The organism is Acidisoma sp. 7E03 (assembly GCF_054665075.1).
This window is the reverse complement of sequence record NZ_BAAFHE010000004.1, coordinates 277328-333011: the sequence shown is the minus strand read 5'-3', so window position 1 is coordinate 333011 and position 55684 is coordinate 277328. Positions and strand designations below refer to the sequence as shown.

The 55684-nt window shown below is 66.5% G+C and carries 53 protein-coding genes and 1 tRNA gene (2 of these 54 cut by a window edge); 33 read left to right on the top strand and 21 right to left on the bottom strand.

Annotated features, from left to right (window positions below; all coding sequences use genetic code 11):
• The 6 genes in view from ACYQ6W_RS08890 to ACYQ6W_RS08865 are tightly spaced (at most 10 nt apart) and all read left to right on the top strand, a layout consistent with a single transcriptional unit that may run on beyond the window.
• Nucleotides 1-1574: the 3' portion of an N-acyl-D-amino-acid deacylase family protein gene (locus tag ACYQ6W_RS08890; RefSeq protein WP_459674813.1), read on the top strand. It extends 25 nt beyond the left edge of the window; the window shows 1574 of its 1599 coding nt (coding positions 26-1599); its start codon lies beyond the left edge, outside the window; its stop codon occupies nt 1572-1574.
• 10 nt (nt 1575-1584) lie between these two features.
• A complete protein-coding gene (locus ACYQ6W_RS08885; RefSeq protein WP_459674812.1) occupies nt 1585-1962 on the top strand; it encodes a RidA family protein in 378 nt (125 codons plus the stop codon).
• A complete protein-coding gene (locus tag ACYQ6W_RS08880; RefSeq protein ID WP_459674811.1) occupies nt 1955-3013 on the top strand; it encodes a D-TA family PLP-dependent enzyme in 1059 nt (352 codons plus the stop codon). Before ACYQ6W_RS08885 ends, ACYQ6W_RS08880 begins: the two co-directional genes overlap by 8 nt.
• Nucleotides 3010-3333 (top strand): nitrile hydratase, encoded by a 324-nt coding sequence (locus ACYQ6W_RS08875; protein WP_459674810.1) that lies wholly within the window; start codon nt 3010-3012, stop codon nt 3331-3333. The genes ACYQ6W_RS08880 and ACYQ6W_RS08875 overlap by 4 nt, the downstream gene beginning before the upstream one ends.
• On the top strand, nt 3330-3611 hold the full coding sequence (locus tag ACYQ6W_RS08870; RefSeq protein ID WP_459674809.1) for an SH3-like domain-containing protein: 282 nt from the start codon (nt 3330-3332) through the stop codon (nt 3609-3611). Before ACYQ6W_RS08875 ends, ACYQ6W_RS08870 begins: the two co-directional genes overlap by 4 nt.
• On the top strand, nt 3608-4189 hold the full coding sequence (locus ACYQ6W_RS08865; RefSeq protein ID WP_459674808.1) for a nitrile hydratase subunit alpha: 582 nt from the start codon (nt 3608-3610) through the stop codon (nt 4187-4189). Before ACYQ6W_RS08870 ends, ACYQ6W_RS08865 begins: the two co-directional genes overlap by 4 nt.
• Before the next feature lie 7 nt (nt 4190-4196).
• Here the strand turns inward: ACYQ6W_RS08865 and ACYQ6W_RS08860 are convergent, their stop codons facing one another.
• The 5 genes from ACYQ6W_RS08860 to ACYQ6W_RS08840 form a co-directional block, all read right to left on the bottom strand.
• Nucleotides 4197-5237 carry a LacI family DNA-binding transcriptional regulator gene (locus tag ACYQ6W_RS08860; protein WP_459674807.1) on the bottom strand — a complete coding sequence of 347 codons (1041 nt, stop codon included), beginning with the start codon at nt 5235-5237 and terminating at the stop codon, nt 4197-4199.
• 8 nt (nt 5238-5245) lie between these two features.
• Complete coding sequence (otnC, locus tag ACYQ6W_RS08855) at nt 5246-5917, bottom strand: 3-oxo-tetronate 4-phosphate decarboxylase (protein ID WP_459674806.1); 672 nt, start codon at nt 5915-5917, stop codon at nt 5246-5248.
• 75 nt (nt 5918-5992) lie between these two features.
• Nucleotides 5993-7003, bottom strand: a complete 1011-nt coding sequence (locus ACYQ6W_RS08850; RefSeq protein WP_459674805.1) for an acyl-CoA thioester hydrolase/BAAT C-terminal domain-containing protein — start codon at nt 7001-7003, stop codon at nt 5993-5995.
• A gap of 78 nt (nt 7004-7081) precedes the next feature.
• Complete coding sequence (locus tag ACYQ6W_RS08845) at nt 7082-7963, bottom strand: aldo/keto reductase (RefSeq protein WP_459674804.1); 882 nt, start codon at nt 7961-7963, stop codon at nt 7082-7084.
• Between the two features lie 59 nt (nt 7964-8022).
• A complete protein-coding gene (locus ACYQ6W_RS08840) occupies nt 8023-8760 on the bottom strand; it encodes a 2-keto-4-pentenoate hydratase (protein ID WP_459674803.1) in 738 nt (245 codons plus the stop codon).
• Between the two features lie 491 nt (nt 8761-9251).
• Between ACYQ6W_RS08840 and ACYQ6W_RS08835 the strand changes: the two genes are divergently transcribed.
• From ACYQ6W_RS08835 to mdoH, 4 genes are all read left to right on the top strand, one after another.
• Nucleotides 9252-9527 (top strand): hypothetical protein, encoded by a 276-nt coding sequence (locus ACYQ6W_RS08835; protein WP_459674801.1) that lies wholly within the window; start codon nt 9252-9254, stop codon nt 9525-9527.
• 368 nt (nt 9528-9895) lie between these two features.
• On the top strand, nt 9896-10381 hold the full coding sequence (locus tag ACYQ6W_RS08830) for a MerR family transcriptional regulator (protein ID WP_459674800.1): 486 nt from the start codon (nt 9896-9898) through the stop codon (nt 10379-10381).
• 154 nt (nt 10382-10535) lie between these two features.
• Nucleotides 10536-12098 carry an OpgD/OpgG family glucan biosynthesis protein gene (locus tag ACYQ6W_RS08825; protein WP_459674799.1) on the top strand — a complete coding sequence of 521 codons (1563 nt, stop codon included), beginning with the start codon at nt 10536-10538 and terminating at the stop codon, nt 12096-12098.
• Nucleotides 12086-14218, top strand: a complete 2133-nt coding sequence (gene mdoH / locus ACYQ6W_RS08820; protein WP_459674798.1) for a glucans biosynthesis glucosyltransferase MdoH — start codon at nt 12086-12088, stop codon at nt 14216-14218. The genes ACYQ6W_RS08825 and mdoH overlap by 13 nt, the downstream gene beginning before the upstream one ends.
• On the opposite strand, the gene ACYQ6W_RS08815 is transcribed toward mdoH, so the two are convergent.
• The 3 genes from ACYQ6W_RS08815 to ACYQ6W_RS08805 form a co-directional block, all read right to left on the bottom strand.
• Nucleotides 14215-15747 carry an ArnT family glycosyltransferase gene (locus ACYQ6W_RS08815; RefSeq protein WP_459674797.1) on the bottom strand — a complete coding sequence of 511 codons (1533 nt, stop codon included), beginning with the start codon at nt 15745-15747 and terminating at the stop codon, nt 14215-14217. The genes mdoH and ACYQ6W_RS08815 overlap by 4 nt on opposite strands.
• Nucleotides 15744-17255, bottom strand: coding sequence for an aspartate ammonia-lyase (locus ACYQ6W_RS08810; protein ID WP_459674796.1), 1512 nt, complete (start codon nt 17253-17255; stop codon nt 15744-15746). The genes ACYQ6W_RS08815 and ACYQ6W_RS08810 overlap by 4 nt, the downstream gene beginning before the upstream one ends.
• A gap of 83 nt (nt 17256-17338) precedes the next feature.
• Nucleotides 17339-17689 (bottom strand): hypothetical protein, encoded by a 351-nt coding sequence (locus ACYQ6W_RS08805; RefSeq protein ID WP_459674795.1) that lies wholly within the window; start codon nt 17687-17689, stop codon nt 17339-17341.
• Nucleotides 17690-17833: 144 nt separating this feature from the next.
• On the opposite strand from ACYQ6W_RS08805, the gene ACYQ6W_RS08800 reads away from it, so the two are divergent.
• The 5 genes from ACYQ6W_RS08800 to ACYQ6W_RS08780 all read left to right on the top strand — a co-directional run bounded on the left by ACYQ6W_RS08800 (nt 17834) and on the right by ACYQ6W_RS08780 (nt 22691).
• Nucleotides 17834-18913 carry a LacI family DNA-binding transcriptional regulator gene (locus tag ACYQ6W_RS08800; protein WP_459674794.1) on the top strand — a complete coding sequence of 360 codons (1080 nt, stop codon included), beginning with the start codon at nt 17834-17836 and terminating at the stop codon, nt 18911-18913.
• Between the two features lie 26 nt (nt 18914-18939).
• Nucleotides 18940-19917, top strand: coding sequence for a substrate-binding domain-containing protein (locus ACYQ6W_RS08795; RefSeq protein ID WP_459674793.1), 978 nt, complete (start codon nt 18940-18942; stop codon nt 19915-19917).
• A 144-nt stretch (nt 19918-20061) separates the two neighbouring features.
• Entirely contained in the window at nt 20062-21039 is a 978-nt protein-coding gene (locus ACYQ6W_RS08790; RefSeq protein ID WP_459674792.1) for an ABC transporter permease, read from the top strand.
• Nucleotides 21036-21770 (top strand): ATP-binding cassette domain-containing protein, encoded by a 735-nt coding sequence (locus tag ACYQ6W_RS08785; protein ID WP_459674791.1) that lies wholly within the window; start codon nt 21036-21038, stop codon nt 21768-21770. The genes ACYQ6W_RS08790 and ACYQ6W_RS08785 overlap by 4 nt, the downstream gene beginning before the upstream one ends.
• Before the next feature lie 24 nt (nt 21771-21794).
• Complete coding sequence (locus ACYQ6W_RS08780; protein WP_459674790.1) at nt 21795-22691, top strand: sugar phosphate isomerase/epimerase family protein; 897 nt, start codon at nt 21795-21797, stop codon at nt 22689-22691.
• Between the two features lie 37 nt (nt 22692-22728).
• Here the strand turns inward: ACYQ6W_RS08780 and queC are convergent, their stop codons facing one another.
• Nucleotides 22729-23433, bottom strand: a complete 705-nt coding sequence (gene queC / locus ACYQ6W_RS08775) for a 7-cyano-7-deazaguanine synthase QueC (protein WP_459674789.1) — start codon at nt 23431-23433, stop codon at nt 22729-22731.
• Between the two features lie 154 nt (nt 23434-23587).
• Here queC and ACYQ6W_RS08770 point away from each other — a divergent pair, with 154 nt between their 5' ends.
• On the top strand, nt 23588-24523 hold the full coding sequence (locus tag ACYQ6W_RS08770; protein ID WP_459674788.1) for an aliphatic sulfonate ABC transporter substrate-binding protein: 936 nt from the start codon (nt 23588-23590) through the stop codon (nt 24521-24523).
• A 7-nt stretch (nt 24524-24530) separates the two neighbouring features.
• Here ACYQ6W_RS08770 and ACYQ6W_RS08765 read toward each other — a convergent pair whose 3' ends face one another.
• The 3 genes from ACYQ6W_RS08765 to ACYQ6W_RS08755 all read right to left on the bottom strand — a co-directional run bounded on the left by ACYQ6W_RS08765 (nt 24531) and on the right by ACYQ6W_RS08755 (nt 27546).
• A complete protein-coding gene (locus ACYQ6W_RS08765; protein ID WP_459674787.1) occupies nt 24531-25565 on the bottom strand; it encodes a DUF6635 family protein in 1035 nt (344 codons plus the stop codon).
• A gap of 47 nt (nt 25566-25612) precedes the next feature.
• Complete coding sequence (gene ppa, locus ACYQ6W_RS08760) at nt 25613-26143, bottom strand: inorganic diphosphatase (RefSeq protein ID WP_459674786.1); 531 nt, start codon at nt 26141-26143, stop codon at nt 25613-25615.
• A gap of 80 nt (nt 26144-26223) precedes the next feature.
• On the bottom strand, nt 26224-27546 hold the full coding sequence (locus ACYQ6W_RS08755) for an MFS transporter (RefSeq protein WP_459674785.1): 1323 nt from the start codon (nt 27544-27546) through the stop codon (nt 26224-26226).
• Between the two features lie 122 nt (nt 27547-27668).
• Here ACYQ6W_RS08755 and ACYQ6W_RS08750 point away from each other — a divergent pair.
• From ACYQ6W_RS08750 to ACYQ6W_RS08735, 4 genes are all read left to right on the top strand, one after another.
• Nucleotides 27669-27741, top strand: a tRNA-Ile gene (locus ACYQ6W_RS08750).
• An 82-nt stretch (nt 27742-27823) separates the two neighbouring features.
• Complete coding sequence (gene ettA, locus ACYQ6W_RS08745) at nt 27824-29503, top strand: energy-dependent translational throttle protein EttA (protein WP_459674784.1); 1680 nt, start codon at nt 27824-27826, stop codon at nt 29501-29503.
• 126 nt (nt 29504-29629) lie between these two features.
• Nucleotides 29630-30178, top strand: a complete 549-nt coding sequence (locus tag ACYQ6W_RS08740; protein ID WP_459674836.1) for a GNAT family N-acetyltransferase — start codon at nt 29630-29632, stop codon at nt 30176-30178.
• 114 nt (nt 30179-30292) lie between these two features.
• A complete protein-coding gene (locus ACYQ6W_RS08735) occupies nt 30293-30874 on the top strand; it encodes a DUF1013 domain-containing protein (RefSeq protein WP_459674783.1) in 582 nt (193 codons plus the stop codon).
• 78 nt (nt 30875-30952) lie between these two features.
• On the opposite strand, the gene ACYQ6W_RS08730 is transcribed toward ACYQ6W_RS08735, so the two are convergent.
• Nucleotides 30953-31126, bottom strand: a complete 174-nt coding sequence (locus ACYQ6W_RS08730; protein WP_459674782.1) for a YdcH family protein — start codon at nt 31124-31126, stop codon at nt 30953-30955.
• A 183-nt stretch (nt 31127-31309) separates the two neighbouring features.
• Here ACYQ6W_RS08730 and ACYQ6W_RS08725 point away from each other — a divergent pair, with 183 nt between their 5' ends.
• The 8 genes from ACYQ6W_RS08725 (at nt 31310) to ACYQ6W_RS08690 (ending at nt 38751) form a co-directional block, all read left to right on the top strand.
• Nucleotides 31310-31513: a YdcH family protein gene (locus ACYQ6W_RS08725; RefSeq protein ID WP_459674780.1), complete on the top strand. Its 204-nt coding sequence runs from the start codon at nt 31310-31312 to the stop codon at nt 31511-31513.
• A 9-nt stretch (nt 31514-31522) separates the two neighbouring features.
• Nucleotides 31523-32062: a 5-(carboxyamino)imidazole ribonucleotide mutase gene (gene purE, locus ACYQ6W_RS08720; RefSeq protein WP_459674779.1), complete on the top strand. Its 540-nt coding sequence runs from the start codon at nt 31523-31525 to the stop codon at nt 32060-32062.
• A complete protein-coding gene (locus ACYQ6W_RS08715; protein WP_459674778.1) occupies nt 32062-33201 on the top strand; it encodes a 5-(carboxyamino)imidazole ribonucleotide synthase in 1140 nt (379 codons plus the stop codon). Before purE ends, ACYQ6W_RS08715 begins: the two co-directional genes overlap by 1 nt.
• Nucleotides 33202-33284: 83 nt before the next feature.
• Nucleotides 33285-35225 (top strand): threonine--tRNA ligase, encoded by a 1941-nt coding sequence (thrS, locus tag ACYQ6W_RS08710; protein WP_459674777.1) that lies wholly within the window; start codon nt 33285-33287, stop codon nt 35223-35225.
• Between the two features lie 155 nt (nt 35226-35380).
• Nucleotides 35381-35920, top strand: a complete 540-nt coding sequence (gene infC / locus ACYQ6W_RS08705; protein WP_459674835.1) for a translation initiation factor IF-3 — start codon at nt 35381-35383, stop codon at nt 35918-35920.
• Nucleotides 35921-36012: 92 nt separating this feature from the next.
• Entirely contained in the window at nt 36013-37830 is a 1818-nt protein-coding gene (atzF, locus tag ACYQ6W_RS08700) for an allophanate hydrolase (RefSeq protein ID WP_459674776.1), read from the top strand.
• 130 nt (nt 37831-37960) lie between these two features.
• Nucleotides 37961-38179 (top strand): translation initiation factor IF-1, encoded by a 219-nt coding sequence (gene infA / locus ACYQ6W_RS08695; RefSeq protein WP_459674775.1) that lies wholly within the window; start codon nt 37961-37963, stop codon nt 38177-38179.
• A gap of 23 nt (nt 38180-38202) precedes the next feature.
• A complete protein-coding gene (locus ACYQ6W_RS08690) occupies nt 38203-38751 on the top strand; it encodes a Maf family protein (RefSeq protein WP_459674774.1) in 549 nt (182 codons plus the stop codon).
• On the opposite strand, the gene ACYQ6W_RS08685 is transcribed toward ACYQ6W_RS08690, so the two are convergent.
• Complete coding sequence (locus ACYQ6W_RS08685) at nt 38713-40377, bottom strand: Hint domain-containing protein (RefSeq protein WP_459674773.1); 1665 nt, start codon at nt 40375-40377, stop codon at nt 38713-38715. The two genes, ACYQ6W_RS08690 and ACYQ6W_RS08685, sit on opposite strands and share 39 nt — an antisense overlap.
• Before the next feature lie 88 nt (nt 40378-40465).
• Complete coding sequence (gene ahcY / locus ACYQ6W_RS08680; protein WP_459674772.1) at nt 40466-41785, bottom strand: adenosylhomocysteinase; 1320 nt, start codon at nt 41783-41785, stop codon at nt 40466-40468.
• Between the two features lie 170 nt (nt 41786-41955).
• On the opposite strand from ahcY, the gene ACYQ6W_RS08675 reads away from it, so the two are divergent.
• Complete coding sequence (locus ACYQ6W_RS08675; protein WP_459674771.1) at nt 41956-45366, top strand: acyl-[ACP]--phospholipid O-acyltransferase; 3411 nt, start codon at nt 41956-41958, stop codon at nt 45364-45366.
• Here the strand turns inward: ACYQ6W_RS08675 and ACYQ6W_RS08670 are convergent.
• Nucleotides 45354-46766, bottom strand: coding sequence for an amidase (locus ACYQ6W_RS08670; protein WP_459674770.1), 1413 nt, complete (start codon nt 46764-46766; stop codon nt 45354-45356). The two genes, ACYQ6W_RS08675 and ACYQ6W_RS08670, sit on opposite strands and share 13 nt — an antisense overlap.
• 119 nt (nt 46767-46885) lie before the next feature.
• A complete protein-coding gene (gene rho, locus ACYQ6W_RS08665; protein WP_459674769.1) occupies nt 46886-48160 on the bottom strand; it encodes a transcription termination factor Rho in 1275 nt (424 codons plus the stop codon).
• 421 nt (nt 48161-48581) lie between these two features.
• Between rho and adh the strand changes: the two genes are divergently transcribed.
• A complete protein-coding gene (gene adh, locus ACYQ6W_RS08660) occupies nt 48582-50102 on the top strand; it encodes an aldehyde dehydrogenase (RefSeq protein ID WP_459674768.1) in 1521 nt (506 codons plus the stop codon).
• A gap of 57 nt (nt 50103-50159) precedes the next feature.
• On the opposite strand, the gene hemJ is transcribed toward adh, so the two are convergent.
• The 4 genes from hemJ to hemE are packed head-to-tail and all read right to left on the bottom strand — an operon-like array spanning nt 50160 to nt 53459.
• The gene (gene hemJ, locus ACYQ6W_RS08655) at nt 50160-50603 is read right to left on the bottom strand and encodes a protoporphyrinogen oxidase HemJ (protein ID WP_459674767.1); all 444 of its coding nucleotides are present in this window, start codon (nt 50601-50603) and stop codon (nt 50160-50162) included.
• Nucleotides 50603-51313: an HAD family hydrolase gene (locus ACYQ6W_RS08650; RefSeq protein WP_459674766.1), complete on the bottom strand. Its 711-nt coding sequence runs from the start codon at nt 51311-51313 to the stop codon at nt 50603-50605. Before ACYQ6W_RS08650 ends, hemJ begins: the two co-directional genes overlap by 1 nt.
• The gene (gene hemH, locus ACYQ6W_RS08645) at nt 51307-52419 is read right to left on the bottom strand and encodes a ferrochelatase (RefSeq protein WP_459674765.1); all 1113 of its coding nucleotides are present in this window, start codon (nt 52417-52419) and stop codon (nt 51307-51309) included. Before hemH ends, ACYQ6W_RS08650 begins: the two co-directional genes overlap by 7 nt.
• Before the next feature lie 5 nt (nt 52420-52424).
• Entirely contained in the window at nt 52425-53459 is a 1035-nt protein-coding gene (gene hemE / locus ACYQ6W_RS08640; protein ID WP_459674834.1) for a uroporphyrinogen decarboxylase, read from the bottom strand.
• Nucleotides 53460-53765: 306 nt separating this feature from the next.
• On the opposite strand from hemE, the gene ACYQ6W_RS08635 reads away from it, so the two are divergent.
• The 3 genes from ACYQ6W_RS08635 to ACYQ6W_RS08625 all read left to right on the top strand — a co-directional run.
• Nucleotides 53766-54650: a pyruvate, water dikinase regulatory protein gene (locus ACYQ6W_RS08635; protein ID WP_459674763.1), complete on the top strand. Its 885-nt coding sequence runs from the start codon at nt 53766-53768 to the stop codon at nt 54648-54650.
• 89 nt (nt 54651-54739) lie between these two features.
• Complete coding sequence (locus tag ACYQ6W_RS08630) at nt 54740-55183, top strand: RrF2 family transcriptional regulator (RefSeq protein ID WP_459674762.1); 444 nt, start codon at nt 54740-54742, stop codon at nt 55181-55183.
• A gap of 189 nt (nt 55184-55372) precedes the next feature.
• Nucleotides 55373-55684, top strand: partial view of an FAD/NAD(P)-binding protein gene (locus ACYQ6W_RS08625; protein WP_459674761.1) — the beginning only. The gene runs 1125 nt beyond the window's last position; the window shows 312 of its 1437 coding nt (coding positions 1-312); its start codon is at nt 55373-55375; its stop codon lies beyond the right edge, outside the window.

Sequence of the window (55684 nt, the reverse complement as noted above, 5' to 3'; positions counted from 1 at the left end):
GCGCCCGCATCGTGGACGGCACCGGGGCTCCCTGGTTCCGGGGGGACGTCCGGGTCGCCCAGGGTCGGATCGCGGCCGTCGGCCCCGCCGTCGACACGACCGGTGCGCGCGAGCTGAAGGCCGGCGACCGCTACCTCGCCCCAGGCTTCATCGATGCCCATTGTCACGACGACCTTGCCTTTCTGCGGGAGCGGACACGGCCGGAAAAGGCGCGACAGGGCGTGACCTCCATCGTCGTCGGCAATTGCAGCTTTTCGCTCTATCCCGCGCCGGACGCATCGGTGGACCTGCTGCGCGGCCATTTCGGCGGCCTTCTGGGGGAGACGGCACGATCCGAGGTCTTTCCCGATCTTGCCCACTATCGCGCGGCGCTGGAATCGCCCGGCATTGCCCTCAACCTCGTCTCCCTCGTCGGCCATGCCGCACTGCGCCTCGCCGTCATGGGTTATGAGCGCCGTGCTGCGACGGAGGCCGAGATCCGCGCCATGCAGGATCTGCTGCGGCCCCAGCTCCGCACCGGGGCGGCCGGTCTATCACTCGGCCTCGTCTATCCGCCCAGCGCCTTCGCGGAAAAGGCGGAACTCGTCGCCCTCGCCGAAACGGTACGGGAGGAGGGCGGCATCCTCGCCGCCCATGTGCGCAGCTACGAGGCCCACCTGCTGCGATCCATCGACGAGTTCTTGGATGTGCTGGCCACCGCCGGCTGCCCCGGCCTGCTGTCGCATCTGCAGTCGGCCGGCAGGCCAAACTGGGGGCAGATCCCGCAGGCTCTCGCGCAGCTGGAAGCCGCCCGCGCCGCGGGCGTGGACATCAGCTTCGACATGTATCCCTACCCCGCCGGCAGCAGCTACATGCTGCAGCTGCTCCCGCCCTCTGCCCAGGAAGGCGGCCTGCCCGCGCTCCTCGCCCGGCTGCACGACCCGGCGGAGCGCGCGGCCCTCAAGCGCTGGGTGGAGGAAGGCAGCAACGACGGGCACGGCCAGTCGAAGATCTCCCTCATCGGCTGGGGCAACGTGCTGATCTCGGGTGTCGGCAATCCGACGCTCAAGCCCCTCGAAGGCCGCCGTATGGATCAGGCCGCCGCCGAGCTCGGGCTCGCGCCCTTCGATCTTCTCGTCCGTTTCGTGGAAGAGGATGACGGCCAGACGGCGATCGTCATGTTCCAGCTCAGCGAGGAGGATCTGCACGCCGCCTGCTGCCATCCCCTGCACATGGTGGGATCGGACGGGCTGCCCCGCCCAGGCACCCGGCCGCATCCCCGCGCCTTCGGCACCTTCCCGCGCATCCTCGGCCCCCTCCGGCGCGATAAGCACTGGTTCAGCCTGGAGGACGCGGTCCGCCGCATGACAGCGATCCCAGCCCAGCGCTTCAGCCTCGGCGGACGTGGCCTGATCCGGCCAGGGATGGTCGCCGACCTCGTTCTGTTCGAGGATGCCGTGACGGATCACGCGACCTTCGAAGAGCCGGTGCAGGCGCCGACCGGCATCACGGACGTCTGGGTCGCGGGCGAAGCCGTCATTGCCGCGGGTGCGGTCACCGGCCGGCTACCCGGCCGGGTCTTGGGACGAGGATAAGGAGATACGCATGCGTCAGGAACTCATCATCGACGGCGCCAGCAAGCCTGGGGGCACCTACTCCCATGCCGTGGTCGCCAACGGCTTCGTCTACGTCTCGGGCCAGACCGGCACCAATCCCAAGACCGGCGAGACCTCCGACAATTTTCAGGACCAGGTGCGTCAGACTCTGACCAATCTCAAGACGATCCTGGATGGCGCGGGCAGCAGCCTCGCCGACGTCGTGAAGATCAACGCCTATCTCACCGACATGACGCGCTTCGATGAGTGGGACGCGGTGTATCGTGAGTTTTTCCCCGCCGCCCCCCCGGCGCGGACCACCATCGCCTGCCAGCTCTATGGCGTGCTGGTGGAGGTCGATTGCGTCGCGGTGCTCTCCGATGTCTGAGCCGCTTTCCGTCGACGCGCTGGATACGCCGGTCCCGGTCATCGATCTCGACGTCGTGGAGCGTAACCTCGCGCGCATGCAGGCCTATGCCGATGCACACGGCCTGGCCCTTCGCCCGCATATCAAGACGCACAAGCTGCCGGCCTTCGCGCAGCGGCAGATGGCGCTCGGGGCCGCTGGCATCACCTGCCAGAAGCTCGGCGAGGCCGAGGTGATGGCGACGGCCGGGCTGACCGACATCCTCATCTCCTATCCGCTCATCGGTGCGGAGAAAGCGCGCCGTCTCGCGGCGCTCACCGCACGCGCGAAAATGCGCGTCGCGATCGACAACCCTCTCGCCCTCGCAACCCTCGCGGACGCGGCGCGGACGGCAGCCGCTCCGATCGGAGTCCTGGTCGAATTCGACAGCGGGCAGAAGCGCACCGGCGTCGTGTCGGTCGCCGAAGCGCTGGCCCTCATCGCGCAGATCAAGGAAACATCCGGTCTGCGGTTCGACGGGCTGATGACCTATCGCAGCGCACCCACGACCGCGGGCTTCATCCAGAGCGTCAAGGATGCGGGGGTCGATCTTCCGGTCGTCTCGGGCGGCGGCACGCCAGGCTGGGAGAAGACGCACGAGACAGTGGGCATCACCGAAATGCGCGTCGGAACCTACATCTACAATGACCGCATGATGGTCGACGCCGGCGCCGCGACGCTCGCGGATTGCGCGCTCCACGTCGTCGCGACCGTCATCAGCCGGCCGGAAGAGGGCCGCATGGTGATCGACTGCGGGTCCAAGACCCTTTCGAGCGACCGCATGCCCAATCCCGCCATTCCCGGCTACGGCCTGCTGCTGGACTATCCGGAAGCGGTGATCGAACGCGTGACCGAGGAGCACGGCATGGTCGATCTCTCGCACTGTGTTCGCAAGCCGGCCCTCGGCGAGCGCGTCCGCATCCTGCCCAACCATGTCTGCGTCGTCACCAATCTGCACGACGAGGTGGTGGTCAGCCGGGGCGGCATGGTCGAAGGCATCTGGCCAGTCGCAGCCCGGGGCCTGACGCGATGAGCGATCTCCCCGACCACGACGTGCCGCGCGCCATGCACGATCTCGGGGGCGTTTCGCGCTACATGTGCGAGCCGATCGATACCGAGCCGCATGAGTTGACGGATTTCGATCGCGAAGTGGATGCAATCCGCCAGATCCTCGGCGCCAAGAAGGTGATGTCGGTGGACGAGCTGCGCCGCGGCATCGAGAGCCTGCCGGAAGCGGAGTATCTGCGCCTATCCTATTATCAGCGCTGGACGCGGGCGATCACCGCGATCCTCCTGGAAAAGGGCGTCTTCACCGAAGACGAGCTGCGCACAGCCCTGGGCGGTGGCGCATGATCGCCCCGGGAACCACGGTGCGCGTGCGGGAGGATTGGCCCGAGACACGCGGCCCCTGCCACATTCGCACACCGCATTTCCTGCGTGGCGCCACCGGGCGCATCGACCGGCATCTGGGTGATTTTCCGAATCCCGAAGATCTCGCCTTCGGCCGGCCGGCCGCCCCCCTCGCCCTCTATCACGTCGCCTTCGACGCAAGCCGCCTCTGGGCGGACGGCAAACCGGAGGCCGAATTGCTCGTCGAACTCTATGAACCCTGGCTTGAGGTGCTGCCATGAACCTCGCGGATGTCGATACCGGCGCGCTCCTCGGCGCGTTGCGTCAGGTGCTGACGGAGAAGGGCATCACCAATGCGGCGGAGATCGCCGAACGCATCCGGGTGACGGACGCGGCCTCCCCCGCGCTCGGCGCCGCGATGGTGGCCAAGGCCTGGGTCGACGCGGAGTTCCGCGCCCTGATGTTGGCCGATGGCGCTCGCGCCGCAGAAAGCATGGGCATCTCGATGCGCGGCATGCCGCCCCTCGGCGTGCTCGAGAATACGGCGGAGGTGCATCACCTCGTCGTCTGCACGCTGTGTAGCTGCTATCCCCGCGCTGTCCTCGGCTACCCGCCCTTCTGGTTCAAATCGACCAGTTACCGGGCGCGTGCGGTGCGCGACCCGCGCGGCGTCCTCGCCGAGTGGCGGACGATGCTGCCGGAGACGACGACGATCCGCGTCGTCGACAGCACGGCCGATTACCGCTGGATGGTGCTGCCGCGCCGGCCCGCCGGCACGGAAGGATGGACGGAAGCCGAGCTCGCCGCCCTGGTGGACGAGGGCGACATGATCGGCGTCACGGTGCCAGGCTTGCCCTGACCTCGGCTCAGGTGCTTTCGCCGACACGGAGCGAGAAGCCAACGTCGAGACTGGCGCGCCCCGTCTCCTGTCCGCGGATACGGGCGAGCAGCTTTTCCGCTGCCAGCCGCCCCATCTCGCGCCGCGGCGAGATGATGGTTGTGAGCGAAGGCTGAACCAGCTCGCCGATGCCGAAGCCGTTGAATCCGGCGACGGCGACCCGCCCGGGCACCGCGATGCCTTCCCGCTGTGCTCGCAGGATGGCGCCCACCGCCATGTCGTCATTGGCGAAGAACAGCGCATCGAGATCCGGCACTTCCGCAAGCGCGCGCATCAGCGCCTCCCCGCCGGCGCGCGGGCTGGAGGGTTCCTCATGCGGGAATGGAGGCAGCGTCGGCAGCCCGTGGCGGGCAAGACAGCGATTCAGACCCCGGCCGCGTTGCAGTGCGCGATAATCGCCCTTGGCGCCGCCACCGACGAAACCGATGCGCCGATATCCGCGCGCGACGAGATGTTCGCCCATCACCTCGCCTACCTTGGTGTGCGATAGACCAACGTTCATGTCGATCGGGCGAGGGCCATAGTCCATCATTTCGACGACGGGCCGGTTCCACGCCTGCAGCAGTGCGCGCGTGCGCTCGGTATGGCGCAGCCCGGCCATGATGACGCCGGCGGGGGACCAGCCGAGCAGCGTCGTCGTCAGCTCCTGCTCGCGCTGCAGGTCATACTGAGTATTGCCCAGCAGAAGTTGATAGCCGGCCTCCTGCAGCACCTCCTGCACGCCTTGGATGACTTCGATGAAGACGGCATTGGCGAGGGACGGCACGATGACCAGCACCACTCGGCTTTCGGCGGAGGCCAGGGCGCCCGCCATCCGGTTCGGCACGTAGCCCAGTTCATCCACTGCCTGTAGGACGCGGGCGCGCAAGGTCTCGGAGACCGCTTCGGGCGTATTCACCACGCGTGAAACGGTGATGGGCGCGACGCCCGCGCGTTCAGCGACGTGCTTCAACGTCACGCCGGCGCGGAGCGGCGGCGCTTTGGCCTGCGTCTTGGTCGTCCCTACCATGACCGCATCTAGTGGTCGTGATGGTCGTGCGCAGCATCCGGCATCTCGAGGCCGAAATGCCGCACCAGGTCATCGACCTGCGCCTGCGTCAGCATGCGCGGGTTGAGGCCGCGCAGCATAAGGTAGAGCCGCGCCGTCTCCTCCAGCTCCTCCGTCGCGTAGACCGCGGCCTCCAGCGTTGCGCCGGCAACAACCGGCCCGTGGTTCGCGAGCAAGACGGAGGAATACCGCCCGGCGAGCCCGCGAATGGCGCCCGCCACCGCATCGTCCCCCGGCCGGTAGTACGGGATCAACGCCGTTTTGCCATGCTTCATGACATAGTAGGCGGTCATCGGTGGAAGCACCGCCGCAGGGTCGATCTCCGGCAGCATGGAAAGCGCCACCGAATGAGTGGAGTGCAGATGGACCACCGCCCCGGTCTGCCCCCGCGTATCGTAGAGCGCGGCATGCAGCGGCACCTCCTTGGTCGGCTTGTCGCCCGAGATGACGCGGCCGTCGGCATCGAGGCGCGACAGTCGCGCCGGGTCGAGAAAACCTAGCGAAGCATTGGTCGGCGTCATCAGATAGCCGCCATCCTCGAGCCGCAGGCTGATGTTGCCGGAGGAGCCGGGCGTCAGCCCCCGCTCGAAAAGCGAACGGGCGAAAAGGCAGATCTGCTCGCGCAGCTTCGATTCACTCATGACGATTCCTCCGGTCTTTGCGGCAGTCTAGCCGCCAAAGGAGATCCTGCCCAACCCGTGCGCCCGTCCGGGGCTTCAGAAGCCGTTCCTTGCTGTGGAGAAGGCAGCCGCGAGGAAGCCGAGCGCTTCGGGCCAGACCGTCTCACGCGCTGCTGCATTGGCCTCGGCCGTGCCGCCCAGCGCCCCCAGGTCACGATAGGTCTCGCTCCCCTTCGCTTCAGGCGGCCCGAAGACCGCATGGCCTGCCTTCGGAAACACACGCAGCAGCACGGGATGCGGAAAGCCTGCGGCGCGCAGGCGGCGTGCGGCTTCGCGCGCGAGCGCGCAGGAGGGCCAGACCACGTCCCGGCCGCCGCAGATGAGCATGACAGGACCCTCTATCGCCTGGATCGGGATGAGTGCACGGCGATGGTCGCCGATGGCGGCCAGGCCTGAGGCATAGCGGTCGAAGACCGTGTCGCTCTGTGATACGCGATAGGGCAGATCCGGCAGAGGCCGGCCGTTCAGCGAAAAGCTGGAGGCGGGATTGCGCAGACCCCAGGGGCCGATCCCTTGCCAAACGATGCCGGACGGCACGGCCGCGATCACTGCCGAGATCGCTGGATCATGGGACGCGACGAGCAGCGCCGCTTCGCCGCCGACCGAGGTTCCCATGATGCCGATATGGCGAGGATCGACGCCCGGTTGCTTTTGCAACCATGCAACCGCGTGCTCGAAATACTCGACTGGGATGAGCTGCAAGTCCTGCGGCAGGCCGGGCAGGCCGAAATAGGCGAGCTGCAGCACCACGTAGCCTTGCGCGGCCAGCGCTTCCGCTTCCGCGCTCACCGCCGCGGCGAGTCCGCCTTCGGACCCGCCCAGGACGATCATGCCGGGGCACGGCCCGCTCCCGCTGGGCGGGCGGAATAGAAGCCCTTGAAGATGATTGGCGGTGACCGGCTCGGCGGCCTGCGCCAGGCCGCGGATCGAGACGATGAGGATCAATGCGGCAGCAAGACCGGGCGTGAGGCGCGCACATCGGGCCCGGATCGCGCGCAGGGCAGCCGCCAAGCGCCCAGCCGCCCGTGATGGACGATCGTCTCCCATCCTTCCTCCCCACGTTTTTGTGAGAAGATAGGACGGGAGGAAACGGGATTGTCCATCCCGTTTCGCATGGGTCGGCGATTAGCCTCCCTTTTCAGCCTCGGCGCGGCCCTGCGCGTCGAGCGCCTTGAAGTCCTCGTCCGTCAGGGTGAGACCTGCGCCCTGAACGTTTTCCCGCAGATGCCCGGAATGCCCGGTGCCCGGAATCGGCAGCATGACGGGGGAGCGTTTGAGCACCCAGGCGAGCGCGACCTGGCTTGCCCCCGTGCCGAGGCGCTCGGCGATCTGGCTCAGAACCGAGCCGGGTCGGGCCAGGTTACCGGCGGCGAGCGGCGCCCAGGGGATGAAGCCGATGCGGTGCTTCTCGCAGTAGTCGAGCACGTCCTCGCTCTTGCGGTCGACGAGGTTGTAGCGGTTCTGCACCGTCGCCACGGGGAAATAGCCCTCGGCCATGGTGATGTCGGAGACGCTGACTTCGGAAAGCCCGACGTGACGGATCAGCCCTTCCTTCTGCATGGCCGCGATCTCGCCGAACTGCTCCTCCGCCGGCACCTTGGGGTCGACGCGATGCAGCTGCCATAGGTCGATGCGTTCCACGCCCAGGCGCCGCAGGCTCATCAGCACGCATTGGCGCAGATATTCAGGCCGGCCCAAGGGCTTCCAGATGTCCGGACCATGCCGGGTCAAGCCGCCCTTGGTCGCGATGGTCAGGCCCTTATAGGGGGCGAGCACCTCGGCGATGAGGTCTTCACTGACGAAGGGGCCGTAGCTATCGGCCGTGTCGATGAGGTCAATCCCGAGCTCCGGGACAAGGGCAAGGGTTCGCTTCGCCTCCGCCACATCTGCGGGCGACCCCCAGATGCCCTTGCCCGTGATGCGCATGGCACCAAACCCCAGGCGATTGACCGTGAGATCGCCGCCGATGGTGAACTGGCCCGCGTCGCGGGCGGTCGCCTCTGCCATCTGTCTGCTCCTTGTATGGGTTGCACCCAAGGTAGGAAGGGGGAGAGGCGCCGTGAAGGTCAGGCCGCGCTGAAACTCACGCGGACCGGCTGGGTGCCGGCGAAATGGGTGGTGGCCGTGCCGCCCGCCGGCGCGGGCAGCGCCCCGGTCCAGGAACCACAGGTCACGATCTGCCCGGCGCGAAGCCCGCCGGACCAGACGGCGCCTTCATCCGCCAGCCAAGCGATGAGGCGGATCATATCCCCTGCCGGATTGCCGGTGGCATGCTTGACCGGTGCACCCGTGATCTCCTGCGCGACGGTCAGGGTTGCAAAGTCGATACTCTGCCAATCGGCGATCGCCTCGCCGAGGATCAGGGCACCGTGGCCGATGGAGTCGGCGAGCTTGAGCATGGGCGATGCGCTCTCCCACCCGGGAATGCGCCACTGCACGACCTCGATCACCGGGTGGCAGCTCGCGATCGCGGCCACGACTTCGGTGCGGCTATAGGGCGTGTCCCGAGGCGCCAGATCCCGGCCGATCAGGAAGGCGATTTCCGATTCGACCAGCCGATCCGTGAAGTCCGCGCCGAGGGTCGTGCCAGAGGGCAGGATCCCGCTGCGCGGCAGCGCAGCGCCGGAGGGTGGGGCCTCGGACCCAGCCGCGCCCACTTTCCAACCACCGATCGGCCCCAGGGCGCGCGTCACCGCCTGCTGCACGGCATAGGCTTCGGCGGCCGAAGAGACTGCAGGAATTTCCGAAGGCGACAGCATCCTGCCGCTGCTCCGCGCCGTCAAAAGCTGATCGCTGAGGCTCATCTCCATCTCCTTCATGCCGCACTGCAACAAAAGTTTATAAAGGTTAAATGATATTTATCAGTGACTTAGAGGATTCCGTTTCGAGACCATCGCAGAACTCTCCTTTTTGCGATTGCCTGAAAGCCCCTCACGGCGGCAGAGGACAGGGCACATTAAGGCGAAATTGTGTTCGGAGCCCCATGTTTTTGCCCCAATTCAGATCAGGCCTCACCCCTCTGCTGGTTGCTTTCGCGGTGGCGGCCGCGGCTGGTGCCAAGGCGCACGCCCAGACCACCGCAGCTCAGCTGACGCTTCACGCCGACGTCGTGCACGAAGCGCGCCCTTCGACACGGACCGACGCCCTCTTGGCCTCTCTCTCTGCCGAGGCTGGTATCCCCTTCTTCACGCGCGCACAGGAGGCCGCGGACAGTGCGCAGCCAAGTCCCGCTTCGCCGGCTAGCTTGCCGCCGGCTCTCTGCCTGAGAGCGGGCGTCGGCCTCAGCCCCGCCGTCATGTCCGGTTCCCAGATGACGGTGGAGCACGGCATCGTCGGTTGCCCGACGGAGACGGCAGGGCTGCCGATCTCGGTCAGCCCCGACCCGGCGCTCGCGCCGCCGCCCAATAGTCGAACCGGAGACTATTCCTTGGCGCTCACGCTGCGCTACCGCCTCCTGCAGCGCAAACGGCTGCAGGTCGAAGCGAGCCTGACTGACCAGGGGCTCGCCTACAGCATCGATCGTCCGATCTCCGGCAACAATCTGGTCGCCGCCATGTCGGTACGATTCTGAGTGTCGAATTTTCTTGCGGCGGCGCGAAGCGGGATGCCAGACTTGCGTAGTCGTCAACAACTGAAAGGAGGTGATCCAGTGTCTCATTGTGTGATTGCGCGGGTGCCCGCGACCTGGATGACCGCCCACGAGGTGTGTGCGCAGGTCTGATAGCAGCGGTCCGGCCCCTGCGGCCATCGCCAATGAAGAAGGCCCGTCCGAAAGGACTGGGCCTTCTTTCATTTGGTGGATGTTTTTACTCGGCAACGGCTAATGATGAGTCGTTTCGATGATGTTGCATCTCATTCTCAAACGGCATCGGATTCGGCTCTTCCGCGCGCATTGACCCTGGAAAAGAGCGACCCTATCTGTTTTGCATCGACTTCGGCATGCCGGGGAAGCGAGGATCGGGCCATGACGTCACCTGCCGTTTTTCCTTTCGTTGCGCGATGAACATCGGACAGGCAGCCGCGGCGTCCGGCGTTTCCGCGAAGATGATCCGCTACTATGAAAGCGTATCCCTGATCGCACCGGCGGACCGGTCGGCCGCCGGCTATCGCCGCTATGACGAGTCGGACGTGCAGACGCTGCGTTTCCTGCGTCGCGCCCGCAATCTCGGCTTCTCCGTCAGCCAGATGCGCGACCTTCTGGCCCTCTGGCGAGATTCCGACCGTTCCAAGGTCGACGTGCAGAAGCTCGCGCTGTCGCATGCCGCTGCCTTGGACGCGAAGGCGAAGGAGATCGCCGAGATGAGCGCCGCGCTGCGACACCTCGCCCGCCAGTGCGAAACCAGCGGTGACCGGCCCGGTTGCCCGATCATCGATGATCTGGCCGAAACCCGGGCACCACACGCAGGTGGCGCCGGCTGCCACTGACCCGAGCCTGACCAGACCAGAGCGCGGCCGAGGCGCGGCCGCGGGGTCCGCGCCGCCACAGCGCGCGCTTTTCTTCGCCCGAGTGTTGCCATGCAGCATGGCGACCCTACCTGTGCTCAGCCGGCGGTTCGGCACCCTGGCTCACGCGGATATGATGGCGAAAGGACGCATACACTTGCTGCGACGAGATCTGGTTCAGGCAGGCCTTGGGGTCTCCGGCCTCACCCTGCTGTCCTCCTTCGGTCTCCGTCCCGCGGGCGCCGCCGAAGCGCCGCGGCCAAAGCCCCAGGCTGGCCCCTTCGACGGTTCCACGGTTCGGGACCTGGCGCAGAAGCTGGCCGCCCAGCCCTTCCAGGCGCCGGACACGAAGCTGCCTGCCGCCGTCGCCCACATGACCTATGACGACTTCCGCAGCATCACCTATAAGCGTGACCAGGCGCTGTGGCACGACCAGAACCTGCCCTTCCAGGTGCAGTTCTTCCCGCGCGGTTTCCTTTACGGGGCCCGAGTCGACATGTTTGAGGTCGCCAACGGCCAAGCGACGGCCGTGCCCTACAATCCGGACCTTTTCGACTATGCCAACCCGAAGCTGCGCGTCACCGAGCCGCTCGGTTTTTCCGGCCTGCGCATCCTCAACCCCATCAACAAGCCGGATGTCTTCGACGAGTTCTGCGTCTTTCTCGGCGCGAGCTATTTCCGCGCTGTTGCCAAGGGCCAGGTTTATGGCCTCTCGGCGCGGGGTCTCGCCATCGGCACGGGCGATCCGAAGGGGGAGGAGTTCGCGCGTTTCAGCGCCTTCTGGCTGGAACGTCCACAGCCGGGTCAGACCTCGCTCGTGGTCTACGCCCTGCTCGACAGCCAAAGCGTGACGGGCGCCTTTAAGTTTACCATCACCCCGGGCAACGAGACGGTCTTCGACGTCGAAAGCACCTTCTTCCCCCGCGTCGACATCACCGAGCCGGGCATCGCGACGCTCACCGGGATGTTCTATTTCGATGCGAACAACCGGAACAAGGTCAACGACTGGCGCCCGGCGGCCCATGATTCTGAAGGCCTTCAGATGTGGACTGGCACCGGTACACAGATTTGGAGACCGCTCAATGATCCGGCCCAGCTCCAGCTCAGCGCCTTCGGCGACGGCAACCCGCACGGCTTCGGCCTGATGCAGCGCAAACGCAGCTTCTTCGACTATCAGGACATCGCGCTGGAATACGAGAAGCGGCCGAGCCTCTGGATCGAGCCGATCGGCGACTGGGGCCAGGGGAATGTCGATCTGGTCGAAATCCCCTCCCCTAACGAGGTCAACGACAACATCGTCGCCTTCTGGCGGCCGAAGGACAAGCTCTCGGCCCGCGGCCAGTATAATTTCACCTATCGAATGCACTGGGGGTGGGATTGCCCCTGGCCGACGAAGCTGGGCCGTATCGTCGATACCCGCATCGGCAATTCCGACGACCATGCCGGCATCGAAATCGTCCTCGACATCGTGGGTGATGAGGTCAAGAACGTGCCGGGCGACGCCAAGATGCATGCGCAACTGAGCGCCAACGCTGGGAAGATTTCCAACGTCGTGGTCGAACCCAATCCCGCCACCGGCGGCTGGCGGATCATGTTCACCCTGGACCCGGCGGACGCCAAGCTGATCGAGCTCAACGGCGTCCTCATGAACGATCAGACGCCGGTCTCCGAGACTTGGCTCTATCGATGGACGCCGTAAGCGCCGCCGCCCTCGCGGCGCTTCCGCCCGAAGCGCCGCTTGCCATGCCGGTCCAGCGCCTGGACCAGGCGCCCAAACCGGCCCGCCGGCCCGAAACGGCGCCGCGCGGACTGATGCTTCGCCGCCTCTTCGTCATCGGGGGCGCGGTCCTGCTGACCGCGCTCGGCGGTGAGCAGATGTATTTCGTCTTCAACGGCAACGGGCCGAGCGTCCTCGGCATCCTCGTGTTGCTGCTGTTCCTTCTGCTCTTCGCCTGGATTGCACTCTCCTTCACGAGCGCCTTGGGTGGGGTTGCCGCCACACTCTCCCGTGGCGGGCTCGGCCTCGGCATCGATCCGAAGGCCCCCCTTCCCAGTTTGCGCGACCGCACGGCACTGCTGATGCCAACTTATAACGAGGAGCCGGAGCGCGTAATGGCGGGGCTACGGGCGATGCACGCCTCGCTCCTCGCTACCGGGCAAGGCCAGGCCTTCGATCTTTTCATTCTGAGCGACACGACCGACCCCGACGTCTGGGTTGCCGAGGAAGCGGCCTTTCTCGCCTTCCGCACCGAGATGGGCTCGCGCGAGATCGGCCTCTACTACCGGCGCCGGGCGAAGAATACCGAGCGCAAGGCCGGCAACATCGCCGAATGGGTGCGCCGCTTCGGGGGCGCCTATGGACAGATGATCACGCTCGACGCCGATAGTCTGATGGAGGGTGAAACCATTGTACGGATGGTCGCCGCCATGGAGGCGCATCCCGGTGTCGGGCTGATCCAGACTCTGCCGGTCATCGTCGGAGGCCGCACGCTCTTCGCCCGCATGCAGCAGTTCGCCGGGCGCGTCTACGGGCCGCTCATTGCGCAGGGCATCGCCTGGTGGCACGGCTCGGAAGGGAATTACTGGGGCCACAATGCGGTCATCCGCACCGCCGCCTTCGCCGAGCAGGCCGGGCTGCCGCACCTGCGCGGGCGCAAGCCGATCGGGGGTGCCATTCTCAGCCATGACTTCGTCGAAGCCGCGCTCATGCGACGGGGCGGCTGGGCCATCCACATGGTACCCGCCCTCGGTGGCAGTTTCGAAGAGAGCCCGCCGTCATTGACCGACGTCGCCATTCGTGACCGGCGCTGGGCGCAGGGCAATCTCCAACATATCGGCGTTCTGCCCACGCGCGGGCTGCATTGGGTCAGCCGCCTGCATCTTCTCATGGGCATCGGCAGCTACGTGACCTCGCCGCTCTGGCTACTCTTCCTGCTGGCTGGTGTCCTCATCGCCTTGCAGGCGCATTTCGTGCAGCCGCATTACTTCGGCAACACCAAGTCGCTCTTTCCGAACTGGCCACAGGTCGATCCGATCCGCGCGAAATGGGTCTTCATCGGCACCATGGCGGTCCTGCTCGCACCCAAGCTGTTCGCCTATCTGCTGCTGCTGCTGAACCCAACGCTGCGCCGCGGCTGCGGCGGCGCGCTGCGCGCCTTCCTCAGCCTCATCCTCGAAACGCTGCTGGGCGGCCTGGTCGCCCCGGTCGCCATGCTGATCCAGACCGAGGGTGTACTGCAGATCCTAGCCGGGCGCGATTCCGGCTGGAACGCTCAGCGCCGCGATGGCGATGCTGTGCCGCTGCGGCTTCTCTGGCGGCAATATGGCCGCTTCAGCGCCTTCGGACTCTTGCTCGCCTTCGCAGCCTACGCCGTGTCCCCCGCCCTCTTCCTCTGGATGACGCCGGTGCTGGTCGGCCTGCTGCTCGCGGTCCCTCTGGTGCAGCTGACCTCCAGCACGGCGGTCGGCATCGGGTTGCAGCGCCTCGGTCTTCTGCGCATCGTCGAGGAAGCGCGGCCCACGCCCGTCATCGACCAGGCGACCGCGCTGCGGGCGCGGGCCGAGAGCACCGTGGGCGAGGCGGTGGCCCGCCTCGCGGCTGATCCCGCTCTCCTCGCCCTTCACCGCTCCCTGCTGCCGACCCCGCGCCGGCCCGGCCAAGACCCGATCGACGTGCCGCTTCTCGTCGGCCTCGCCAAGGTTCAGGAAGCAGGGACGCTGCGGGCGGCGCTCGATGCGCTCAGCCGACAGGAAAAAGCCGCCATCCTCACATCCGCCGAGGGGCTCGATCGGTTGATCCTGCTCACCGCCGAAGCTTAAGGCTTGCGGCGCCAGACCAGCATCGTGTCGTAGCGACGCCACAGCGTGTAGCCGGCGGCGAGATCGGCCTGCATCCGCGCATAGACGACGAGGTTGCGCGTCGCCCCATTCTGGTCGTCCGGATTGCTGCGGCGGATCACGAAGAGCGGTCGCTGCGCCATGATCCCGTCCAGCGTCGCCACCGGGTCAATGCCGATCATGTGCGACAGCAGGCGGGACTGCAGGAAGGACGGAAAGACGTAGCGCGTCGGAAGCCGCGCCTGGGTCAGGCTGTAGAGCACCGGCTCGCCGTCGAAGACGTAGAGCGTTTCGCCCGGCGCCTGCGCGAGTTCGGGCAGCAGGTCCGCTGCCACCCGCGCCGGGGTATCGCGCAGCGGCGCGAAGCCTGGGACTGGCGAGCGCCCCGCGACCGCCAGCATGCGGGCCATATCGGGCGCAATGGCGTGCGCCATGGGCCAGAGGCTGAGGAGCGTGACCCCCAGCAGCACGAGGCGCGGCACGCGCGCAGCGTTCAGGACCGCCGCCAGCAGCAGCCCGGCGGCGACGCAGAGCGCGGGCAGGATCTGCAGGAAGTAGTGGCTGAAGTAGAGGCCACCGGAGGCGACACCGAGGGCGCTCGTCCCGATCCACAGCAGCGCCAGGCGCCGCCCTGGCCGCCCGCGTAGCGCCTCCACCAGTAGCCAGAGCAGCCCCGCATAGAGCAGGGGAAACATCACCGCCTGATGCGCATAGGCACCGAGAAAGCCGCTGCCGGAGACAGGCACGGCGACACGCCGCAGGTTCGAAAGCAGGCTCGCCTGCAGAAAAGCCGGAAAGTCGCCGGCCGCCGCATAGAGCAGCACTGCGCCGAGGAAGGGCGCGAGCACACCGAGGCTGAAGAGCAGACCCTGAAGGATGGTGTGGCGCAGGGCGCTCCAGCCCCGCCCGGCGCGCCCCGCCAGCATGGCGGCGAAGACCGTCACCATGTCGAACACGGCGACGTATTTGATCATGAAGGCAACCCCGAGGGCGAGGCCGATGCCAATCGCTCGCTGAGGCCGGACGGGTCCTGCACGCAGCGCCCAGAGCAGGCCGAGGCAGGTGAAGCCCTCCATGAAGATCTCGGTATTGGCAGCGATCCCGTCATCCGGAATGGTCGTCAGGATGAAGAGCGCGCCGGCCGCGCCCGCACAGAGTTCGGCACGGAGAGGTGACTGGCCCGCCAACAGACGGCGCGCGATGCGCCACACCAGGAGGGCCGTACCTGCGACCGCCAGTAGGGCGGCGAGGCGCATGGCGAAAATGCGGTCACCGAAGAGGGATTGGAAGGCGGCGAAGATCGCGTAGATGCCAAGCGGCTTGTTGTCCCACACGGCGGTATAGGGCAGGTGCCCCGCCCGCCATTGCTCCGCCATAATGAAGTAGAGGCTCTCGTCCCAATCCACCACGCTCATGGTGAAGGACGGCAGCCGGGTCGCGAGGGCGAGCAGGCAGAGGCCGGCGCCCATGATCCAGGGCAGCGCCGGCCGGCGCGCAGGCGCTGTCCTCATGCGCGGGGCGGCGTCGCGGCGCGGGCAGTGATGACGCGGGAAGGCCGGGTCATCGCCTCGATGCGCAGCAGCTCGTCCAGCGTCGCCTCGTCCAGCAGCCCTTCCTCCAGCACGATCTCACGCACGCCCCTTCCTTCCGCCAAGGCGCGGCGGGCGATGCGCGAGGTGACCTCGTAGCCGAGTGTCGGGCCGAGTGCGGTCACCAGACCGATGGAGTGGTTCACGAGGTCGAGACAGTGCTCCCGATTGGCGGTGATGCCACGGATGCAGCGGTTCGTCAGGCTGTCGATCGCCGAGGTCAGCATGCGCAAGGAGGTCATCACACAAAAGGCGATGGTCGGCTCGAAGGCGTTGAGCTGCAGCTGCCCGCCCTCGGCACACATGGTGATGGTGAGGTCGTGGCCGATGACGAGATAGGCGACTTGGCTCACCACCTCCGGGATCACGGGATTGACCTTGCCGGGCATGATGGAGGAGCCGGCCTGGCGCGCCGGCAGGTTGATTTCGCCCAAGCCGGTGCGCGGCCCGCTGGAGAGCAGGCGGAGGTCGTTGCAGATCTTGGAGAGCTTCACCGCCACCCGCTTGAGCACGCCGGAAAACAGAACGAAGGCGCCCATGTCGGAGGTCGCCTCGATCAGATTGGGCGCGAGCGACAGCGGATGGCCGCTGATCGCCGCCAGTTCCTCCACCACCAGGGGCGCATAGCGGGGATCGGCGTTGATGCCGGTGCCGATGGCGGTCGCGCCGAGATTGACCTCGTGGAACAATGCCGCGACTTCGGACAGTCGCTGCACGTCCTCCTTCACCGTGGTGTGGAAGCCGTCGAACTCCTGCCCCAGCGTCATCGGCACCGCATCCTGCAGCTGGGTGCGGCCCATCTTCAGCACGTCGGCGAATTCCGCGCCCTTCTCCTTCAGCGCGAGGGACAGGTCCCGCAAGGCCCGCTGCAGCGGCTTCACGCCCTCCAACACGGCGACACGCAGCGCCGTGGGATAGGCGTCATTGGTCGATTGCGCCATGTTCACATGGTCGTTCGGATGCAGCAGATCGTAGCGGCCGCGCTCATGCCCGGCCAGGACGAGCGCCAAATTGGCGATCACCTCGTTGGCGTTCATGTTGGTGGAGGTGCCCGCCCCGCCCTGCACGGCGTCTACCACGAACTGGCCGTGATAGGTGGTGTCGGCGAGCAGCGCCTGGCAGCCCGCTTCGATCATCGTCGCCTTCTCGGCCGGAAGCGCCCCCAGGATGCGGTTGGCACGGGCGGCGGCCATCTTCACCATGGCGAGGGCGCGGACGAGATCGGGGAAATGCCCGATGGGCACGCCCGAGATCGGAAAGTTCTCAGCAGCGCGCAGGGAATGCACGCCCCAGAAGGCAGCGGCTGGAATCTCGACCTCGCCGAGCAGATCATGCTCGCGCCGCGTCTCCACGCCATGCAGCGGCACGCTGCGGGTGGTGGCGAGTTGCAGGGTGTCCCCGCCCGGCATGTCGGCAGGCTCGTCCGTCATGATCCGTCCCCGTTTCTCTCCCCGAGGGGCGAAGTAAGGGGGATATCGGCGCGTCTGGCAATCGGGCGCCGGGCGCCTGGCCGTCAGATATGCGCGCTGTTCGGAAGATGCAGGCCAGGCATCAGGAGATTCAGGATCATCAGGATGAGCAGCAGGGTGATCAGGAAGCCGAAGACGCCGCCGAGCAGCCGCAGCGCCGCGACGATCACCAGAATGGCCGCCACCACCAGCACGGCGGATTGAAGTTCGCCGTGAACGCCCGCCTGCGCCAGCACCTGCCGCAGCCCATGCTCCACGAGGCCGATCACCGCCATGACGGCGCCGATCAGGCGCATCAGCAGGGTCAAAACGAAATTGATGACGTTGTCCAAGGACCGGCCCTCATCGCGCGACTGGCCGGGGTTCGTCCCTTCGGCCGCAGGATAGCTGGTCACGGGTGACTGCTTGCCAAGGGTGATGGGCCCCGATGCACAGCCCGCTTGTCTTAAAATCGATTTACGCGCATGGTGGAGGCAAGAAGAAATAAGCGCGGAACCATGCGCGATGACGGCTATATCTGTGATCATTCAAGGGTGACGATGCGGCAAGACGATGAAAATCGTTTTACGGATGCCGCGACACCGACGATGCGGGATGTGGCGGAGCGCGCCGGGGTCGCCGTCGCCACTGTCTCCAACGTGCTCAGCGGCCGGCGGGCTGTCGGCGCCGTGCTCCGGGCGCGGGTGCTGGCGGCAGTGGACGCCACCGGCTATCGGCCCAATCGCCTCGCGGCCAGCCTGCGCGGTGCCCGCTCGCAGAGCGTCGGCGTCATGGTGCCCGATCTCACCAACCCCTTCTTCGCCTCTCTCGTCCATCGGCTGGAAGACCGCGCCGCCGAGGATGGCTACGACATCATACTCGTCGGCTCGCACGAGGATGCGTCGCGCGAGGCGGCGCGCCTGCAGACCCTGCTCTCACGCCAGGTCGACGGGCTGATCCTCGCGCCCGCGCGCGACACGGTCGCGGCCTTGAGCGAAGGCCCGCTTCGGCTGCCGCCCACCGTGCTGATGGACCGCGGCGCCGGCACGGGCCCTTTCGACACCGTCTCCGCCGACAATGCGCAGGCCGCGCGCCAAGGGTGCCGTCACCTTCTCGCTCTCGGGCATCGCGACATCGCGCTCGTCGTCACCTCTTCGGCGCTCGCCAATATGCGCGCGCGTATCGCGGGTTACCGGGCGGAGCTGGCCGCCGCCGGGCTTGAGGCGCATGCCCGCATCCTTGTCGGCGGCTTCGACGTCGAGACCTGCCGCGCGGCCGTCGAGCAGGAGTTGCGCCGGGCCGATCCGCCAAGCGCGATCTTCGCCGCCAATTACGTGGCGACCCTCGGCGCGATGAAGGCCATCCGCGCCATGGATCTCGACTTCCCAGGAGCGGTCGCGCTTCTCGCCTTCGACGATACCGACTGGATGACGGTGCTGCGCCCCTATCTCAGCGCCATCGCCCAGCCGATCACTGCCATGGCAGACGCCGCCTGGCAGTTGCTGCGCGCGCGCCTCGCGGCACCAGGCGCGGCACCCCGTCACCTCTGCCTGCCCTGCACGCTCGCCGTGCGGGAATCGACTCAGAGACCGTCCACCTCCCGCCAAGAGGAGCCTGCCACGGTCTCGGCCTTGCCATAACAACAAGAAACGGAGGAACGCCGACCATGAAGAAGACCATGCTGCTCATCGCCGCCGCGCTGGCCCTCGGCCTTGCCAACCCGCCGGGCGCACGAGCTGCCGATGCGCCGACCTATGGCGTGCTGCTGAAAACCCTCGCCAATCCGTTCTGGGGGGCGATGGCGAAAGGCATTGCCGAGGGCGGGCGCCAATCCAGCGTCACCATCTTCCAGCAGGCGGCGCAATCCGATCAGGATGCGGCAACCCAGCTCAACCTCTGTACGACGATGCTGGAGCGCAAGCCGGCCGCGCTCATCGCCGCCGCCATCAATTCCTCGAACCTCCTGCCCTGCATGAAGTCGGCGAACGAGGCTGGCATTCCTGTGGTCGATCTCGACTCCAACCTCGATCCCACCATCACCGCCAAGGCCGGCGTCAAAGTCGCTTTCCGCATCGGCTCGGACAATACCCATGCGGGCATGCAGGCGGCAGATTTCATGGCGCAGCATCTGGGCAAGGATACGACAGGGCCGGTGCTGGTGATTGAAGGCCTGCCCGGCAACGTCACGGGCCAGATGCGCGCCGATGGCTTCAAGCAGGAACTGGCGAAAGTGGCGCCGGGGCTCAAGGTCGTGGCCTCCCTGCCGGGGGACTGGGACGCCAACAAGGCCGCCAACGTCACCAACGACATCCTGCAGCGCAACCCGAACCTCGTCGCGATCTTCGCCTGCAACGACACCATGGCGCTGGGCGCGGTCGAGAGCGTCTTCGCCGCCGGGCACGGCGGCAAGGTCACGGTCGTCGGTGTTGACGGGACAGTGGACGGCGTGAAGTCCATCAAGGCCGGGCGGCTGACGGCGACCGTCGCCCAGCTGCCGTATCTCGAAGGCATCGAGGCGGTGGCCGACGTCAAGAAGGTACTGGCGGGCGAGAACGTGCCTGAGGTCGTGCATGTGCCGACCCTCGTGCTGACGCAGACGGTGCTCGCCGCCGGCACCGAGCCCGACCTGAAATACGTCAAGTGAGACACCGGGCGCGCGCCGCACATCGTCGCGCGCCCACTTGCGCAAGCCGAGTAATCATCGAGAGTATTCGTTGATGGATCACAACTCAGACCGGTGTCCCGCTCCCGGCTTCAGGCCGGCCCGGGCCGCCTTGGAACGCCCGGCATGAGCGCCGTCGCGGCAGAAAGCCGCCCCTTCTCCTGGCGCAGTCTCGGCGGCGCCATCCGGCTCGAGAGTCTCGCCGTGCTCCTCGTGCTGGTGGTAGGGCTGTCCATCGCCTCCCCCTATTTCCTCAGCCTGTCGAACGCCTTCAACATCCTGCTGGCGACCTCGGTGATCGGCATTCTCGGCTTCGGCTCGACCTTCGTCATCGCCGCTGCCGGAATCGACCTGTCCGTGGGCTCCGTCCTCGGCTTCGCCGCGGTCGTCTCCGCGCTCTCCGTGAACGCCGCGGGCCTGCCCTGGCCCTTTGCCATCCTCATGGCCCTCGCCGCGGGCGCCTTCTGTGGCGTGATCAACGGTCTGCTCATAGCGCGGGCGCGGATCCCGGCCTTCATCGTGACGCTCGGCATGCTCGGCGTCGCGCGCGGGGCGGCCCTGGTGCTGACCAACGGACAACCCGTCTATGGCCTGCCGGCGCCCATCATCTGGCTCGGCCAAGGGCGGCCGCTCGGGATTCCAGTGCCGGCGATCCTCTTCCTCGCCCTTGCCGCCATCACCCATTTCATCCTGTCGCGCACGCGCTTCGGCCGCTACACGCTGGTCATCGGTGACAATGAAACGGCGGCCCGCGCCACGGGTATCCGGGTGGAACGGCAGAGGATCGCGCTCTACACGCTGTCGGGCCTGCTCGCGGGTATCGCCGGGCTCATCTTCGCCGCCCGCGTCAATTCCGGGGACCCGACGGCCGGCACCAGCTACGAACTTACGGCGATCACGGCCGCCATCCTCGGCGGCACCAACCTCTTCGGCGGACGCGCCAGCGTCATGGGAACGCTGATCGGCGCGCTCATCATGGGCGTGTTGCAGAACGGGCTGAACCTCCTCGCCGTCTCCTCCTTCTACCAGCAGATGGCGATCGGGGCGGTGCTGGTGCTCGCCGTCTGGCTCGACCAGATCAACCGTGGCAGGGGGCGGTCATGAGCCTTCTCGAACTCGACGGCGTGCGCAAGAGCTTCGGTGCCGTGGAAGCCCTGCGTGGCGTCACCTTTTCCGTCTCTCCTGGGGAGGCAGTGGCCCTCCTCGGTGACAATGGCGCCGGCAAATCGACCCTGATGAAGACCATCACCGGCATTCACCGCCCGACAGCAGGCTATATCCGCTTCGCCGGGCAGGATCTGGCGAGCCTTGGCCCCGGCGAGATTCGCGCTCTCGGCATCGAGATGATCTATCAAGACCTCGCACTCGCGAAGCAGCAGGACGTGGCTTCCAACATCTTCCTCGGCCGTGAGCCGACACGCCGCGTGCTTGGCGTGCCGGTGATCGACCGTGCGCGGATCGAGCGCGAAGCGGCGGCCATGATCCAGCGCCTCGGCGCCCGCCTACCCTCGGTGCATTACCTCGTCGGCCATCTCTCGGGCGGGCAGCAGCAATCCGTCGCCATCGCCCGCGCACTCACCTTCGCGCCGAAACTCGTCATCATGGACGAGCCGACGGCTGCCCTCGCCGTGCGTGAGGTTGAGCACGTGCTGGATCTGGTACGCGAGATGAAGCGCCAGGGCATCGCCGTCATCCTCATCAGCCATCGGCTGACGGATGTCTTCGCGGTCTGCGACCGTATCGTCGCCCTCCGCCAGGGCCAGGTGGTGGCCGACGAAGCCATCGCTAAAACCAGCATGAACGCCGTCGTCGCCCATATCGTCGGCGCGTCCTGATCTGACAATAAAGGAATAGCTTCCATGAACAAACTCGGTGTGCATGCCTTCGTCTGGGAAAAGGGATGGAGCCATGAGGAATGCACCCGCGCCGTCGCGCGCACGGCCGAGGTCGGCTTCGATCTCATCGAGCTTTCGGTGATGGACCCGAAGATAGTCGACGTCGCCCATACGCGCCGGCAGCTGGAGCAGGCGGGGCTCGGCGCCACCATGTCCTTCGGTCTCGACGACGCGACCGACATCTCCAGCAACGATGCGGACAAAACGAAGCGCGGCCAGCAGCGGCTGGAAGACTATATCGCGCTCTGCCGCGACCTCGGGGCCACCCATCTCTGCGGCATCCTGCATTCCGCCTTCCAGAAATACAGCGTGCCCACCACGAAAGAAGGCGTCGCCCGAGCCGTCGAGGTGCTGCATCATGTCGGTGAGATCGCGGCCCGCAGCAACATCGTCCTCGGCCTCGAAGTGGTGAACCGCTACGAATCCAACGTGCTGAACACGGCGGCGCAGGCGATCGAGATGTGCAAGCGCATCGGCCTGCCCAACGTCCGCGCGCATCTCGACGTCTATCACATGAACATCGAGGAATCGGACGTGCCCTCGGCCATCATCGGCACGGGCGAGTATATCGGCTATTTCCACACGGGGGATTCGCATCGCGGCTATATGGGCTCGGGTTCGATCAACCTCACCGAAGTGTTCCGTGCTCTCGTCAAGGCGCGCTACCAGGGTCCGATCACCTTCGAATCCTTCTCCTCCCGCGTGGTCGGTCAACCGCTGGAAGGAATCTTGGGCATCTGGCGCAACCTTTGGGACGACAGCATGGACCTCGCAACCCATGCGCTGATGTACACCAAGGCGATGCTCAAGGCGGCGCAGGAGGCTGAGCGTCAGGCGAGTGCGCGCAGCCTGCTGCCGTAGTCGTCACGCCTAGGGTGGGCAGAAGCCCACCCTACGGCTATCGGGCCTGGGTGTAGCGAGCCCAGCCCTCGGCCCGCAGCGCGCAGGCCGGGCAGTGGCCGCAGCCATAGCCCCAGGGGTGGAGGGTTGTGCGGTCCCCCATATAGCAAGTGTGCGTCTCGCGGTTGATGAGGGATACGAGTGGCGCGCCGCCCAAGCTCTCGGCCAGTGCCCAGGTCTCCGCCTTGTCGATCCACATCAGCGGCGTGTGCAGCACAAAGCGGCGGTCCATGCCGAGGTTCAGCGCCAGCTGTAGCGCCTTGATCGTATCGTCCCGGCAATCGGGGTAGCCGGAAAAGTCCGTCTCGCAGACGCCGGTCACGATGTGCTTGATGCCGCGCCGATAGGCGACGGTCGCGGCCATCGTGAGAAAGAGCAGATTGCGCCCCGGCACGAAGGTATTGGGCAGGCCGTCCGCCTGCATGGCGATCTCGGTCTCGCGCGTCAGCGCGGTCTCGCTGAGCGAGCCGATGATGCGGGCATCGATCAGGTGATCCTGGCCAAGCTTCGCCGCCCAATCTGGAAACGTCGCGCGCAGCCGCATGAGCACCGCCGGGCGGACGTCCAGTTCCACGCGGTGGCGCTGGCCGTAATCGAAGCCGATCGTCTCCACCTGGTCGAAACGCGCCAAGGCCCAGGCTAGGCAGGTCGCGGAGTCCTGCCCGCCCGAAAACAGCACCAGTGCCGAACCCCGTTCCGCCATCGCTCGCCCTCCTGCCGATCCGGCGCTCGCATAGCGCCATCCATCGCCCCGCGGAAGAAGCGGCGGAAATGCACGGATTCATTTCGTACTATGCGGCAAAGGACGATGGAAATATCCTATTTTGTGGATAGGGATTGGAGGACTCAGCATGGCCTTGGCACGACGGACATTCCTCGGCGGTGCCGCCACACTGCCGCTCGCAGGATATGCGACCCGCGCCCGTGCGGAGGGGAAGGTTTTCCGCGTCGGCTATCAAAAGGCCTCCGTCGCCCTCTCCCTCCTCAAGGCGCAGGGGCTGCTGGAGCAGCGCCTCAAGCCGCTCGGCTACCAGGTGGACTGGGCCATCTTCACCTCGGGCCCGCCGATCCTGGAAGCGCTGAATGACGGCGCCGTGGATTTCGCCTTCACGGGTGAGCCACCGCCGATCTTCGCCCAGGCCGCGGGCGTGCCCGTGGTCTATGCCGCGGCCACCAATCCTTCCCCGCGCTCGGTCGCCATCCTCACCGAGGCGAACAGCACTATCCACACCGCCGCTGATCTCAAGGGTAAGAAGATCGCCGTCGCGAAGGGCTCCAGCGCCAATTATCTGCTGGTCGCGGCCGTCCGGCATGCGGGCCTGAGCTGGGGCGACATCACGCCGATCTACCTCCAGCCATCGGACGGCCGCATCGCCCTGCAATCCGGCGCGGTCGATGCCTGGGCGGTGTGGGACCCCTTCGAGGCCGCCGCCCAAGTGCAGGGGGCGAAGATCCTGACGGACGGCACCGGCCTCATGCCCAACCGCGCCTTCTATCTCACCCGCCGGGATGTGGCGGTTCATCATGGTGACGTGGTGAAGGCCGCCCTCGGCGCCGTCCAGGCGATCGAGGACTGGGAGCCGGCCCATCTCGATCAAATCGCGAGCGATCTCTCCAAGACCATCGGGGTGTCCCCTCAGGTTCTGAAAGTCTGGTTCACCCGCCAGAAATATGGCGTCGGGCCGATCACGCCGCAGATCATCGCCGACCAGCAGACGATCGCGGACGTCTTCGCAGGATTGCATCTCATCCCGCGGAAGATCGACGTCGCGGAGGCGGTGCTTCAAGCCTGAGCCCCGCTCACCGCGCGGCGATGCGTAGCGCGGCGCCGAGGATGTCGAAAAGGTCGAGCAGCCGGGCGACGTAGTGGTCATGCACCGCGAAGCCCGCCGCCTTGGGGTCGAAGAACTGGCGCTCCAAGGCATCCACCATGCGGGTGAGCCTGCGCGCATGCATCCCCGTCGCCCGCTGGATGGGATCGGAGATCACGCCCGCGAAGGCGGCGAGCGCCGCCGAGGCGAGCATCACCCCGCCCGTCGTCGTCGCGACGAAACCCATGCCGGGGGCCACGGGAAAAAGCGCGTACCAGGCGGAGCCCAGCCAGGAGCCGAAGGGGAAGGCGCCGACCGCCGCCTTCTGAGAGAGCGCCGAGGCGAGGGCCGGGCCGAGGGAGACTGCCCCCGGCGTCATCTTCTGCAGCGCGAGCGCGCCGGCGCCGAGATTGATCAGGCCGGTCGTGATCTCGGCTGCGGCATTGCGGGTCAGCCCGTATTCCAGCATGGCGCGCCGCAGACGCTCGCGAAAGGCAGGGTCGGCGCCATGTGCGCCCAGCGCCAGCAGCATGGCCTGCATCGGGCCCGCCACCTGCGGGCTTTCCAAGATCGCGCGCGACAAGCCGTCCCGCCAGCTCTCCCGCCGCTTCTGGCGGATCGGCAGTTCCAGAAGTTCGGTCGTGATCAGCCATTCGATTTCGCGGGCGAGCGCGGTTTCGATCAGGATCGAACGATCCAGCCGCTTCTCCATGCCCGTAGCGCCCACACGTCCGGCCGCCTTGGCCCCGAGCTGCAGGGCAAGCTGCGGCAGGGCGAGGGTGAGATTGGCGGGTGCGCGCAGGATATCCCAGCCCACGGCGGCGCGATGCAAGGCGAGCGTGCCGGAGAGAGAGAAATGCCGGTCGATGAAGGGGCCGATGCGGCTCCGGGTTTCTGCGAAATAGCGGCGCGCGCCCTCTTCCACCGCGGCTTCCGCCTGCGTCCGGTCCAGCGTGATCGTCAGCTCGCCGATGGCAGCCTCCAAACGAGAAGGGCGGCCCCATCGCCAGGGCCGCCCTTCCAACTCTAAGCCATCCTCATGCGGCAGGCCCGCACAAGACGGAGAGGTCGTTACTTGCTGGCCTCATAGGCATTGATGGCGGCGGAGATGGCCTCTTCCGCGGCCTTGCTGTCACCCCAACCCACGACCTTCACCCACTTGCCAGGCTCGAGATCCTTGTAGCGGGTGAAGAAGTGCTCGATCGCCTTGCGGGTGATCTCGGGCAGCGTCGAGAGCTCCGCATTGTCCTTGAACTGCGGATGCACCTTGTCGTGCGGCACGCAGACGATCTTCTCGTCCTTGCCGGACTCGTCTTCCATAAAGAGCACGCCGATCGGCCGCGCACGGATGACGACGCCGGGCACCACAGGCGTCGGCACCAGAACCAGCGCATCCGCCGGATCGCCGTCTTCCGACAGGGTGTTCGGGATGAAGCCGTAGGCCGCCGGATAGGCCATCGGCGTGAAGAGGAAGCGGTCGACGAAGATCGCGCCGCTTTCCTTGTCGATCTCGTATTTCACCGCCGAACCCTGCGGGATTTCGATCACCACGTTGACGTCGCCCGGGGGGGCCTTGCCCGTGGGAATCTTGCTCACATCCATGACGGTCTCCGGAACTGCGAAGGAGGTTTGAACGGGCGCACCCTCCTTCATTCGCCTCCTCTTGCCAAGCCGAAACGCCGTCAGCTGCGCGTCAAATCCCGCCCGCGCGTCTCGGGGGTGAGCAGGACGGCCAGGAAGCTGACGAGCGCGGCGGCCGTAACGTAATAGCCGACCCAGGGCAGGCCGCCCAACGGCACCAGCTTCTGCGCGATGTAGGGGGCGAGCGATCCGCCGAGGATGCCGCCCAGCGCATAGGCGGCGGCCGCGCCCGAATAGCGCAGATTGGTCGGGAACAGCTCCGGCAGCAGCGCGCCCATTGGGGCGAAGGTGAAGCCCATCAGCCCAAGCTCGACGACGAGGAAGATCAGGATGAGGGTCGGGTTGCCACTGCCGAGCAGGGGCGCCACCAGGAAGCCGGAGATCGCGGCGGCAGCGGCAGCCGAGAGCAGGACCGGGCGGCGGCCGAAGCGGTCGGCGAGCGCAGCCGCGATCGGCGTCGCCACCGCCATGCCGAGGATGGCGAGGCAGAGAAGGCCAAGGAAGGTGGTGCGGGGAATATGCCCGACCTTGGTGCCGTAGCCGAGCGCGAAGACGGTCGAGAGGTAGAAAAGGGTGTAGCAGACGACCATGGCGCAGGCGCCGCGCAGCAGGGTGGGCCAGTGCCCCGTGATCACCGCCGTCAACGGCAGGCGCAGCTGCTCGTGCCGTGCCTGAGCGCGAGCGAACGCCACCGTCTCCGGCAGCCGGCCGCGGACATAGAGGCCGATCGCCACCAGAACCGCACTGCCCAGGAAGGGGATGCGCCAGCCCCAGGCGAGGAACTGCGCGTTGCTCAGGAGCGCGAAGAGGAGAAGGAAGACCCCGTTCGAGATGAGGAAGCCGATGGAGGGGCCAAGCTGTGGGAACATGCCGAACCAGGCGCGCTTCCCCTCCGGCGCATTCTCGGTCGCGAGTAGCGCCGCCCCACCCCATTCGCCACCCAGCCCGATGCCCTGACCGAGCCGCATCAGGCACAGCAGCAGCGGCGCCAGCAGCCCGGCGGTCGCATAGCTCGGCAGCAGGCCGATCAGCGTGGTGGAGATGCCCATCACCAGCATGGAGGCGACGAGCGTGGACTTGCGGCCGAAGCGGTCGCCGAAATGGCCGAAGAGGAAGGCGCCCACCGGACGCGCCAGGAAGGCGATGCCGAAGGTGAGGAAGGCCGCCAGCTGCTCCACCTGGTCCTTCTGTGGAACATTGGACGGGAAGAACACCGGCCCCAGCACCAGGGCGGCCGCCGTACCATAGATATAGAAGTCGTAGAATTCGACCGTGGTGCCGATGAGGCTCGCCATGACGATGCGGCCCGTGCTCGGGGCCGTGGCTTGCGCGGCGGCGCGCTGCCGGCTGACGCTGAAAGACATGAAAAGGTTTCTCTCCCTCGATTGTCGGAAAGTTTCTCCCAATCCCCCGTTTCGCGAAAGGGGCTGACCGCGCATGGCGGCGCTTGCCAAGGGGCGGCCCTTCGGGAGATACCCGCACCCCTGCGCCTGTAGCTCAATGGTTAGAGCGGGCCGCTCATAACGGCTTGGTTGCGGGTTCGAGTCCTGCCGGGCGCAGTCGGGCCTATGCCGCTTGAGCAGTTGCCCCCGCCCCCGATAGTCCCTAGAGCACGGCAACCCCGCACGCACGGAGATCGCCATGGCCGCCTACCAGTATGTCTATGTGATGAAGGACGTGACCAAGGCCTTCCCGGGCGGTCGCGAGGTCTTCAAGGGCATCACCCTTTCCTTCCTGCCGGGCGTGAAGATCGGCGTGCTCGGTGTCAACGGCGCCGGCAAGTCGACCCTGCTCAAGATCATGGCCGGGGTCGAGAAAGAATTCGGGGGGGAGGCCTGGGCGGCGGACGGCGTGCGCGTCGGCTATCTCGAGCAGGAGCCGCAGCTCGATCCCACCAAGACGGTGGGTGAGAACGTGGCCGAAGCCTTCGCCGAGGTGAAGGCGGCGCTCGCCCGCTTCAACGAGATCTCCGAGAAGTTCATGGAGCCGATGGAGGAGGAGGAGATGAACGATCTCCTCGCCGAACAGGCGCAGCTCCAGGAAAAGATCGACGCCGGCGACGGCTGGGAGATGGATCGGCGCATCGAGATCGCGCTGGACGCGCTGCGCTGCCCGCCGGCCGACAGCGAGGTCACCAAGCTCTCGGGCGGTGAGCGCCGCCGCGTCGCACTGTGCCGTCTGCTGCTCGAAAAGCCCGACCTCCTGCTCCTCGACGAACCCACCAACCATCTCGATGCCGAAAGCGTCGCCTGGCTGGAGCACACGCTGCGGGAATTCGCCGGCACGGTGATGATCATCACCCATGACCGCTACTTCCTCGACAACGTCACCAACTGGATCCTCGAGATCGAGCGCGGCCGCGGCTACCCCTTCGAGGGCAACTACTCCTCCTGGCTCGAGCAGAAGAGGAAGCGTCTCGCCCAGGAAGAGAAGGAAGAGACGGCGCGCCAGCGGGCTCTCGCGGCCGAGCAGGAGTGGATCGCCTCCTCCCCGCGTGCCCGCCAGACGAAGAGCCAGGCGCGTATCAAGCGCTACGAGGAGATGCTGCAGGCGAGCCAGGAACGCGCGACTGGCGTCGCCGAAATCGTCATCCCGCCCGGCCCTCGCCTGGGTGGCACGGTGATCGAGGCCGAAAACCTCAAGAAGGGCTTCGGCGACCGGCTGCTCATCGACGGTCTGAACTTCAAACTGCCACCGGGCGGCATCGTCGGCGTCATCGGCCCGAACGGCGCAGGCAAGTCGACGCTCTTCCGCATGATCATGGGCCAGGAGACGCCGGACGAAGGCAGCCTCAAGATCGGCGAGACGGTGAAGCTCGGCTATGTCGACCAGTCGCGTGACGCGCTGGACCCGAACAAGTCGGTCTGGGAGGAAATCTCCGGCGGCACGGACGTCATCCATCTCGGCAAGCGCACCGTCGCCTCCCGCGCCTATGTCGGCGCCTTCAACTTCAAAGGCTCGGATCAGCAGAAGAAGGTCGGCATCCTCTCGGGCGGTGAGCGCAACCGCGTCCACCTCGCCAAGATGCTGCAGAGCGAAGCCAACGTCATCCTGCTCGACGAACCGACGAACGACCTCGACGTCGACACCTTGCGCGCCCTCGAAGACGCGCTGTCGGAGTTCCCCGGCTGCGCCGTCATCATCTCGCATGATCGCTGGTTCCTCGACCGTCTGGCGACCCACATCCTCGCCTTCGAAGGGGACAGCCACGTCGAGTGGTTCGAGGGTAACTTCCAGGACTATGAAGAGGACAAGCGACGTCGTCTCGGCGACAAGGCGACCGAGCCGCACCGCATCAAATATCGTCCTCTGGCACGCTAGTCCGGCGCGCGGGGCCCTGTCCCGCGCCGTCCGGCGGCAAGGTGGTTTCCCGTGAGCGAGACCGAGGCCCAAGGGTCTGAACCCCTGTGCAACCCGGCCTGGGTGCTGCGCACCGGCCGGCTCGTCATGCGCCCCGTCTCGCTTTGGGATGCGGGACAGATCGCAGCCCTCAAAGCAGATCCACGCGCCTTCGCCATGATGCTGGGCGGGGTGCGCACCCCTCTCCAGGCGCAGGAGGAACTGGCCGCCGACATCCGCATCTGGGGGGCGCAGGGGATTGGCATGTGGTCGGCACACGATCCGGAGACCGACGCCTTCTACGGGATCGCCGGCATCGTCGGCCGAGCAGATGGCCGTGGGATGGCGCTGCGTTTCGCCTTCTGGCCGGAAGCGCGCGGCCAGGGCCTGGCGCGGGAGGCCGCGATGGCGGCGCTCCGCTTCGGCCATGATCGGCGGGGTCTGGGCCGTATCGTCGCGGTCGCGCGGGAGAGCAACCTCGCCTCCCGCACCCTCCTGGCCGGTATCGGCATGATCGAAGAGCCGGAACACGCCTTCGAGCGGGACGGCTTCCGCATGCTGCTTTTTGCCAGCGAAACGGCAGCGCCGGCCCCGGGCATGCCGCCGGCCTCCGCCGGCGGGATGCCCCCGAAAGGCGCCTCTGCCCCACAATCATAACAGGTTTTCGCGACTTGACCGGTGGAGGGAGCGGCGTCCATATCGGCTCTGATCCGGACATGAACTGCTTACCTCACATCCGCGCTCACGCGGGTGATACTAGGTGCTTCGACAATGACCCTGCCTCTGATGCCCAAAGCCACGGCCGTCTGGCTCATCGACAAGACGGCTCTGACCTTCGACCAGATCGCCGAGTTCTGCGGCATGCATCCGCTCGAAGTGCAGGCCATTGCCGATGGCGAAGTGGCGCAGGGGATCATGGGCTATGATCCGGTCGCCAACGGCCAGCTGACCGCCGAAGATATCGCGCGCTGCGAAGCCGATCCGAGCGCCAGGCTGCGTATCCTGCCGTCCGCCGTCCCGACGTCGAAGAAGACCAAGGGCGGCCGTTATACCCCCGTCGCCAAGCGTAATGACCGGCCGGACGCGATCGCCTTCCTGCTCCGCAACTTCCCGCAGCTCTCGGAGCTGCAGCTTGCGAAGCTGCTCGGCACCACGAAGGAGACGATCCAGAAGGTGCGGGAGCGCAGCCACTGGAACAGCGCCAACATCAAGCCGCGCGATCCCGTCATCCTCGGCCTCTGCAAGCAGAGCGACCTGAACGACGCGGTGAACCAGGCGAACGAGCGGCTGATCCGCGAGGGTCGGCAGGTGCCGCCGCCCCCGCCGCCGCTGGCCGAGAACGACGCGGCCTGAGCAAAGCGGGATCTGGATACGAAAAAGGGGCGGGCCCTAGGACCCGCCCCTTTCTCGTTGTGGGGGGTGTCGGCGCCGCTAATGGGCGCTGCCCGAGAGCCGGGCCATTTCTTCCTTCAGTCGAAGCTTTTCGCGCTTGAGAGAGGTGATCGTGTCCGCGTCCGGCGCGGGCCGGCGGTCTTCCGAGGCGAGACGCGCCTCGAGGCTGGCATGACGGTCTTTGAGGGTATCCAGACGAGCCTGCAAATTCATAGGGATCTCCCTTCTTACAAGCATCCTGTTGAGGCTGCCCGGCCTGATCAGGCCCGGACAGCCCCATGAGGCTACTGCCGCCCGGGCTCAACTTTCCACAAAAGATTCACGCACATGATCGCGATTGCATGGGTGCAACGCACAAGGGTATGACCGGCTCACCGCCCATGATAAGCACCCCTCATGCTCTCTGACCGTGACACGCTGCTGCGCCGCCTGCATGAGCTCCGCAGCGAACATCGCGACCTGGATACGGTGATCATCCGGATGAGCGAGCTCGGCGCGCAGGACCAGCTGAACGTCCAGCGGCTGAAGAAGCGCAAGCTCAGCCTGAAGGACGAGATTGCGCGGCTCGAAAGCCGGCTCATCCCTGACAACATCGCCTGACGGACCCCCATGACCTCGGATCATCCCCACGGCGCCCCGCATGGGGCCGTCACGCCGCCGGCCCTCGTCGGTGTCATCATGGGGAGCCAGTCCGACTGGGCGACCATGCGGCACGCCGTGGAGATTCTCACGGCCCTGCACGTGCCCTACGAGACGCGCATCATCTCCGCCCATCGGACGCCGGACCGGCTGGCCGATTATGCGAAGACGGCGCAGCACCGGGGGCTGAAGGTCGTCATCGCCGGCGCCGGCGGCGCCGCCCATCTGCCCGGCATGTGCGCCGCCTGGACGCTGCTGCCTGTCCTCGGCGTGCCGGTGGAAAGCCACGCGCTGAAGGGCATGGATAGCCTGCTCTCCATCGTCCAGATGCCCGGCGGCGTCCCGGTGCCGACCTTCGCCATCGGCCGGGCCGGCGCTATTAATGCGGCGCTGACCGCAGCCGCCATTCTCGCGCTCTCCGACCCGCCGCTCGCGGCGCGGCTCGAAGCCTGGCGTGCGGCACAGACCCAAGCCGTGGCCGATGCCCCGGAAGAGGAGCCGGCCGCCTGATGCTGGCACCCGGCCGCACCATCGGCATCGTCGGCGGCGGGCAGCTCGGTCGCATGTCGGCCATCGCCGCCGCCCGCCTCGGCTATCGCGCCCACGTGCTCACGCAGGAAGCGGACGGACCCGCGGCGCAGGTTGCCGCCGGCGTCACCCTCGGCGCCTATGAGGACCCGGCGGCGCTCCGCGCCTTTGCCGATGCCGTGGACGTGGTAACCTTCGAGTTCGAGAATGTCAGCGCCGAAGGGCTCGCCCTGCTCGCCGAGCTGAAGCCCGTGCATCCGTCGCCGAAGATCCTCGGCATCAGCCAGGATCGTGTGGCCGAGAAATCCTTCCTCAACGCCGCGGGCGTGCCGACCGCTCCCTGGGCGGAGGTGACGGATGGCGCGAGCCTCGATGCCGCGATCGCCAGCATCGGCCTGCCCGGCATCCTCAAGACTAGCCGCCTCGGCTATGACGGCCGCGGCCAGGCCCGGGTCGCGACGCCCGAGGAGGCGCATGCCGCCTTCGCGCAGCTTGCGCCCAAGCCGCTCATCCTCGAAGGCTTCGTCGATTTCGCCTGTGAGGTCAGCGTCGTCGTGGCGCGCGGGGCGGATGGCGAGATAGCAAGCTTCGACACTGTCGAGAACCGCCACAAGAACGGCATCCTCGACCTCACCTTCGCCCCCGCCCGCGTGCCCGAGGAAACGGCGGCCGAGGCCCAAGGCCTCGCGCGGCGCGTCGCCGAAGCGCTGGACCTCGTCGGCCTCCTGGCCGTCGAGATGTTCGTCGATCGGGACGGCGCCCTGCGCGTGAACGAAATCGCGCCGCGGCCGCATAATTCCGGACACTGGACGATGGATGCCTGCCCGGCCTCGCAGTTCGAAATGCATGTCCGCGCCGTCGCCGGCCTGCCTCTGCCCGCCGCAACCCGACATTCGGACGCGGTGATGAAGAACCTGATCGGGCCGGACGACATGGCGCAATGGCCTGCGATCGTCGCGACGCCCGGCCTCATTCCGCACCACTACGGCAAGGCGGAAGCGCGGCCCGGCCGCAAGATGGGCCACGTGAATCGGCTCTTCCCGAAAGGCGCCCTGCCCGGCCCCTTCGGCATCGCCGCCGCCCTCGGGCCGCTTGCCGAACCCGCCACGGAGCAGGGCTGACCGGCTGAGGGTTGCGGCCATCCGGGCCTGCACCCTAGATAGGCGCCCTTCCCTTCTTTGCGGCCTTAACCGAGAGATTTGCCATGCCCGCCATCACCCTGCCTGACGGCTCCGTGCGACACTTCGCGGGTCCCGTCACCGGCACCCAGGTGGCGGCCGATATCGGGCCCGGCCTGGCGCGCGCCGCACTCGCCATGCGCGTCGACGGAAAGGTCATGGATCTCGCCCGCGAGATCGACCAGGACGTCAGCCTCGCCTTCATTACGCGGAAAGACCCGGAAGCGCTGGAGCTGATCCGCCACGACACGGCGCATGTCCTGGCCGAAGCCGTGCAGGCGCTCTTCCCGGGCACCCAGGTCACCATCGGTCCTGCGATCGAAAACGGCTTCTATTACGACTTCGCGCGCAACGAGCCTTTCACGCTGGAAGATCTGCCAAAGATCGAAGCGAAGATGCGGGAGATCGTCGCCGCCCGTGCACCCTTCACGCGCGAGGTCTGGGATCGGGACGAGGCCATCGCCTTCTTCCGGAACAAGGGGGAGCGCTACAAGGCCGAGCTGATCCAGGATCTGCCGGTGACGGAGACGATCACTCTCTATCGCCAGGGCGACTGGATCGACCTCTGCCGCGGTCCCCATATGCGCGACACCGGCGACGTCGGCACGGCCTTCAAGCTGATGAAGGTGGCCGGCGCCTATTGGCGCGGCGATCATCGCAACGCCATGCTCAGCCGCATCTACGGCACCGCCTGGCGCGACCAGAAGGAGCTGGATGCCTATCTGAAGATGCTGGAAGAGGCCGAGCGGCGGGACCATCGCCGCATCGGAAAGGCTATGGACCTCTTCCACATGCAGTCGGAGGCGCAAGGTTCCGTCTTCTGGCACCAGAAGGGCTGGCGCCTGTATCGTACCCTCGAAGCCTATATGCGCCGCCGCCTCGAAGGGGCTGGCTATGACGAGGTGAAGACGCCCCAACTCGTCGATCGCGCGCTCTGGGAAGCCTCCGGCCACTGGGAAAAGTTCCGCCAGAACATGTTCGTGGCGACGGTGGATGAAGAGCCGGACGTCATGCTGGCGCTCAAGCCCATGAACTGCCCCTGCCATGTGCAGATCTTCAACCAGGGCCTGCGCTCCTACCGCGAACTGCCGTGGCGGATGGCCGAATTCGGCTCCTGCCATCGCTACGAGCCCTCGGGCGCACTGCACGGCATCATGCGCGTCCGCGCCTTCACGCAGGACGACGCCCATATCTTCTGCACCGAGGATCAGATCGGCGCGGAGACCGTGCGGTTCGTGACGCTGCTCTCCTCCGTCTACCGCGATCTCGGCTTCGAAGACTTCCGGGTGAAGTTCTCCGACCGGCCGGAGACCCGCGCCGGCACGGATGCCCAATGGGACCGGGCCGAGAAGGCGCTGCACCAGGCCTGCCGTGAAGCCGGCATCGGCTATGAAGACAATCCCGGCGAAGGCGCCTTCTACGGCCCCAAGCTGGAATTCGTCCTGCGTGACGCGATCGGGCGGGACTGGCAGTGCGGCACGCTGCAGGTCGACTACATCCTGCCCGAGCGGCTGGATGCAGAATACATCGGCGAGGATGGGGCGAAGCACCGCCCGGTCATGCTGCACCGCGCGATCCTGGGCAGCTTCGAGCGCTTCCTCGGCATCCTCATCGAGCAATATGCGGGCCGCTTCCCCCTGTGGCTCGCGCCCGTCCAGGTGGTCGTCGCCCCCATCGTCTCGGACGCGAACGACTATGCCGAGGAGGTCGCGACAGAAATGCGGGCCATGGGGCTCCAGGCCGTGACCGACCTTCGCAATGAGAAGATCAACGCCAAGGTGCGCGAGCATTCCCTCGCCCATGTTCCGGTCATCGCGGTGGTGGGCCGGCGGGAGGCGGAGCGCCGCGAAGTCAGCCTGCGCCGTCTTGGCGGCGAAGGCCAGGAGGTGATGGCCCTCGATGCCGCGGTCGCCGCTCTCGCGGCCGAGGCCCTGCCGCCCGATCAGCGGACGGCGTCGCACCTTTGAGAACAGGGCAGGCTTGATCCCGCGCCCCCTTGCGAAGGGGGCCGTCGATCCCCGATATAGGCAGCATCCGGGCGGAGCGTTCGGGAATCCCCTCAGGGGCTTTCCCGGTCGTTCCGCTCTGCTTATGATGTTCCCAACTTCGACAGGAGAGCTCCATCCCTAGGCCACCCCAAGCTCCGACGCCGCCGCGTGGTGACGGCCCCCGTGTGAATGAGGAAATTCGCTCGCCCCAGGTCCGTCTGATCGATCAGGACGGCGAGATGATCGGTGTGATGAGCGCGCGTGACGCGCTGCAGCGTGCTTTCTCGGTCGGCCTCGACCTTCTCGAGATCAGCCCGAACGCAGAGCCGCCGGTCGTCAAGATCCTCGACTACGGCAAGTTCAAATACGAGCAGCAAAAGAAGAAGAACGAAGCCAAGAAACGCCAGAAGGTCATCGAGATCAAAGAGATCAAGGTGCGCCCGAACATCGACGAGAACGACTACCAAGTGAAGCTCCGCGCCATGAAGTCCTTCATCGAAGAGGGCGACAAGGTGAAGGTGACGCTCCGCTTCCGTGGTCGTGAAATGGCGCACCAGGACATCGGCATCCGCGTGCTGGAACGTATCCGTGCGGATATGGATCAGCAGACCAAGGTCGAGCAGATGCCGAAGATGGAAAACCGCCAGATGATCATGGTGCTATCGCCGCGCTGACCGGCGAATGCTGCGCCGCCAGCGGGCGGCCCATGCCATTCTGGCACTGATCTTGTATGGTCGATCCCGAGCTATCGTCATCGGGGTCGGCCATGCCTGAATTATCCTTGGATATCGCCCGTCTGCGGGCCGCCTACGCGTCCGGCGAGACGACGCCACGCCGCGTCGTCGAAGAGATCTTCGCCCGCATCGCGGCGGCGAACGACCCGGCGATCTGGATTGCCCGCCGGCCTGACGCGGAGCTTCTCGCCGAGGCCGATGCTCTCGCCAGCCGCGGGCCAGATGCCGCCCACCTGCCGCTCTACGGCATTCCCTTTGCCGTCAAGGACAACGTGGACGTCGCGGGCCTGCCCACTACGGCGGCCTGCCCCGCTTTCACCTATCACCCGACTGCCTCCTCCCCGGTCGTCGAGCAGTTCGTCGCAGCGGGCGCCATCGTCATCGGCAAGACCAATCTCGACCAGTTCGCGACCGGCCTGGTCGGCGTCCGCTCGCCCTATGGCGTGCCGCGCAACAGCTTCGATCCGCTCATGGTCCCAGGCGGGTCAAGCTCCGGCTCGGCCGTCGCCGTGGCGCGCGGGCTCGTCAGCTTCGCGCTCGGCACCGATACGGCGGGCTCGGGCCGCGTGCCGGCGGCCTTCAACAACCTCGTGGGCCTCAAGCCGACACGCGGGCTGCTGAGCAATCGCGGCATGGTGCCGGCCTGCCGGTCTCTCGATTGCCTCTCGGTCTTCGCCCTCACCGTGCCCGATGCGCTCCTGGTGCTGGATGTCGGCGCCGGCTTCGACCCCCAAGACGCCTATTCCCGCCCGGCGCCTGCCGGCTTCCGGCCCGGCCTGCGGCCGACACCCTCCGCTTTCACCTTCGCCGTACCCCGGCCCGCCGATCTGCAATTCTTCGGCGACGCCGAAGCCGCCCGCCTGTTCGACGAAAGCGTCGCCCGCGTCGAAGCGCTCGGTGGCCAGAAGCTGGAAATCGACTTTTCCCCTTGGGTCGAAGCGGCCAACCTTCTCTACGGCCCCTGGACAGCCGAACGCGCAGCGGCGGTCGGCCCGATGCTCGCGGCGGAGCCGGACGCCTTGCATCCCGTCACCCGCGCCGTCATCGAGAAGGGCATCGGCCCCTCCGCCGTGGATCTGTTTCGTGCCCAATACCGTCTGCAGGAACTGGCGCAGCAGATCAGGCCGGTATGGGATGAGGCCGATTTCCTGCTCGTGCCGACGACGGGGACGGCCTTTTCCCTGGCTGATCTCGACGCCGCACCGATCGCCCGCAACAGCGATCTGGGCTACTACACGAACTTCACCAATCTGCTCGATCTCGCGGCGATCGCCGTGCCGTCCGGGTTCAAGGCGAGCGGCTTTCCCGTCGGCATCAGCCTCATCGGCCCCGCCTGGCATGACGGGCTGCTCGCGAGCTTCGCCCACCGCCTGCACGAGGCGACGGGTGGCCCGCTCGGCGCCACGGGCATCGGCCAGCCGTCCGCCAGCCTCTCGGCGACAGCCGGCATCATCCACCCCCGCGTCGAACTTGCCGTGTTCGGGGCGCATCTCACGGGTCAGCCGCTCAATCCGCAGCTCAAGGCGCTGGGCGGGCGCTTCGTGCGCGGCTGCGTGACGGCGCCGCGCTACCGCATGGTGGCGATTCCTGGGAAGATTCTCCGGCCCGGCCTCATCGACATCGGGGAGGGCGGCGCCACCATTCGCGGCGAGATCTGGTCGCTTCCGGCCGATGCCCTCGGCACCTTCCTCAGCGGCATCGCCTCCCCCCTCGGCCTCGGCCAGGTGAAGCTCGCAGCAGGCGAAGCGGCGCTCGGCTTCATCTGCGAGGGCGGCGCACAGACGGAGTCTGCGGAAGACGTCAGTCAATTCGGCTATTGGCCTGCCTATTTGCAGTCTCGCGCCAAATAACGGCCCTGCAGGGGAAGATTGACAGCCCTGTCAAGCAAGCGTCCCCCGGGGATTCACGGAAAGCTTGACCTGGGCGGGACGGCGCGCCATTTACAGGGCCACCGTCGCAATCAAGGAATATGACCGATCCATGTCAAAAGAAGACATGATCGAGTTCAGCGGCATGGTGTCGGAGCTTCTGCCCAACGCCATGTTCCGCGTGAAACTCGACAATGACCACGTGATCCTCGCCCATACCAGCGGCAAGATGCGCAAGAACCGCATCCGCGTCCTGGCCGGTGATCGCGTGAACGTCGAAATGACGCCCTACGACCTCACCAAGGGTCGCATCACCTTCCGGTTCAAGTAATCATCCTCCCGGACGGATGCGGCTTGGTTCTGGCGTCTGCCAGTCCCCGCCGCCTTGAGCTTCTCGCTCAGCTCGGACTGAAACCTGACCGCGTCGTCGCCCCCGATGTCGATGAGACACCGCTTCGGGGCGAGTTGCCGCGGGCCTATGCCCAGCGTGTCGCGCGGGCCAAGGCACAGGCGGTCCACCTTCTGATCCCCGACAGACCCGTCCTTGCCGCCGATACGGTCGTCGCCGCCGGAAGGCGAATCCTGCCCAAGGCAGAAACCGAAGCCGAGGCCCGTGCCTGCCTCGCACTGCTCTCCGGCCGGCGCCATCGGGTGATGACGGCCGTGGTCCTCGCCTGCCCTGACGGCCGTCTGCGGGAACGTCTGGTCGACTCCGTCGTAACCTTCGCGCGTCTCAGCCCGCGCGACATCGACGGCTATGTCGAGAGCGGGGAATGGCGGGGGAAGGCCGGCGGCTATGCGATCCAGGGCCAGGCCGCCCGCTTCGTACGCTTCCTGGCCGGCAGTTACTCCGGCGTCGTCGGACTACCCTTGCACGAAACGGCGCACCTGCTCGCGCTCTGAGGCCGCCAGCCGCACCCGGGCGCGCTCCAGTTCGGGCCCGGTGACGCGCAGTGGTGCCGCTCCCAAAGCATCGAAGATCAACGCGACGTCGCCCGCCGTACTGCCCCAGACGGGGTGGAGCCGGGTTTCCTTGCCCGCAAAGTTCATGCGATCGCCGGTATCGAGATAGCTCTCCACCGGCAGGCCCTCGGCCAGGATGACAGCGTGATGCGGAAGCTCCACGTGATGGTAGGTGACGGAGGCCACATCCTGTTGGCGAACGAGAGCGCCCGTCGCCAGGTGCTTCACCGGGATGAGCACGTCCTCGATAAAGACAGCATGATCCGGCGAGAGCAGTAGCGGCCGCTCCGGCAGTCCGGGTCCGAAGCTGTGCGGCGCGATGCGGATCGGCTGCACTGCCGCGGGCGCCGGGTGGCGCCGGCAATCCGCCCGGCGCGAGCCGAGCCACGTTACTGGCAGCACTTCTCCGCCCTGCGTTCGCACGAGGTCGCCGACCTGCAGCTGTTCGATCTCCCTCCAGCCGTCTTCCGTCGCGATCCGTGTTCCCGCGGCGAAGCAGGCGATCGGCTGCAGCAGAACTTCGTCATCTGCCACGTCGAACATCACGTCATAGGTGAGGAAGAGGTTGAAACCGGGATTGTCCCGCAGCCCGTCATCCGCGGGTGTCGTCAGCAGGTTCGTATTTCCTCCGGCCGGCAGCACCCCGCTGCCGGTCACGTAGGATAGGAGCGTGCCGCCGGCGGTCTCGCCCGCAGGTTGGGTAAGCTGGTAGCGAGTCCCATCGGGCAGCGTGCCGTAGGACAGCCAGGACGGCAGGTCGAGCGTGCCGGGGTCGTAGATGTTGTTGTTCGGGCCGCCATCCGTATCGATCACCGTGGGGATGGGGGTGGTGTAGGTGCCGGCGTTGGTGATGATGGCCACCTGCGTGTCGCTCGCCTGCGCCTTGGAGAAGATCGACCAAGCTGCATTGCCGTCCGGATTGGGTAGGTCGCCGGCGCCCGTCGGCGCCATCGTCAGGATGAGCGTCGCGGGATTGGCCTTCCAGGCAGCGATCGTGGCGGGGTTCAGCCCCACGGCCAGCGTGCCGGGCGCGGCGGCAGAGGTCGGCGCCTCGACGATGAAGCCCGGCATGAGGCCCGGCGCCTCCGGAAGCTGCGCCAGCACCGTGCCCAGCGTGCTGGTGCCATAGAGGCCCGCACCGAAATCGCCGAAGGTGCCGTTGGCGAGGGGCGTGCCACCGGACGCAACGGCATTGGCCCAGGCCGTATAGCTTTCGGCCGGCGTATTGCTGTCGATATTGGTGACCTGCGCGACATTGACGTTGGTCGCGGTCGCCAGACTGTCCCCGGCCACATCCGACAGCGTCACCGTCGTCGCGACGGGATTGTAGTAATAGGTGGGCGCTTGGGCGAAGGTGAAGCTGTCGGCGCCCTGCTCGGTCGCCTCGGTCGTGCCGGGCCACCAGCTGCCATAGGTCGCGAAGAGGTTGGGCGCGCCGGTATCGAAGCTATAGGGCTCCACCGGCCCGCCGCCCAGCGAAGCGTAGATCACCAACTGCGGTGACTGGACGGTATTGTAATAGATCGGGATGCTCAGCGGTCCGGCTGTCGACGTGCCTTCGCTCATCCCCGCATCCCCTGCCCGGATGGCCAGTCCCTTTTGATCCAGGAGGGTGGGCCGGTGCCCACCCTCCTGTCAAACCAAAGGCGCGGTCTCAGTAACGATAGAGGTCGTGCTTGAAGGGGCCGTTGACGCTGGCGGCACCGATGTAATCGGCCTGCTTCTGGCTCAGCTTGGTCAGCTCGGCGCCGACCTTGGCGAGGTGCAGCGCGGCGACCTTTTCGTCCAGCACCTTGGGCAGGGTGTAGACGCGCTTCTCATAGGTGCCGGGCTTGGCCGTCCACAGCTCGATCTGCGCCAGAACCTGATTGGTGAAGGAGGCGGACATCACGAAGCTCGGATGGCCAGTCGCATTGCCGAGGTTCACGAGACGGCCTTCGCTCAGTACGATGAGCCGCTTGCCGTCGGGGAAGATGACCTCGTCCACCTGCGGCTTCACGTTGTCCCACTTGTAGTTGCGCAGGGCCTCGATCTGGATCTCGCTGTCGAAGTGGCCGATGTTGCAGACGATGGCGCGGTTCTTCATCGCGCGCATGTGCTCGATCGTGATGACGTCGACGTTGCCGGTCGCGGTCACGAAGATGTCACCGCGGGGCGCGGCATTCTCCATCGTCACGACCTCGTAGCCTTCCATGGCCGCCTGCAGGGCGCAGATCGGGTCGGCCTCCGTCACCAGCACGCGGCAGCCGCCGTTGCGCAGAGAGGCGGCCGAGCCCTTGCCGACGTCGCCGAAACCCGCGACCACCGCGACCTTGCCGGCCAGCATCACGTCGGTGCCGCGGCGGATCGCGTCCACCAGGCTCTCACGGCAGCCATAGAGGTTGTCGAACTTCGACTTGGTCACGCTGTCGTTCACGTTGATGGCGGGCACCAGCAGCTTGCCAGCCCGGGCCATTTCCCACAGGCGATGAACCCCGGTGGTCGTTTCCTCGGAAATGCCACGGACCTCGGCCAGCATTTCCGGATACTTCTCGTGCATGAGCACGGTCAGGTCACCGCCATCGTCGAGGATCATGTTCGGCGTCCAGCCGTCCGGCCCGCGGACCGTCTGCTCGATGCACCACCAGAACTCTTCCTCGTTCATCCCCTTCCAGGCGAAGACCGGAATGCCCGCGGCAGCGATCCCCGCGGCCGCATGATCCTGGGTCGAGAAGATGTTGCAGGAAGACCAGCGCACCGTGGCACCCAGCGCCACCAGCGTCTCGATCAGCACGGCGGTCTGAATGGTCATGTGCAGGCAGCCGGCGATGCGGGCACCGGCGAGCGGCTTGCTGTCACCGTATTCGGCGCGCAGCGCCATCAGGCCGGGCATCTCGTCCTCGGCCATCGAGATTTCCTTCCGGCCCCAGGCGGCGAGGCTGAAATCACGGACCTTGTAATCTTCGGCGGGGGAGGTGATGGCAGTATCGGGCATAGGGTCTTTGTTCCGTTCGAGCTCTGCGGGCGGCATAGCCGAGCCCCCGACTGAGGGAAACCTTTTCAACGCGAGTCCAGGGTCCCGGCCGTCACATCCCGGCCAGGCCGCCACTGAAAAGAAACGTCGCCCCCATCCTATCATGGGCGCGACGAGGAGACCGACACGATATGATCCGCTCGCTTCTGAGGGACCGCCGGTTTGCACCGCTCTTCTGGTGCCAGTTCTTCGCTGCCTTCAATGACAATTTCCTCAAGAATGCCCTGCTTTTTCTCATCCTCTGGGGTGCGGGAAGTGCAGCGGTGGGCGAGCCGCCTCATGCCGCGAATGCCCTGATCGCTTTCGCGGGAGCCGTCTTCATCCTGCCCTTCTTCCTGCTGTCAGCGCTCGGCGGCGAGATGGCGGATCGTTACGACAAGGCCTGGCTTGCCCAGCGGATCAAGCTGGTGGAAATCCTGGTTGCGCTGCTCGCTGTGGTCGGCTTCCTGCTCGCAAGCGTTCCGGTGCTCTTCCTCGCCCTCTTCGCCTTCGGCACGCTCTCGGCCCTCTTCGGACCGGTCAAATACGGAATCCTCCCCGATCACCTGCCGCGCGAAGCCCTGCCGGCTGCCAATGCCCTGGTGGAGGGCGCGACCTTCCTCGCCATCATCGGTGGCACCGCCGCTGGTGGCTTCGCCATCACCCTGCCGCACGGCACCGTCCTCCTGGCGGTGGCCGTAATGCTGTTCTCCGTCCTCAGCTGGGCATCCGCCCGGCTCATCCCCCCCTCCGGGGAGGGCGCACCCACGCTGGAGGTCCGCCGCAACATCCTGCGTTCGACCTTCGGCTTGCTGTCGGAGCTGCGCACCGACCGCCGCATCTGGTGGGCGGCCCTCGCCAATTCCTTCTTCTGGCTGGTGGGCGCCATCGCCCTCGGCCTTCTGCCCGGCCTGGTCAAGGAAGCGCTCGGCGGCAGCCGGCATACTGCGACCTTCGCGCTGCTCCTCTTCTGTTTCGGCATCGCCGCGGGGTCCATGCTGGCCGCCCAGCTCACCGGCCGCCGCGTCAATCTCAGCCCGGCCATCATCGGCACCGGGCTGCTCGGCCTTTTCCTGCTAGATCTCTGGCGGGTGACGCAGGGCGCCGTCGGGCGGCACGAGCTCGCGACGCATGTCTTCGTCGATCTCGTGCTAATCGCGCTCGCTGGCGGCCTGCTCGCCGTCCCGACCTTCGCCGCCATCCAGGTCTGGGCCAAACCCGATCATCGCGCCCGTGCCATCGCCGGCGCCAACGTCATCTCCGCTGGCGCCATGGCGATCGGTGCGCTCCTCACCTCGGCGCTGCTCGGCCTCGGGCTCGGCGTGCCGCTGATCTTCGGCCTGCTCGGCCTGTGCTGCCTCGCTGTCACGCTCTGGATGCTGGCGACCATGCCGGCTCGACGCCTGCCCGACCTGCTCTGGATGCTCTTTCGCATCCTGTACCGGGTCGAGATCAGCGGGGCCGAGAACCTTGAGCGGCAGGGCCCCCGCAGTATCGTCGCCGTCAATCACGTGAGCTGGCTCGATGCGGCGCTGGTCCTCGCCGTGCTGGAGACGCCCCCTGTCTTCGTCATCGACCGGTCGCTCACCCGCTTCTGGTGGGTCCGCACCGCGCGCCGGCTCGCGACCGCCATCGCGCTCGATCCGGCTCAGCCCATGGCGACCCGCCGGCTGGTGCGCACGGTAGAGGAGGGCCAGAGCCTGGTCATCTTCCCCGAGGGCCGCATCAGCGTCACCGGCAGCCTGATGAAGGTCTATGACGGCGCCGCCCTCATCGCCGCTCATACCGGGGCCAGCATCCTGCCGATGCGCATTAGCGGGCTGGAGATGACTCCCTTCTCCCGCGCGGCCGCGGGCCAGGTGCGGCGCCGCTGGTTCCCGAAGGTGCGGGTCACGGTGCTGCCGCCGGAACGTCTGGCGATTACCCCCGGCCTGCGCGGACGCGCTCGCCGGGAGGCGGGCTCCGCTGCCATCTACGGCATCATGTCGGAGCTCGTCTGGCGTACCACGCCGACGGACATGACGATCTTCCAGGCGGCCGCCATGGCCGCAGCCCATCACGGGCGCGGCCGCACCGCCTGCGAAGATCCCACCTCCGGCACGCTGTCCTACCGCCGGCTCTTTACCGGCGCCGCGGTCCTGGGTCGTGTCCTGGCACCGCTCTCCGCCCCGCGCGAGGCGGTGGGCGTCCTCATGCCCAATGCGAATGCGAGCGTCGCCCTCGTGCTCGGCCTCGTCTCCTCCGGCCGTATCCCGACCATGCTGAACTTCACCGCGGGCTCGGCCAATCTCCTCGCCGCCTGTCGCACGGCCCAAGTGCGCGTCATCCTCACCTCACGCGCCTTCGTGCTGAAGGGCGGCCTCGAATCGCTCATCGCAGAACTCGAAGCCGGCAGTGGGGAAACCAAGCCTCGCATCGTCTATCTCGAAGACGTCCGCAAGCAGATCGGCCTCGCCGCCAAGCTGCGCGGCATGGCGCAGGGGTCGCGTCCGCTCTACCGCGGCCCGGGCGCCGGTCCCGACGATGCCGCCGCCATCGTCTTCACCTCGGGCTCGGAAGGCACGCCCAAAGGCGTGGTCATCAGCCATCGCAACATGCTGGCGAACATCGCCCAGGTCGCGGCGCGCATCGACTACGGCCGCGAGGACCGCATGTTCAACGTATTGCCGCTGTTCCATTCCTTCGGGTTGAGCTGCGGCATGGTGCTGCCGCTGGTCTACGGCGTGCCGGTCTTCATGTATCCCTCGCCGCTGCACTACAAGACGATCCCGGAGCTGATCTACAAGACGAACGCGACGGTGCTGATCGGCACGGATACCTTCCTCACCGGCTATGCCCGGAACGCTAATGCCTATGACTTCCGGTCGCTGCGCTACGTCGTCGCCGGTGGGGAGCCGGTGAAGGTCAAGACGCATCAGCTCTTCCTCGAGAAGTTCGGCATCCGCTTGCTGGAAGGCTATGGCGTGACCGAGACCGGGCCCGTACTCGCCCTCAACACGCCCATGTTCTACCGGTTCGGCACTGTGGGCCGACTGCTGCCGGGGATCGAGGCGCGGCTCGATCCGGTGCCCGGCATCGTCGAGGGCGGTCGCCTCGTGGTGCGCGGCCCGAACGTCATGCTCGGCTACGTGCGGGCGGAAAACCCGGGCGTCGTCCAGCCGCTGCCGGGCGGCTGGCACGACACGGGTGACATCGTGTCGATCGACGCCGACGGCTTCCTGACCATTCGTGGCCGCGCCAAGCGCTTCGCCAAGCTCGGTGGGGAAATGGTCTCGCTCGCGGCAGTCGACGGTCTCGCGTCCGAACTCTGGCCGGAAGCGCTATCCGTCGCGACGGCGGTGCCGGACCCTCGAAAGGGTGAGCGCATCATCCTGCTGACCGAGCAGCCGGAGGCGACGCGCGAACAGTTTCTGCAATTCGCGCGCTCTCAGGGCGCCACCGAGCTGATGGTGCCGGCGGAGATCCGGGTGATCTCCGCCGTGCCCCTGCTCGGATCGGGGAAGGTCGATTTTGCGGCCGCCCAGCGCCTGGCGCTCGGCCAGGCAGCCGATCAGGCGGCGTAGAGCGCTTCGGCTGCCGCGGCGAGGGCGAGAACCCGCCCGTCCGCGCCGCGCGGCCCGATGATTTGGAGACCCACGGGCAGGCCATTCTCCAGAATCTCCGAACGGATGACGGCCGCCGGCGCCTGGGCGAGATTGACCGGGTAGCTGAAGGCTGCCCATTCGGTCCATCGCGTGAGGCCGGAGCCGGGCGGCACTTCCTCGCCGGCGATGAAAGGCAGCACCGTGCAGGCAGGTGACAGGATAGCCTCATAGCCCGCGAGCAGAGCGTCGAACCCTGCGCCGAAGGCAGCCCGGCGGTTATGGGCGTGAATGAGGTCGACGGCGCTGTAGCCGGCCCCTTGGGCGGCAATCTGGCGCAAGCCCGGATCAACCGCTTCGAGATCGCCCGGGCCCAGGGCGGAAAGGCGCGCGGCCGCGCCCGCGAACCAGTGGCGATGGAAGAGATCCAGCAGATTCTCCTCCGGTGGCAGGGAGATGGGTTCGAGGATCGCCCCTGCCGCCTCCAACCGTTTCACGGCGCGCTCGAAGGCAGCCGCGACCTCGGGCGCCACCCTGCCGCTCGGCGCATCGCGCCACAGACCAAAGCGACGTCCCTGGAAGGAGGCGGCAGGCTCCGCTTGTGCGGACGTGAAACTGAGCGGGTTCTGGAACCAATCGCGCAGATCGCGGCCGGACATCACGTCCAGCATCAATTGCGCATCGGCGACGGTGCGCGTCATCGGGCCGATATGGGCGACCGTGCCGAAAGCACTGGCGGGATAGGCCGGCACGCGACCGAAGGTGGGCTTGTGACCGACGATGCCGGTGAAGGCCGCTGGCACGCGAATGGAGCCGCCGCCGTCGGTTCCGAGATGGAGCGCGCCGGCGCCCGTTGCCGCCGCAACCGCGGCGCCGCCGGAGGAGCCGCCGGGCGTGAGATCGGCGTTCCAGGGATTGCGGGTGATGCCGGTGAGCGGGCCGTCGGTCAGCGCCTTCCAGCCGAATTCCGGTGTGGTGGTCAGGCCGAGAAAGACCGCACCGGCCGCCCGCAGCAGGGCGACCGAAGGCGCATCCACGCGGGAGGTGACGCCCGAAGAGCGGGAGCCGTAGCGCGCCAGGCTGTCCTTCACCCAGACGATGTCCTTGATCGTCGTCGGCACGCCGTCCAGCGGCCCCATCGGCGTGCCTGCGCGCCAGCGCGCCTCGGACTCGGTTGCGGCCGCAAGGGCGATGTCGTGGTCGATGCGCACGAAAGCGTTGAGCTTGGCTTGCACCGCTTCCGCCCGCGCGAGGGCGGCCCGTGCCACCTCAACCGGGGACAGCTTGCCCGAGGCATAGAGGGGGAGAAGCGCCGTGCCGCTCAGGCGGCAAAGATCCTCCGCATCGTCGAGCGGGGTTGCGGTTTTGGGGGTGTCGGCCATTCGGTGCTCTCTCCTGTCCAATCGGCTTGGGGCAGAGGTTCGCACCGGGATCGCGGCGAGGGCCAGCGATTTCTCGTCCGGCCCGGGCGGCAGGCTGCCGCCACGGGCGGAATCGAGAATCAGGTGTTCATGGCGTCGAAGAAGTCCTGGTTCGTCTTGCTGTATTTCAGCTTGTCGAGCAGGAACTCCATGCCGTCGGTCGAGCCCATCGGGTTGAGGATACGCCGCAGCACCCACATCTTCGACAGGGTTGCGCGTTCCACCAGCAGCTCTTCCTTGCGGGTGCCGGACTTCGTGATGTCGATCGCCGGGAAGGTGCGCTTGTCGGCGATCTTGCGGTCGAGGATGATTTCCGAGTTACCGGTGCCTTTGAACTCTTCGAAGATCACTTCGTCCATGCGGCTGCCGGTATCGATCAGCGCGGTCGCGATGATGGTCAGGCTGCCGCCTTCCTCGATGTTGCGCGCGGCGCCGAAGAAGCGCTTCGGACGTTGCAGCGCGTTGCTGTCGACACCGCCCGTCAGCACCTTGCCGGAGCTCGGCACCACCGCGTTATAGGCGCGGGCGAGGCGGGTGATGCTGTCGAGCAGAATGACGACGTCGCGCTTGTGTTCGACGAGGCGCTTCGCCTTCTCGATGACCATCTCCGTCACCTGAACGTGGCGGGCCGCCGGCTCGTCGAAGGTTGAGCTGATCACCTCGCCCTTCACGCTGCGCGCCATGTCGGTCACTTCTTCCGGCCGCTCGTCGATCAGCAGCACGATGAGGAAGACTTCCGGGTGATTGGCGGAAATCGAGCTCGCGATGCTCTGCAGCATCACGGTCTTGCCGGTGCGGGGCGGGGCCACGATCAGCGCGCGCTGGCCCTTGCCGATGGGCGAGATGAGATCGATCACCCGCGGCGTGTAATCCTTCTGCGCGCCTTTCACCGGCGGCGGCTGGTTCTCGATCTCCATCTTCAGCCGCTCGTTCGGATAGAGCGGCGTCAGATTGTCGAAATTGGTGCGGTGGCGAACCGCTTCCGGCTGCTCGTAGTTGATCGTATTGATCTTGTACATGGCGAAGTAGCGTTCGCCATCCTTGGGAGCGCGGATCTGGCCTTCCACGGAATCCCCGGTGCGCAGGCCGAAGCGGCGCACTTGGTGCGGGCTGACATAGATGTCGTCCGGTCCGGGCAGGTAGTTCGATTGCGGGCTGCGCAGGAAGCCGAACCCGTCCGGCAGAATCTCGAGCGTCCCCTCTCCGTGGATCGCCTGGTCATTCTCCGCCAGGCTCTTCAGGATGGCGAACATCATCTCCTGCTTGCGCAGAGAGGATGCGTTTTCGATCTGCAACGACTCGGCGAGGCTGAGCAGATCTGTGGGACTTTTCGCTTTGAGTTCGGCGAGGTGCATCGGGACGCCTTCGGGGAGGTCTCGGGTCCGCCCTTTGAAAGGCCGGACAATCCAGGATTTGTTGGGGGTTTGATCGGGATGAAGTTAGGTCGGCGCGTGATCTGCTGGCGGTGGGCTGCACCCAAGGCTCGGGGCTACCACGAAGACGCGGGAAGTCTCCCGCCCGCTCAGATATGAAATTCAAGTGGACTGTTGGCGCGGACAAGTCAAGCCCCCCGGGGCGCGATCCAGGAGGCTTCGAAAACGGACATGTCTGGGGCAGAGGGCGCGGATTGCAGCGCCGGCGTGCTCCCTGGTAGGCTCCACCCGCCAGCAGATGCCTTTCCAGAAATGAAAAGTGAAGTGCCGGCACCAGAACCTGTTCAAATTCAGGCGACTTAAATGGAGCGTCAACAACAAACGCTCCGGGGGAAAACAAAAGATGGATCAAGTCTCTCCGAGCGGCCTTCTTCAGGCCCCGCCTTTTTCAAAACGTTACGAAAACTTCATCGGCGGTAAATGGGTCGCCCCGGTCGGCGGCCGATACTTCGACAATACTTCGTCCATCAATGGTCAGGTGATTTGCGAGGTCCCGCGGTCCGACAAGGACGACATCGAGCGCGCCCTCGATGCCGCCCATACAGCGAAGGACGCCTGGGGCCGCACCCCGGCGGCCGAACGCGCGCTGATCCTGCTGCGCATCGCCGACCGGATGGAGGAAAATCTCGACCGTCTGGCCCTCGCCGAGACCTGGGACAATGGCAAGCCCATCCGTGAGACCACCGCTGCCGACATTCCGCTCGCGATCGATCACTTCCGCTATTTCGCGAGCTGTGTCCGGGCGCAGGAAGGCGCGCTGAGCGAAATCGACCACGACACCATCGCCTATCACTTTCATGAGCCGCTCGGCGTCGTCGGGCAGATCATACCGTGGAACTTCCCGATCCTGATGGCCTGCTGGAAGCTGGCGCCTGCGCTTGCGGCGGGCAACTGCGTGGTGCTGAAGCCCGCCGAGCAGACGCCGGCCAGCGTCCTCTTGCTCGCCGAACTCATCGCCGACCTGCTGCCGCCGGGTGTGCTCAACATCGTCAACGGTTTCGGTCTCGAAGCGGGCAAGCCTCTCGCCTCCAGCAACCGGATCGCCAAGATCGCCTTCACCGGTGAGACGACGACCGGCCGCCTCATCATGCAGTATGCGAGCCAGAACCTGATCCCGGTCACGCTCGAGCTCGGCGGCAAGTCGCCCAACATCTTCTTCGCCGACGTCGCCTCCGAAGACGACGACTTCTTCGACAAGGCCCTCGAAGGCTTCACCATGTTCGCCCTCAACCAGGGCGAAGTCTGCACCTGCCCGAGCCGCGCCCTCATTCAGGAATCGATCTACGATCGGTTCATGGAAAAGGCGGTGAAGCGGGTGGAGGCGATCCGTCAGGGCAATCCGCTCGATCCCACCACCATGATCGGCGCCCAGGCATCCTCCGAGCAGCTCGAGAAGATCCTGAGCTACATCGAGATCGGCCGCCAGGAAGGCGCCGAGGTCCTCACCGGCGGCACGCGCAACGTCCTCGAGGGCGATCTCAAGGACGGCTTCTACGTCAAGCCGACGGTCTTCTCCGGCCACAACAAGATGCGCATCTTCCAGGAGGAGATCTTCGGGCCCGTCGTCTCCGTCGCCACCTTCAAGACTGAGGCCGAAGCCCTGGAGATGGCCAACGACACCCTCTACGGCCTTGGCGCGGGCGTGTGGACGCGGGACGGCAGCCGCGCCTACCGCTTCGGCCGCGGCATCCAGGCCGGTCGCGTCTGGACCAACTGCTACCACGCCTATCCGGCCCATGCCGCCTTCGGCGGCTACAAGCAGTCCGGCATCGGGCGTGAGACGCACAAGATGATGCTCGACCACTACCAGCAGACCAAGAACCTTCTGGTCAGCTACAGCCCCAAGGCCCTCGGCTTCTTCTGAGCCTTTGGGTGGCTAGCGCGTAGGGTGGGCTTCGGCCCACCCTACCCTACTGGCGGGTCAGAACGGCTTTACGATCACCATGATGACGATGATCACCATCAGCACCGTCGGCACCTCATTGGCGAAACGGTAGAACCGCTCCGGCCGGCGGTTGCGGTCGTTGAGGAAATCCTTGCGCCACTTCGAGCAGGCGCCGTGGAAGCCGGACAGCAGGATCACGCTGACGAACTTCACCCACCACCAGGGCTGGCTCCAGAGAACCACGCCCGGGGTCACGATCAGCAGAAACCCAAAGACCCAGCTCGCGATCATCGCGGGGTTCATGATCTGCTTGAACAGCCGCCGCTCCATGATCTTGAAGCGTTCGCTCTCGCGCGAGCCGACGGGCACCTGGCAGTGATACACGTAGAGTCGCGGCAGGTAGAAGGTTGCCGCCATCCAGGCGATCACGCTGATGACGTGGAAGGCCTTGACCCAAGGGTAGAGGCTGATCAGCAGCATCACACCATCTCCCGCACCAGGCCGAGGAGCACGGGCAGATCGGTCATCCGCTTGAAGATGCCGGCGCCTTGGGCCACCAGTTCATGGCCGTCTTCCCTGGGCGAGAAGCCGAGGCAGGCCATCCCGGCGGCCCGCGCAGCCTGGCAGCCGGGCACGGAATCCTCGATGACCAGGCAGCGGGTCGGCGGTACGCCCCCTGCTTCGGCGGCCGCCAGGAACAGATGCGGGTCGGGCTTCCCGTTCAGACCGAGCTTCATCATGTCTTCGGCACTGTGCTTCCGGTCGCCGACGATGGGGGCGAGACCGGTGCGGCCGAACTTCACTGCCATCTCGGCGTGGCTCGAATTGGAAGCGACGCGCCAATTCACGCCCGCGGCGCTCAGCGCGCTCAGCGTCGCTTCAGCACCGGGAATGGCTTCCACCTCGCGCGCCAGCGCCTCCACCATCGCCGCCGAAAAGCTCTCTCCGAAATCGAGCGGCACAGGCCGGCCAGTCTCTGCCTCCGTGCGGGTGATGATGTCGCGGAGAGAGGTGCCGAGGAACAGCGTCTCGCAGTCATGCGCCGAAATGTTCCAGCCGAGTGCGCGCAATTCGCGAGAGAGCACGACGCTCGCCAGACCTTCGCTGTCGATCAACACGCCGTCACAATCGAAGATCACCAGGTCGATCGGTTCATCGCGCCTGGCCAATAGGTCCCGAGCTGTCAGCATGGCAGCGGTTCTAGGCGTTCGGGCGCGGGATGACCAGCGCGCAGGAATGGACAGTCGCCATGCGCCGCAGGGCAGGCCGCCCCACCCCGGTGGCTGCACAATCCCGGGCCGCGGGCCAGGGCCGTCCGTGCCACCTTGGCGAGCGCGGCGATGAAACCCGCATCGTCGTTCTGCACGGGAACCCGGAAATAGCCCGGCACACCGTTCTGATGGGCAAGCTCCCGATATTCCATGTCGAGTTCGACCAAGGTTTCCGAATGGTCGGAGACGAAGGCGACCGGCACCACCACGACGGCGACGCGGTCCCGGCCGGCCTGCATCACCGCCTCGTCCGTGCTCGGCCCAAGCCAAACCTGGGGCGTGGCGCGGGACTGGTAGCAGACCAGCCCATCTGCCTCCGGGTCACGCAGATGGCGTCGCAAGGCTGCGACATAGGATTCGACCTGGAACTGATAGGGATCGCCCCGGTCCACAATGACCTTGGGCAAGCCATGCGCGGAGAAGAGCAGCCGGATCGGCGTGCCGTCGGGTAAGGCCTGACGGGCGGCATCGATCGTCGCATCCACCAGCGCCGCCGCATTGGCCGCCACCGCAGGGTCGTCATACCAGCAGCAGAGCGTCGTCGTCGGCACGGCCAAACCCACCCGTGCCGCCGCCTCTCGCCAATCCGTCAGCGAACTGCCCGTCGTCGTAGTCGAAAACTGGGGGTAGAGGGGCAGAAGCAGAATCTGATCCGGCGCCCAGGCCTTCACCTCACGCGCCGCCGCTTCCGCAAAAGGATGCCAGTAGCGCATGGCGATGAAGCATTTCACCTCGCCATCGCCCGCCATGGCCGCGTCGAGCGCCACCGCCTGCTTCTGGGTAAGGGGCAGCAGCGGCGAGCCGCCCCCCATCAGCCGGTAGTTTTCCTTCGCCGCCGGTACCCGCTTGTGGGCGATGAGCCTCGCCAGGAAGGGGCGGATGAAGGGCGGCACCCGCAGAATCGCCGGATCCGTGAACAGATTCATCAGGAAGGGGCGCACGGCTTCCTGATTGTCGGGGCCGCCAAGATTGAACAGCACCACGGCAATGCGCCGTGCTGCCGTCCTCGTGTCGCCTGCGCTCACCACGCCTAGCCCCTCCGCACCTGCTCCACCAGCGCCGCCACATGCGCGGGCGGCGTCGGCGGCATGACACCATGGCCGAGGTTGAAGACAAAGGGGCGATCCCGCATCGCAGACAGGATCGCGGCCGTCTCCGTAGCCAGTGTCTCGCCGCCAGAAAGCAGCGCGAAGGGATCGAGATTGCCCTGAAGGCCGATGCTGGGCGGCACGAGCTGCCCCACCACACGTGGGTCGGCCGCCGTATCCATGCCGACTGTCCAGACGCCGGTCTCCGCCGCATAGGCGCCGATCATGGTGCCGGCGAGGCGCGGAAAACCAATGACGGGCGCGGTCGGGTGGCTCTGCCTCAGTGCCTGGACGATGCGCCGCGTCGGCGCGATCACCTGCTTGGCGAAGCCCGCAGGCGACAATAGCCCGGCCCAGCTGTCGAACAGCATGACGGCATCCACCCCGGCGTCGATCTGGGCGCGCAGATAGGTGATGCTCGTCTCGACCAGCACGTCGATCAGACCATCGAAGGTTCCTGGGTCCTCGGCTGCCATGCGGCGGGTTGCCGCGAACTCTTTCGAGCCGCCACCCTCCACCATGTAACAGGCGACCGTAAAGGGAGCCCCCACGAAGCCGATGAGGGTCGTTTCGGGATGGTTTTTAGCAAGTGCCGTTTGCGTGATCCCGATGGTTTCCAGCACCGGCGCCGTGCGCGCCAGAAAGCCTTGGACGTCGAGAGCGCGCACTTCATCCACAGAGGACAAGGGCGGAAGCCGGGGCCCATGCCCTTCGGTGAAGGTCAATGCCCGCCCCAGCGCCCAAGGCAGGATGAGGATATCACTGAAGAGGATGGCCCCATCCATTCCGAAGCGACGGATGGGCTGGAGAGTCGCCTCGCTTGCCGCTGTCGGATTTAGACAAAAACTAACAAAATCAGGACTTTGTGACCGAAGTTCGCGGTATTCCGGTAGGTATCGGCCTGCCTGTCGCATGAGCCATGTGGGCGGAGGCCACACCGTTTCCCCGCTCAGAACCTTCAGAAGTCTTTTCACGATTATCCCCAAAGAAGTACGCCCACCCTATCACGTCAGAATAAGAACTTAAGAAGTTTGGGGGAGGTAGATGGGGGTGGGAGAGTCGGGGTACCCGGTGCGCCCCCTTTTTGTCCCCAAAGTTTTCCACAGGGCTGAATGGGATTAGAGCGCTGTTTTTCTTCGCGACTCTGTGAACATTAAGTTACCTTGGCAGGAGGGTCGTACACATCTTCACATGCGAGCGGAGTGGACGGGATTCCCCCGCTGCATGCCGGCCCACCGGTTCGGGCTTCCTTTTATCCCCATTTCTCCCGTTATGATGCCGAGATGTCCACGCACCGGCTCAACCTCCACCTCGTCTCCGACGCGACAGGCGAGACCCTGAATTCCATCGCCCGCGCGACTACCGTGCAGTTCGAGCATCTGCACATCGTGCCGCATCGATGGAGCCTGATCCGCACACGATTCCAATTGCATAGGGTCTTGGACGGGCTCGAGGCGGAGCCTGGCCCGGTGCTCTGCAGTCTGGTCGACCGCGCGCTGCGCAGTGAACTCGACATGGCCTGCGCTCGCCTCGGCGTGCCGATCGTGCATGTCCTCGACCAGGTGATGACGATGCTGCAGGATCATATCGGCGAACAGGCCCAGGCCCGGCCAGGTCGGCAGTATATCCTCGATGCCGACTATTTCCGCCGCATCGACGCGATCCATTACGTGCTGGCCCATGACGATGGACAGGCCCAGGCCGGCATGGCGGAGGCAGACGTCATCCTCGTCGGCGTCTCCCGCTCCTCGAAAACGCCGACCTCCTTCTATCTCGCCAATCGCGGCATCAAGGCCGGCAACGTCCCCCTCGTGCCGGGGATCGAGCTGCCGGCGGCGCTCGACCATCCGCATTGCCCGGTGGTCGGTCTCACCCTCGATCCGCATTCTCTCATCGACATCCGCCGCCATCGCCTGCGCATGCTGGGCACCAACGCCGTCGGTCACCACGACCGCGGCGACTATACCGACCTGGAAGCGGTGACGGCCGAACTGCTCTGGGCCAAGCGGCTCTGCACCAGCCGCGGCTGGCCGGTCATCGATGTCAGCCGCCGTTCGATCGAGGAAACCGCTGCGACCATCATCCAACTCATGGAGGCCTGGGCAGAACGCCGCCAGAAGGCGGCTGCACGGGCCACCGCGTCAGGCAACCCACCCCCGGAGGCTTGAGGCTTGCGCCGCGCTAGCGGAAGGCGCATCGGTGCCGAAAGGACCTCTATGCTTGTCCCCGTCCACTGCCGTTACCTCATGGATCGCCGATGCTGTCGAGCCGCGCAAAATATGCTCTCCGCGCCGTCCTCGTTTTGGCCGAAGAAGCGCAATCGGGCCGGTGGACGAGTGCCCAGGTCATCGCCGACCGCAGCGACACCCCCCGGAAGTTTCTTGAGGCGATCCTCGTCCAGTTGCGTGACGAAGGCTTCATCCAAAGCCGCCGCGGGCCGGTGGGTGGCCATAAGCTGGCAAAACCCGCCGAGACGATCACCGTCGCCGATATCTATCGGATCATCGACGGCCCCATCGCCCTGACGCCCTGCGCCAGCCGCACGCGTTTCGGCGTTTGCAAGGATTGCAAGGATATAGAGACCTGCCAACTCACCGGGCTGATGCAGCGCGTGCGCGATGCTGCGGCCGAGGTGTTGGAGGGCTGCACCCTTGCCGATCTCGCCCATCTTCCCGCGCTCAAGGCCGACCTCGTCGTCTGATCACGAGGCCGGCTGCTCGCTTATTTTCTACTGGACAAATAGGAATTACCGCGCGCCAATAGCAGCCATGCGCGCAGCTCTTCCATCCCCTTTCGGCCCCTTCATCGATCGCTCGTCAGGCAGCGCGCAGGCGTGCTGGCTCTCGAAGGACCTCGGCCGAGGCGATCGTCACGAAACAGGATGTCCAGGATGACCGAACAGACCGTCGCCATCATCGGCGCGGGCTTCAGCGGCACGCTGCTGGCCCTTCATCTGATGCGCCAGACTACCCCCGGCACCCGCATTCTTCTCATCGAGCGCAACCGCCAGTTTGGCCGCGGCGCCGCCTACTCCACCGGCAATTCCTCCCACCTGCTGAACGTGCCGGCAGCGAAGATGAGCGCGTATCCCAATCAGCCCCAGCATTTCCTCGAATGGCTGCGGGCGGTGGAACCACCGGAACTCGGCGGCGTCAAACCCTCCCCCACCACCTTCGTGCCGCGCGCCGTCTTCGGCCGCTAC

Coding starts and splice junctions, on each gene's coding strand:
- ACYQ6W_RS08885 (WP_459674812.1), top strand. CDS start 1,585: ATGCGTCAGGAACTCATCATCGACGGCGCCAGCAAGCCTGGGGGCACC.
- ACYQ6W_RS08880 (WP_459674811.1), top strand. CDS start 1,955: ATGTCTGAGCCGCTTTCCGTCGACGCGCTGGATACGCCGGTCCCGGTC.
- ACYQ6W_RS08875 (WP_459674810.1), top strand. CDS start 3,010: ATGAGCGATCTCCCCGACCACGACGTGCCGCGCGCCATGCACGATCTC.
- ACYQ6W_RS08870 (WP_459674809.1), top strand. CDS start 3,330: ATGATCGCCCCGGGAACCACGGTGCGCGTGCGGGAGGATTGGCCCGAG.
- ACYQ6W_RS08865 (WP_459674808.1), top strand. CDS start 3,608: ATGAACCTCGCGGATGTCGATACCGGCGCGCTCCTCGGCGCGTTGCGT.
- ACYQ6W_RS08860 (WP_459674807.1), bottom strand. CDS start 5,237: ATGGTAGGGACGACCAAGACGCAGGCCAAAGCGCCGCCGCTCCGCGCC.
- otnC (WP_459674806.1), bottom strand. CDS start 5,917: ATGAGTGAATCGAAGCTGCGCGAGCAGATCTGCCTTTTCGCCCGTTCG.
- ACYQ6W_RS08850 (WP_459674805.1), bottom strand. CDS start 7,003: ATGGGAGACGATCGTCCATCACGGGCGGCTGGGCGCTTGGCGGCTGCC.
- ACYQ6W_RS08845 (WP_459674804.1), bottom strand. CDS start 7,963: ATGGCAGAGGCGACCGCCCGCGACGCGGGCCAGTTCACCATCGGCGGC.
- ACYQ6W_RS08840 (WP_459674803.1), bottom strand. CDS start 8,760: ATGAGCCTCAGCGATCAGCTTTTGACGGCGCGGAGCAGCGGCAGGATG.
- ACYQ6W_RS08835 (WP_459674801.1), top strand. CDS start 9,252: ATGTCCGGTTCCCAGATGACGGTGGAGCACGGCATCGTCGGTTGCCCG.
- ACYQ6W_RS08830 (WP_459674800.1), top strand. CDS start 9,896: ATGCCGGGGAAGCGAGGATCGGGCCATGACGTCACCTGCCGTTTTTCC.
- ACYQ6W_RS08825 (WP_459674799.1), top strand. CDS start 10,536: ATGGCGAAAGGACGCATACACTTGCTGCGACGAGATCTGGTTCAGGCA.
- mdoH (WP_459674798.1), top strand. CDS start 12,086: ATGGACGCCGTAAGCGCCGCCGCCCTCGCGGCGCTTCCGCCCGAAGCG.
- ACYQ6W_RS08815 (WP_459674797.1), bottom strand. CDS start 15,747: ATGAGGACAGCGCCTGCGCGCCGGCCGGCGCTGCCCTGGATCATGGGC.
- ACYQ6W_RS08810 (WP_459674796.1), bottom strand. CDS start 17,255: ATGACGGACGAGCCTGCCGACATGCCGGGCGGGGACACCCTGCAACTC.
- ACYQ6W_RS08800 (WP_459674794.1), top strand. CDS start 17,834: ATGCGGCAAGACGATGAAAATCGTTTTACGGATGCCGCGACACCGACG.
- ACYQ6W_RS08795 (WP_459674793.1), top strand. CDS start 18,940: ATGAAGAAGACCATGCTGCTCATCGCCGCCGCGCTGGCCCTCGGCCTT.
- ACYQ6W_RS08790 (WP_459674792.1), top strand. CDS start 20,062: ATGAGCGCCGTCGCGGCAGAAAGCCGCCCCTTCTCCTGGCGCAGTCTC.
- ACYQ6W_RS08785 (WP_459674791.1), top strand. CDS start 21,036: ATGAGCCTTCTCGAACTCGACGGCGTGCGCAAGAGCTTCGGTGCCGTG.
- ACYQ6W_RS08780 (WP_459674790.1), top strand. CDS start 21,795: ATGAACAAACTCGGTGTGCATGCCTTCGTCTGGGAAAAGGGATGGAGC.
- queC (WP_459674789.1), bottom strand. CDS start 23,433: ATGGCGGAACGGGGTTCGGCACTGGTGCTGTTTTCGGGCGGGCAGGAC.
- ppa (WP_459674786.1), bottom strand. CDS start 26,143: ATGGATGTGAGCAAGATTCCCACGGGCAAGGCCCCCCCGGGCGACGTC.
- ACYQ6W_RS08755 (WP_459674785.1), bottom strand. CDS start 27,546: ATGTCTTTCAGCGTCAGCCGGCAGCGCGCCGCCGCGCAAGCCACGGCC.
- ettA (WP_459674784.1), top strand. CDS start 27,824: ATGGCCGCCTACCAGTATGTCTATGTGATGAAGGACGTGACCAAGGCC.
- ACYQ6W_RS08740 (WP_459674836.1), top strand. CDS start 29,630: ATGCGCCCCGTCTCGCTTTGGGATGCGGGACAGATCGCAGCCCTCAAA.
- ACYQ6W_RS08735 (WP_459674783.1), top strand. CDS start 30,293: ATGACCCTGCCTCTGATGCCCAAAGCCACGGCCGTCTGGCTCATCGAC.
- ACYQ6W_RS08730 (WP_459674782.1), bottom strand. CDS start 31,126: ATGAATTTGCAGGCTCGTCTGGATACCCTCAAAGACCGTCATGCCAGC.
- ACYQ6W_RS08725 (WP_459674780.1), top strand. CDS start 31,310: ATGCTCTCTGACCGTGACACGCTGCTGCGCCGCCTGCATGAGCTCCGC.
- purE (WP_459674779.1), top strand. CDS start 31,523: ATGACCTCGGATCATCCCCACGGCGCCCCGCATGGGGCCGTCACGCCG.
- ACYQ6W_RS08715 (WP_459674778.1), top strand. CDS start 32,062: ATGCTGGCACCCGGCCGCACCATCGGCATCGTCGGCGGCGGGCAGCTC.
- thrS (WP_459674777.1), top strand. CDS start 33,285: ATGCCCGCCATCACCCTGCCTGACGGCTCCGTGCGACACTTCGCGGGT.
- atzF (WP_459674776.1), top strand. CDS start 36,013: ATGCCTGAATTATCCTTGGATATCGCCCGTCTGCGGGCCGCCTACGCG.
- infA (WP_459674775.1), top strand. CDS start 37,961: ATGTCAAAAGAAGACATGATCGAGTTCAGCGGCATGGTGTCGGAGCTT.
- ACYQ6W_RS08685 (WP_459674773.1), bottom strand. CDS start 40,377: ATGAGCGAAGGCACGTCGACAGCCGGACCGCTGAGCATCCCGATCTAT.
- ahcY (WP_459674772.1), bottom strand. CDS start 41,785: ATGCCCGATACTGCCATCACCTCCCCCGCCGAAGATTACAAGGTCCGT.
- ACYQ6W_RS08675 (WP_459674771.1), top strand. CDS start 41,956: ATGATCCGCTCGCTTCTGAGGGACCGCCGGTTTGCACCGCTCTTCTGG.
- ACYQ6W_RS08670 (WP_459674770.1), bottom strand. CDS start 46,766: ATGGCCGACACCCCCAAAACCGCAACCCCGCTCGACGATGCGGAGGAT.
- rho (WP_459674769.1), bottom strand. CDS start 48,160: ATGCACCTCGCCGAACTCAAAGCGAAAAGTCCCACAGATCTGCTCAGC.
- adh (WP_459674768.1), top strand. CDS start 48,582: ATGGATCAAGTCTCTCCGAGCGGCCTTCTTCAGGCCCCGCCTTTTTCA.
- hemJ (WP_459674767.1), bottom strand. CDS start 50,603: ATGCTGCTGATCAGCCTCTACCCTTGGGTCAAGGCCTTCCACGTCATC.
- ACYQ6W_RS08650 (WP_459674766.1), bottom strand. CDS start 51,313: ATGCTGACAGCTCGGGACCTATTGGCCAGGCGCGATGAACCGATCGAC.
- ACYQ6W_RS08635 (WP_459674763.1), top strand. CDS start 53,766: ATGTCCACGCACCGGCTCAACCTCCACCTCGTCTCCGACGCGACAGGC.
- ACYQ6W_RS08630 (WP_459674762.1), top strand. CDS start 54,740: ATGCTGTCGAGCCGCGCAAAATATGCTCTCCGCGCCGTCCTCGTTTTG.